Source organism: Pseudomonas protegens CHA0, assembly GCF_000397205.1.
GTDB lineage: Bacteria > Pseudomonadota > Gammaproteobacteria > Pseudomonadales > Pseudomonadaceae > Aquipseudomonas > Aquipseudomonas protegens.
Genome location: NC_021237.1, coordinates 4,814,658 through 4,871,407, shown reverse-complemented (window position 1 = coordinate 4,871,407; position 56,750 = coordinate 4,814,658). Strand labels below are relative to the sequence as shown.

General features: G+C 64.6%; 49 protein-coding genes (2 of these 49 cut by a window edge). 16 read left to right on the top strand and 33 right to left on the bottom strand.

The annotated features are described in order from the left end of the window. The 6 genes from PFLCHA0_RS21500 to PFLCHA0_RS21475 form a co-directional block, all read right to left on the bottom strand. Window positions 1-826, bottom strand: the start of a protein-coding gene (locus tag PFLCHA0_RS21500) for a ShlB/FhaC/HecB family hemolysin secretion/activation protein (RefSeq protein ID WP_011062511.1). The gene continues 899 nt to the left of window position 1, outside the view; the window shows 826 of its 1,725 coding nt (coding positions 1-826); it begins with the start codon at window positions 824-826; its stop codon lies off the left edge, out of view. Window positions 827-1,594: 768 nt separating this feature from the next. After that, window positions 1,595-2,926 (bottom strand): deoxyguanosinetriphosphate triphosphohydrolase, encoded by a 1,332-nt coding sequence (locus PFLCHA0_RS21495; protein ID WP_015636522.1) that lies wholly within the window; start codon window positions 2,924-2,926, stop codon window positions 1,595-1,597. A 225-nt stretch (window positions 2,927-3,151) separates the two neighbouring features. Beyond that, a complete protein-coding gene (locus tag PFLCHA0_RS21490; RefSeq protein WP_011062509.1) occupies window positions 3,152-4,315 on the bottom strand; it encodes an EAL domain-containing protein in 1,164 nt (387 codons plus the stop codon). A gap of 125 nt (window positions 4,316-4,440) precedes the next feature. Then, window positions 4,441-4,782 carry a hypothetical protein gene (locus PFLCHA0_RS21485; RefSeq protein ID WP_011062508.1) on the bottom strand — a complete coding sequence of 114 codons (342 nt, stop codon included), beginning with the start codon at window positions 4,780-4,782 and terminating at the stop codon, window positions 4,441-4,443. Further along, a complete protein-coding gene (locus tag PFLCHA0_RS21480; protein ID WP_011062507.1) occupies window positions 4,779-5,168 on the bottom strand; it encodes a phage holin family protein in 390 nt (129 codons plus the stop codon). The genes PFLCHA0_RS21485 and PFLCHA0_RS21480 overlap by 4 nt, the downstream gene beginning before the upstream one ends. Window position 5,169: 1 nt before the next feature. Next, window positions 5,170-5,484, bottom strand: a complete 315-nt coding sequence (locus PFLCHA0_RS21475; RefSeq protein ID WP_011062506.1) for an ElaB/YgaM/YqjD family protein — start codon at window positions 5,482-5,484, stop codon at window positions 5,170-5,172. A 335-nt stretch (window positions 5,485-5,819) separates the two neighbouring features. On the opposite strand from PFLCHA0_RS21475, the gene PFLCHA0_RS21470 reads away from it, so the two are divergent. Further along, window positions 5,820-7,028 carry an ammonium transporter gene (locus PFLCHA0_RS21470; RefSeq protein WP_011062505.1) on the top strand — a complete coding sequence of 403 codons (1,209 nt, stop codon included), beginning with the start codon at window positions 5,820-5,822 and terminating at the stop codon, window positions 7,026-7,028. 62 nt (window positions 7,029-7,090) lie between these two features. On the opposite strand, the gene PFLCHA0_RS21465 is transcribed toward PFLCHA0_RS21470, so the two are convergent. Continuing rightward, window positions 7,091-9,046 (bottom strand): monovalent cation:proton antiporter family protein, encoded by a 1,956-nt coding sequence (locus tag PFLCHA0_RS21465; RefSeq protein ID WP_015636520.1) that lies wholly within the window; start codon window positions 9,044-9,046, stop codon window positions 7,091-7,093. 220 nt (window positions 9,047-9,266) lie between these two features. On the opposite strand from PFLCHA0_RS21465, the gene PFLCHA0_RS21460 reads away from it, so the two are divergent. From PFLCHA0_RS21460 to PFLCHA0_RS21435, 6 genes are all read left to right on the top strand, one after another. Next, window positions 9,267-10,361, top strand: coding sequence for an acyltransferase family protein (locus PFLCHA0_RS21460; protein WP_015636519.1), 1,095 nt, complete (start codon window positions 9,267-9,269; stop codon window positions 10,359-10,361). Window positions 10,362-10,397: 36 nt separating this feature from the next. Beyond that, window positions 10,398-11,369 (top strand): acyltransferase family protein, encoded by a 972-nt coding sequence (locus PFLCHA0_RS21455; RefSeq protein ID WP_015636518.1) that lies wholly within the window; start codon window positions 10,398-10,400, stop codon window positions 11,367-11,369. Between the two features lie 69 nt (window positions 11,370-11,438). Continuing rightward, window positions 11,439-11,675 (top strand): glutaredoxin family protein, encoded by a 237-nt coding sequence (locus PFLCHA0_RS21450; protein ID WP_011062501.1) that lies wholly within the window; start codon window positions 11,439-11,441, stop codon window positions 11,673-11,675. 113 nt (window positions 11,676-11,788) lie between these two features. Beyond that, window positions 11,789-12,235 carry a S24 family peptidase gene (locus tag PFLCHA0_RS21445; protein ID WP_011062500.1) on the top strand — a complete coding sequence of 149 codons (447 nt, stop codon included), beginning with the start codon at window positions 11,789-11,791 and terminating at the stop codon, window positions 12,233-12,235. Window positions 12,236-12,275: 40 nt separating this feature from the next. Further along, window positions 12,276-12,596, top strand: coding sequence for a hypothetical protein (locus PFLCHA0_RS21440; RefSeq protein ID WP_011062499.1), 321 nt, complete (start codon window positions 12,276-12,278; stop codon window positions 12,594-12,596). A gap of 79 nt (window positions 12,597-12,675) precedes the next feature. Next, window positions 12,676-13,566, top strand: coding sequence for a pseudouridine synthase (locus tag PFLCHA0_RS21435; protein WP_015636516.1), 891 nt, complete (start codon window positions 12,676-12,678; stop codon window positions 13,564-13,566). 73 nt (window positions 13,567-13,639) lie between these two features. Here the strand turns inward: PFLCHA0_RS21435 and PFLCHA0_RS21430 are convergent, their stop codons facing one another. Further along, window positions 13,640-13,861, bottom strand: a complete 222-nt coding sequence (locus PFLCHA0_RS21430) for a YgdI/YgdR family lipoprotein (protein WP_015636515.1) — start codon at window positions 13,859-13,861, stop codon at window positions 13,640-13,642. Window positions 13,862-14,103: 242 nt separating this feature from the next. Between PFLCHA0_RS21430 and moaB the strand changes: the two genes are divergently transcribed. Then, entirely contained in the window at window positions 14,104-14,643 is a 540-nt protein-coding gene (moaB, locus tag PFLCHA0_RS21425; RefSeq protein WP_015636514.1) for a molybdenum cofactor biosynthesis protein B, read from the top strand. Window positions 14,644-14,665: 22 nt separating this feature from the next. After that, the gene (locus PFLCHA0_RS21420) at window positions 14,666-15,853 is read left to right on the top strand and encodes a molybdopterin molybdotransferase MoeA (RefSeq protein WP_015636513.1); all 1,188 of its coding nucleotides are present in this window, start codon (window positions 14,666-14,668) and stop codon (window positions 15,851-15,853) included. A 45-nt stretch (window positions 15,854-15,898) separates the two neighbouring features. On the opposite strand, the gene PFLCHA0_RS21415 is transcribed toward PFLCHA0_RS21420, so the two are convergent. The 13 genes from PFLCHA0_RS21415 to PFLCHA0_RS21355 form a co-directional block, all read right to left on the bottom strand. Beyond that, entirely contained in the window at window positions 15,899-16,153 is a 255-nt protein-coding gene (locus tag PFLCHA0_RS21415) for a hypothetical protein (protein WP_011062495.1), read from the bottom strand. 127 nt (window positions 16,154-16,280) lie between these two features. Further along, window positions 16,281-17,207, bottom strand: a complete 927-nt coding sequence (locus PFLCHA0_RS21410; RefSeq protein ID WP_015636512.1) for a glycosyltransferase family 2 protein — start codon at window positions 17,205-17,207, stop codon at window positions 16,281-16,283. Between the two features lie 16 nt (window positions 17,208-17,223). Then, window positions 17,224-18,639: a lipid II flippase MurJ gene (locus PFLCHA0_RS21405; RefSeq protein ID WP_015636511.1), complete on the bottom strand. Its 1,416-nt coding sequence runs from the start codon at window positions 18,637-18,639 to the stop codon at window positions 17,224-17,226. Window positions 18,640-18,648: 9 nt separating this feature from the next. Then, complete coding sequence (locus PFLCHA0_RS21400; protein ID WP_015636510.1) at window positions 18,649-19,470, bottom strand: acyltransferase; 822 nt, start codon at window positions 19,468-19,470, stop codon at window positions 18,649-18,651. Further along, window positions 19,467-20,885 (bottom strand): O-antigen ligase family protein, encoded by a 1,419-nt coding sequence (locus PFLCHA0_RS21395; RefSeq protein ID WP_015636509.1) that lies wholly within the window; start codon window positions 20,883-20,885, stop codon window positions 19,467-19,469. The genes PFLCHA0_RS21400 and PFLCHA0_RS21395 overlap by 4 nt, the downstream gene beginning before the upstream one ends. Continuing rightward, a complete protein-coding gene (locus PFLCHA0_RS21390) occupies window positions 20,885-21,985 on the bottom strand; it encodes a glycosyltransferase family 4 protein (protein WP_015636508.1) in 1,101 nt (366 codons plus the stop codon). Before PFLCHA0_RS21390 ends, PFLCHA0_RS21395 begins: the two co-directional genes overlap by 1 nt. Beyond that, entirely contained in the window at window positions 21,976-23,193 is a 1,218-nt protein-coding gene (locus tag PFLCHA0_RS21385; RefSeq protein WP_015636507.1) for a glycosyltransferase family 4 protein, read from the bottom strand. The genes PFLCHA0_RS21390 and PFLCHA0_RS21385 overlap by 10 nt, the downstream gene beginning before the upstream one ends. 2 nt (window positions 23,194-23,195) lie before the next feature. Further along, window positions 23,196-24,491: a cellulase family glycosylhydrolase gene (locus tag PFLCHA0_RS21380; RefSeq protein ID WP_015636506.1), complete on the bottom strand. Its 1,296-nt coding sequence runs from the start codon at window positions 24,489-24,491 to the stop codon at window positions 23,196-23,198. Continuing rightward, complete coding sequence (locus PFLCHA0_RS21375) at window positions 24,481-25,677, bottom strand: glycosyltransferase (protein ID WP_011062487.1); 1,197 nt, start codon at window positions 25,675-25,677, stop codon at window positions 24,481-24,483. Before PFLCHA0_RS21375 ends, PFLCHA0_RS21380 begins: the two co-directional genes overlap by 11 nt. Beyond that, window positions 25,677-27,671: an exopolysaccharide biosynthesis protein gene (locus PFLCHA0_RS21370; RefSeq protein WP_015636505.1), complete on the bottom strand. Its 1,995-nt coding sequence runs from the start codon at window positions 27,669-27,671 to the stop codon at window positions 25,677-25,679. Before PFLCHA0_RS21370 ends, PFLCHA0_RS21375 begins: the two co-directional genes overlap by 1 nt. 18 nt (window positions 27,672-27,689) lie before the next feature. Further along, a complete protein-coding gene (locus PFLCHA0_RS21365; protein WP_015636504.1) occupies window positions 27,690-28,466 on the bottom strand; it encodes a polysaccharide biosynthesis/export family protein in 777 nt (258 codons plus the stop codon). Window positions 28,467-28,534: 68 nt separating this feature from the next. Further along, entirely contained in the window at window positions 28,535-29,992 is a 1,458-nt protein-coding gene (locus PFLCHA0_RS21360) for a mannose-1-phosphate guanylyltransferase/mannose-6-phosphate isomerase (protein ID WP_015636503.1), read from the bottom strand. Continuing rightward, the gene (locus PFLCHA0_RS21355; protein WP_015636502.1) at window positions 29,993-31,426 is read right to left on the bottom strand and encodes an undecaprenyl-phosphate glucose phosphotransferase; all 1,434 of its coding nucleotides are present in this window, start codon (window positions 31,424-31,426) and stop codon (window positions 29,993-29,995) included. Between the two features lie 438 nt (window positions 31,427-31,864). Between PFLCHA0_RS21355 and yegS the strand changes: the two genes are divergently transcribed. Next, the gene (gene yegS / locus PFLCHA0_RS21350) at window positions 31,865-32,764 is read left to right on the top strand and encodes a lipid kinase YegS (RefSeq protein WP_015636501.1); all 900 of its coding nucleotides are present in this window, start codon (window positions 31,865-31,867) and stop codon (window positions 32,762-32,764) included. Between the two features lies 1 nt (window position 32,765). On the opposite strand, the gene PFLCHA0_RS21345 is transcribed toward yegS, so the two are convergent. The 3 genes from PFLCHA0_RS21345 to PFLCHA0_RS21335 form a co-directional block, all read right to left on the bottom strand. Continuing rightward, window positions 32,766-33,425, bottom strand: a complete 660-nt coding sequence (locus PFLCHA0_RS21345; protein WP_011062481.1) for a response regulator — start codon at window positions 33,423-33,425, stop codon at window positions 32,766-32,768. Further along, the gene (locus PFLCHA0_RS21340) at window positions 33,422-34,315 is read right to left on the bottom strand and encodes a sensor histidine kinase (protein ID WP_011062480.1); all 894 of its coding nucleotides are present in this window, start codon (window positions 34,313-34,315) and stop codon (window positions 33,422-33,424) included. The genes PFLCHA0_RS21345 and PFLCHA0_RS21340 overlap by 4 nt, the downstream gene beginning before the upstream one ends. A 537-nt stretch (window positions 34,316-34,852) precedes the next feature. Then, on the bottom strand, window positions 34,853-35,290 hold the full coding sequence (locus PFLCHA0_RS21335) for a hypothetical protein (protein WP_015636500.1): 438 nt from the start codon (window positions 35,288-35,290) through the stop codon (window positions 34,853-34,855). Window positions 35,291-35,851: 561 nt separating this feature from the next. Between PFLCHA0_RS21335 and PFLCHA0_RS21330 the strand changes: the two genes are divergently transcribed. Both PFLCHA0_RS21330 and PFLCHA0_RS21325 read left to right on the top strand, forming a co-directional pair. Beyond that, window positions 35,852-36,787, top strand: a complete 936-nt coding sequence (locus tag PFLCHA0_RS21330) for a chemotaxis protein CheV (protein ID WP_011062478.1) — start codon at window positions 35,852-35,854, stop codon at window positions 36,785-36,787. 82 nt (window positions 36,788-36,869) lie between these two features. Next, window positions 36,870-37,673, top strand: a complete 804-nt coding sequence (locus PFLCHA0_RS21325; RefSeq protein WP_011062477.1) for an MOSC domain-containing protein — start codon at window positions 36,870-36,872, stop codon at window positions 37,671-37,673. 76 nt (window positions 37,674-37,749) lie between these two features. Here the strand turns inward: PFLCHA0_RS21325 and ppnP are convergent, their stop codons facing one another. The 8 genes from ppnP to PFLCHA0_RS21285 form a co-directional block, all read right to left on the bottom strand. Then, entirely contained in the window at window positions 37,750-38,034 is a 285-nt protein-coding gene (ppnP, locus tag PFLCHA0_RS21320; RefSeq protein ID WP_011062476.1) for a pyrimidine/purine nucleoside phosphorylase, read from the bottom strand. A 74-nt stretch (window positions 38,035-38,108) separates the two neighbouring features. Next, window positions 38,109-38,648: a 3'-5' exonuclease gene (locus tag PFLCHA0_RS21315; protein ID WP_015636499.1), complete on the bottom strand. Its 540-nt coding sequence runs from the start codon at window positions 38,646-38,648 to the stop codon at window positions 38,109-38,111. 149 nt (window positions 38,649-38,797) lie between these two features. Further along, a complete protein-coding gene (locus tag PFLCHA0_RS21310) occupies window positions 38,798-40,753 on the bottom strand; it encodes an acetyl/propionyl/methylcrotonyl-CoA carboxylase subunit alpha (protein ID WP_015636498.1) in 1,956 nt (651 codons plus the stop codon). Window positions 40,754-40,810: 57 nt separating this feature from the next. Then, the gene (locus PFLCHA0_RS21305) at window positions 40,811-41,608 is read right to left on the bottom strand and encodes an enoyl-CoA hydratase/isomerase family protein (protein ID WP_015636497.1); all 798 of its coding nucleotides are present in this window, start codon (window positions 41,606-41,608) and stop codon (window positions 40,811-40,813) included. Next, the gene (gene atuD, locus PFLCHA0_RS21300) at window positions 41,605-42,762 is read right to left on the bottom strand and encodes a citronellyl-CoA dehydrogenase (protein WP_015636496.1); all 1,158 of its coding nucleotides are present in this window, start codon (window positions 42,760-42,762) and stop codon (window positions 41,605-41,607) included. The genes PFLCHA0_RS21305 and atuD overlap by 4 nt, the downstream gene beginning before the upstream one ends. Before the next feature lie 41 nt (window positions 42,763-42,803). Then, window positions 42,804-44,420 carry a geranyl-CoA carboxylase subunit beta gene (gene atuC / locus PFLCHA0_RS21295; protein ID WP_011062471.1) on the bottom strand — a complete coding sequence of 539 codons (1,617 nt, stop codon included), beginning with the start codon at window positions 44,418-44,420 and terminating at the stop codon, window positions 42,804-42,806. Window positions 44,421-44,423: 3 nt separating this feature from the next. After that, on the bottom strand, window positions 44,424-45,293 hold the full coding sequence (locus PFLCHA0_RS21290) for an SDR family oxidoreductase (protein ID WP_041752442.1): 870 nt from the start codon (window positions 45,291-45,293) through the stop codon (window positions 44,424-44,426). Window positions 45,294-45,303: 10 nt separating this feature from the next. Further along, a complete protein-coding gene (locus PFLCHA0_RS21285; protein WP_015636494.1) occupies window positions 45,304-47,094 on the bottom strand; it encodes an acyclic terpene utilization AtuA family protein in 1,791 nt (596 codons plus the stop codon). A 186-nt stretch (window positions 47,095-47,280) separates the two neighbouring features. Between PFLCHA0_RS21285 and PFLCHA0_RS21280 the strand changes: the two genes are divergently transcribed. The 3 genes from PFLCHA0_RS21280 to PFLCHA0_RS21270 all read left to right on the top strand — a co-directional run bounded on the left by PFLCHA0_RS21280 (window position 47,281) and on the right by PFLCHA0_RS21270 (window position 49,250). Continuing rightward, the gene (locus tag PFLCHA0_RS21280) at window positions 47,281-47,904 is read left to right on the top strand and encodes a TetR/AcrR family transcriptional regulator (RefSeq protein WP_015636493.1); all 624 of its coding nucleotides are present in this window, start codon (window positions 47,281-47,283) and stop codon (window positions 47,902-47,904) included. A gap of 96 nt (window positions 47,905-48,000) precedes the next feature. After that, window positions 48,001-48,795 carry a substrate-binding periplasmic protein gene (locus tag PFLCHA0_RS21275; RefSeq protein WP_011062467.1) on the top strand — a complete coding sequence of 265 codons (795 nt, stop codon included), beginning with the start codon at window positions 48,001-48,003 and terminating at the stop codon, window positions 48,793-48,795. A gap of 95 nt (window positions 48,796-48,890) precedes the next feature. Beyond that, window positions 48,891-49,250 (top strand): hypothetical protein, encoded by a 360-nt coding sequence (locus tag PFLCHA0_RS21270; RefSeq protein WP_041752441.1) that lies wholly within the window; start codon window positions 48,891-48,893, stop codon window positions 49,248-49,250. Between the two features lie 33 nt (window positions 49,251-49,283). On the opposite strand, the gene PFLCHA0_RS21265 is transcribed toward PFLCHA0_RS21270, so the two are convergent. After that, complete coding sequence (locus PFLCHA0_RS21265) at window positions 49,284-49,832, bottom strand: RNA polymerase factor sigma-70 (protein WP_011062465.1); 549 nt, start codon at window positions 49,830-49,832, stop codon at window positions 49,284-49,286. A gap of 373 nt (window positions 49,833-50,205) precedes the next feature. Between PFLCHA0_RS21265 and PFLCHA0_RS21260 the strand changes: the two genes are divergently transcribed. After that, a protein-coding gene (locus tag PFLCHA0_RS21260) for a non-ribosomal peptide synthetase (protein WP_041752440.1) crosses the window boundary here: on the top strand, window positions 50,206-56,750 show its 5' portion. 6,472 nt of this gene lie beyond the right edge of the window; the window shows 6,545 of its 13,017 coding nt (coding positions 1-6,545); the start codon lies at window positions 50,206-50,208; the stop codon falls past the right edge of the window.

Here is a 56,750-nt window from a genome sequence, read left to right as displayed (position 1 = left end):
TCAGCGCATCGTTGATCTGCAACGGGCTGTCGAGGTTGAGGTTGATCGACTGCCGGTCACGCCCGGTGCCGGCGCTGCCCAGGTTGTCCACCCCCAGGCCCAGGCCCCAGCGTGCGGCGCTGCTGCGCGAGCGCAGGATGATCCGCGAGGCCCCGGGCTGGCTGCCGGGGGCGATGTCGGCGGTCAGGTCCAGGGAGCGCAGGCGGTTCAGTTGATCCAGGCCCTGCTCCAGGTCCCGCAGGTACAGGGGCTTGCCGAGCATGCCCGGGAAAGCACCGCGCAGGGACACCGGCAGGCTCTGGTCGGCCAGTTCGATGGCTTCGACGTAGCCTTCCTCTACCAGGATATCCAGGCTGTGCCCGGCCGCCGGAGTGCTGGCCAGGTAAGGGCGGCTGGCGATGTAGCCGGCCTCTACATAGAGGCGAGTGATGGCCGCCAGCAGCTGGTTGATCTGGTTGGCCCCCATGCACGGCGCGACATACGGCTTGATGTAGTCATTGAGCCGGGCCTTGTCGAACAGGCTGACGCCGCCGATGCGGGTGCCGCTCAGGGGCCAGCAGCGCTCGTCGCTGGCAGTCTGCGCAGGTTGGCTGGGGGCCGCCGGGGTGCTGCTGAAACTGCCGCGCTGCATCTGCCGCTGGCGCTGTTCCAGTTGCAGTTGTTGCAGGTCCCGTTGCTGTTGTTGCTGCAGGCGCAGGGCTTCCTGGCCCGGTTGCAGGTTATCGGCCAGGGCCGGCGTCAGGTACGTCAGGCCCAGCAGCAGTCCCAGGCACCAAGTGCTGGTGTGGGGGAGAAGGGAGCGGTCAGTGCGTAATGAATAGGGCACTTGGCATCCTTACTGTAATAAGACGAAGTGACAGACACTCGGAAAGCCGGGTATGAGGCTCAACTAGTGGCGTCGCTTTTAGTTCTGCCCTGTGAACGCTAAATACCTTCGATATCTATATCTGAGGTTCAGTGCTCAAGTGCTCGGAAGTGACAGTTCCTGAGTAAGTGCCGGATGGGTTAGTGCAAATTCAGGTATGACAAAAGGGTTGAGTGAGTTGCAGTGGAAACGTTACAGCGCAGTGCAAAATTAATTTTTCCGGGGGCGGTCAGCGGGGGGAATAGCCTGTGAAATCGAGACTATCCGAAACCCAAAAGGCTATTTGTACGTAAATTGTAAATACATAGAAGGCTAACGAAATTTGCTTGTCAGCCCTGATTGGCAAGGGGTGTGGCGCTCGGGTGAATTATTCAAAGGTAGGATGTTTGGTTGAATGGCTAACTGGATGTTTAATTCTGTAATCGTCAGTTCGTATATCAACTTGCGAGCACCAAGTGTTTTCGGCTATTTGCTCTTTCTGTTTGAGTAGTTGCTCTATTGTTGTTCTTGTTTAATCGGGCTGTTGTTGCTAGGGGATCTCCTTAGATGTCTTGGTGGTAAGAATTCTGCACTGCACCCATAGTTTCTGGTGGTGTCGCCGGTGAAATTATCGACGTATAGAAAACTATATAGCGATACTCTGGCTAGGGGATTCCCTTAGTTGCAGATTGGATGTCGCAGGTCATATCAAGTGCCTGGCACAGTGGCCGGGCACTTGATGAATGACGGTTATTGCGGGCTGGAGCGCCCGGTCATTTCCCGGGCCATCTCACTGGCATAGCTGTCGGTCATGCCGGCGATGAAATCGATCATGCGCAGGAACGAGGTATGCAACGGCCAGTTCGGGTCCGGCGCGTTATTGCCCAGCAGATCGAGGATCCGCCGGTTCTTGAACGAGGGGGTCTTGCCGCCGTGCTGTTCCAGCGCCGCGCCGCAGAAGGAGTTCAGCAGGATCTCCAGGGTGGTGTAGGCGCCGATCTCGTGCAGGGTCTTGCGCTTGTCCTGGAAGATCTTGCGTCGCGCCACATCCTTGGCATTGAGTACGCAACGTTTGGCCGGACCATGCATGTGCTCCACCAGGTCGCCGTGCAGGGTGCCGGCCAGCAGGGCGTCCTGCTGTTCGACAAAGGCCCTGGCGGCGGCGTTGGTCAGGTGCTCGATGGCCTTGCCCCGCAGGATCGCCAGGCGTCGCCGGCGCGAATCGCTGGGGCCCAGCTGGCGATAGGTTTCCGGCAGGTCGTCGCCCACCAGGCCGAGTAGCAGCGCCTCGACTTCGGCGTACTCCAGCAGGTCCATCTCCAGGCCGTCCTCAAGGTCGATCAGGGCATAGCAGATGTCGTCCGCCGCTTCCATCAGGTACACCAGCGGGTGCCGGGCCCAGCGCTGGTCTTCCAGCTGGGGCAGGCCCAGCTTGTGGGCGATCTGTTCCAGCAGCGGCAGCTCGCTCTGGTAGCAGCCGAACTTGTGCTTCTTGTAGCCCAGGGAGTCGGCATGGCGCGCGGTCCAGGGGTACTTGAGGTAGGTGCCGAGGGTGGCGTAGGTGAGCCGGGTGCCGCCATCGAACTGGTGGTATTCGAGCTGGGTGAGCACCCGGAAGCCCTGGGCGTTGCCTTCGAAGTTGAGGAAGTCCTGGCGTTCGGCCTCGCTCATCGCATCCAGCCAGCCCCGCCCGGCGGCTTGCTGGAACCAGTGGCGGATGGCGTCTTCCCCGGAGTGGCCGAAGGGCGGGTTGCCGATGTCGTGGGCCAGGCAGGCCGATTGCACCACCATCCCCAGGTCGCTGGGTTCACACCAGTTGGGCAGGGCGCTGCGCAGGGTCTCGCCGACGCGCATGCCCAGGGAACGACCTACACAGCTGACTTCCAGGGAGTGGGTCAGGCGGGTGTGGATATGGTCGTTGCTGGACACCGGGTGCACCTGGGTCTTGCGCCCCAGGCGGCGGAAGGCACCGGAGAAGATGATGCGGTCGTGGTCTTTGTGAAAAGGGCTACGGCCGAGTTCTTCCGGGCTGTGCACTGGCTTTGCGAGGCGTTCGCGGTTGAGCAGGGTCTGCCAATCCAAGGCGGGTCTCTCCGAAAAAAACTGAAGGGCAGAGCTTCCGGTTTCTCGAGCGTGGCCGCAAGAGGCGCATGGTCTGCGCTTGTGTCGACGCCTTCGCTGGCAAGCCAGCTCCTGCACGGAAATGGCATGGCCTGCGGCCCACCTGTAGGAGCCGGCTTGCCGGCGAAAGGGCCCGCAGTTCGTGCATCCATCGTGGCGCTGCGTTCGCCGGTAAACGGGACGGGGTTACAGGCCGGCCGCGTCGATGTCGATCAGCAGCAGGCGCTGGCCGTTGTCGAAAAACTGCCCGGCGGTCAGGCAATACTGGTTGCTGGTGGCGTCGCGGTAGGTGTTGGACAGGGTCAGGCGTCGCTCCTCCCAGCCTTCGGCCAGCAGGTGATAGAAGTACGGGCGCCAGGACCAGTTGTGGCCAACGTAGCTGCTGTCGGCCTGCCAGCTGTTGTGGCGCCATTCCAGGTTCGGGGTCAGTTGGGTGCCATGGCGGTCGCACTGATAGAAACGCAGCAGCCAGGGAAAGGCCTCGACCCGGGGCAGTTGGCTGATGGGCGCCTGGGCCTGGGCCCAGGCCTGCAGCAGGTTCATCAGCTCGGCCAGTTGCAGGCGCATGCGCATCAGCCGGTTGCGTTCGGCCAGCTTGTGCCGCACGTAGCGCTCGCGCAGGCGGGCGAAGGGCTGGACGAAGGCATCGCTGGGGTAAAACTGTTGCTCGGCCTGGGCAAACAGGAAGCCCTGTACATAGCGCGAGCCGCACTCCAGGGCGAAATCCAGTTCGGCTTCGGTTTCCACACCTTCGGCGATGATCCAGCAGCCGGTCTTCTCCGCCATCTGCGCCAGGGCCTTGACCACGTCGCTGCTGGGGCCACCCCGGGCCGCGGCCTGGAACAGGCGCATGTCGAGCTTGAGGATGTCCGGTTGCAGGGCCAGCACCCGGTCCAGTTGCGAGTAGCCGGCGCCGAAGTCGTCGATGGCGATCCGTGCCCCGGCCTGGCGATAGCGCTCCACCACTTCGCTGAGGCGTTGGCTGTTGCCCCCCAGTTCAGTGATCTCGAACACGATGCGCCGCGGGTCTACGCGGTTCTGCTGCAATTGCTTGAGGCTGGGCAAGGGCTGCCCGGGGCGCAGGCGGCTGATCCATCGGGGGGAAATGTTCAGGCTCAGGAACCAGTCCGCGGGTGCCTCGTGCAGGCGCCGCAGGGCGTCGTCGCGGATCAGCCGGTCAAGGCGGCGCAGGGCGCTGGAGGGGGTTCGAGGATCGGCGAACAGCGGCCCCACGGACGCCAGTTGGCCATTGTCCTGGCGCAGGCGGCCCAGGGCTTCGACCCCGGCGATACGCCCGGTGGCGGTGTCGATGAAGGGCTGGAAGCAGGCGAGCGGTTGCCCGTCGATCACAGGGCCTCCTTACAAGAGTCTGGGTGGAGTAGGGCCGTGGCTGACGGGGAGGCGGCCACGAACCGGCCCCTGGGTAAAGGGGCCGATCCGGGTTGCTTAGCAAGAATGCAGCCAGATAGCGCCGCTCAGGATTTGCGCGAGGAGCCTTGCATCACCAGCTTGATCAGCGGCACCAGCGTGGTGCCCAGGCGAACCAGGCGTGTGAGGCCGCCGGCACCGCCGCTCTTGGCACCCTTGCCGGTGATGAAGCCCAGGAGCGTCACCACTGCCACGCCCCAGAGCGGGGCGTGCTTGATGCCCAAGCCTTCCTGCCAGCTCTGCCCCAGGCCGCGGACCCGTTGCAGGGGTTGCAGCAGTTGCTGGGACTCGTGGCGGATTTCCTGGCGGTGCATTTCCATGCGCAGGCGGATCAGTACCTTGCGCATTTCCCGGCGTGAAGTGTTCTGCGGGACTTCAGGCAGTTTCATGGCAGGAGGCGCTCCCGATCATTGGCCAACTCTTCGAGGGTGGCGTGGAAAGGTGAGGATTCATCGAAGATCGCTGCCTTGAGGCGCAATCCGCAGAAGATCGCCGCCAGGGTGTAGAACACGCACAGGCCGATGATTCCAGCCAGGCGATAGCTGTCCCACAACAGGATCAGCACCAGTGCCGACAGCCCCACCAGCAACAGCAGGGCGAACACCAGGGCCAGCCCGGCGAACAGCAGCAGGCTCACGGTGCGTGCTTTCTGCTCCTGCAACTCGATGCCGAACAGCTCGACATGGCTGTGCAGCAGCCCCAGGACTGCCGCCCCCAGGCGCCGCGAAGACGCGCTCGGGCCGCTGCCGGACGAAGTGGATTCGCCGATAGCCATATCAGCGCCGCGTCGCCAGGAGGCCGATCAGGAAGCCCACGCCGGCAGCGATGCCCACCGATTGCCAAGGGTTGCTCTGCACATAGTCCTCGGCGGCGGTGACCGCTGCCTGGCCCCGCTGGCGCAGGGAGTCTTCGGTCAGTTGCAGGGTCTCCCGGGCCTTGAGCAGGCTGTCGTGGATCTGCTCGCGCAACTCGTCGGCCTGGTCGCCGGCCAGGGTCGCGGTGTGTTCCAGCAGACGCTCCGTGTCACTGACCAGTGCCTGAAAATCCGCCATCAGTACTTCTTGAGCCGTCTTTGCCGTTTTGCTGGCCATGGTTCCATCTCCGTTAGTTGCTTGTGTGAGCTATGAGTGTGAGCCCTGGGCGAAGGTTCACTGCAATTGTCTGGTACAGCTTTTGCTTTGTCCTGGTGCGCCAGGCCCCGGGCCTGCGCCGAAAACGAGCGAGGGTCGCGCTGTAGCCCGCGTAAACCCTGGCCAAGAAAACCATAACCTCAGGTCAGTCCTCACCCCGTGGTTTGTCGTGCCGCCCCCGGCGCGCCAAAACGGTTCACCGAATGCGTGCAATGGCGCGCCCGGGAGCCAACTTGGTGCAAGGAGCGGGGCGCCCTGCCAGGGAACGGCTGGCCGATTTCGGATCTGCCTACTCCATGGAAAATCTGCAAAGCGCTGTGGACACCCTGGTCCACGGTTCCAACACCCTGTTCATCCTGATCGGGGCGGTCATGGTCCTGGCCATGCACGCCGGCTTTGCCTTCCTCGAAGTCGGCACCGTCCGGCAGAAGAACCAGGTCAATGCGCTGTCGAAGATCCTCAGTGACTTCGCCGTCTCGACCCTGGCCTATTTCTTTATAGGCTATTGGATCTCCTACGGCGTGAGCTTCCTGCAACCGGCGGCGGTGATCAGTGCCGATCACGGCTACGGCCTGGTGAAGTTCTTCTTCCTGCTGACCTTCGCCGCGGCGATCCCGGCGATTATCTCCGGTGGCATCGCCGAGCGCGCGCGTTTTGTGCCGCAATTGTGCGCCACGGTGCTGATCGTGGCCTTTGTCTACCCGTTTTTCGAAGGGCTGGTGTGGAACGGCAACTTCGGGGTGCAGGCCTGGTTGCAGCAGCGCTTTGGTGCCGGCTTCCATGACTTTGCCGGCTCGGTGGTGGTGCACGCCATGGGAGGCTGGCTGGCCCTGGCCGCGGTGCTGTTGCTGGGGCCGCGCAATGGCCGCTACCGCGACGGCAAGCTGGTGGCGTTCGCGCCGTCGAGCATTCCGTTCCTGGCCCTGGGGTCGTGGATCCTGATTGTCGGCTGGTTCGGCTTCAACGTCATGAGCGCCCAGACCTTGCAGGGCGTCAGCGGGCTGGTGGCGGTGAACTCGCTGATGGCCATGGTGGGCGGTACGGTGGCGGCGCTGATCGTCGGCCGCAACGACCCGGGCTTCCTGCATAACGGCCCGCTGGCCGGGCTGGTGGCGATCTGCGCCGGCTCGGACCTGATGCACCCGGTGGGCGCCTTGATCACCGGCGCCATTGCCGGAGCGCTGTTCGTCTGGTGCTTCATCGCCGCGCAGAGTCAATGGAAGATCGACGACGTGCTCGGGGTCTGGCCGTTGCATGGCCTGTGCGGTGTATGGGGCGGCATTGCCTGCGGGATCTTTGGCCAGAGTGCCCTGGGCGGCCTGGGTGGGGTCAGCCTGGTCAGCCAGTTGATCGGCACCGGCCTCGGGGTGGCGGTGGCGCTGCTGGGCGGCCTGGCCGTGTATGGGGTGATCAAGGCGGTCTGCGGGCTGCGCCTGACCCAGGAACAGGAGTACTACGGCGCCGACCTGTCGCTGCACAAGATCGGCGCGGTGAGCCAGGACTGAGACGACGCCCCTGCTATTGATGACCCTGGGCGCTCGCCGCCCGGGGTTTGGTCTGGGTGGCTTCAACCGGCTTGCAGGCGTGCTTCGCAAGCCTCGATGGCCGCCTGCGGGCCGGACACCAGCACCCGGTCGCCGGCTTGCAGGCGCGGGCTGGGGTTCAGCGGCAGGTCGTTGCCATTGCGTTGCACCCCGCGTATATCCACGCCCAGTGCCTCCAGGCCCAACTCCTGCAATGGCCGGTTGCAGGCGTAGGCATCGGCGTCGAGGCTGACGGCGTGCATCTGCACCGCCGGCGGTTCGCGGTTGTCCTGGGCGCTGTTCTGGGTGCCGTGATAGAAGCCGTGCAACAGTTGGTAGCGGCTGTGGCGCACTTCATCCACGGTGCGCTGCACTCGCTGCTCCGGCAGGCCGAGCATGATCAGGGCATGGGAGGCGAGCATCAGGCTCGACTCCAGCAGTTCGGGCACCACTTCGTTGGCGCCGGCGGCCTTGAGTTCCGCCAACTGGCTGTCATCGCGGGTGCGCACCAGGATCGGCACCGTGCGGTCCAGGCGGCGCGCCGCCTTGAGCACCGTCAGCGCGATATCGCTCTTGTCCACTGCGATCACCAGCAGCCGCGCCCGTTCCAGGCCGACTGCGGCCAGGAGGTCGCCGCGCCGGCAGTCGCCGTAGTGCACGCAGCTTTCTCCCGCAGACGCTTCCTGGACCCGCACCGGATCATCGTCCAGGGCGATGTAGCGCAGTTGCTCGTGGCGCAGGAAGCGGCCAATGGACTGGCCGACGCGGCCATACCCGCAAATCAGTACATGGCCTTGCAGCTCGGCGTTCTGCGCGCTGATTTCCTCCAGTTGCGCGGCCTGGTTGGGCTTGCGGTGCAGGCGGGCGGTGATGACCGGCGCCGCTCGCAGCAACAGCGGGGTTACCAGCATCGAGCAGAAGGTGGCGGCCAGCAGCAGGCTGCTGATGTCGGGCGGGATCATCTGGCTGAGCTGCATCTGCGCCATCAGGGCGAAGCAGAATTCACCGCCCTGGGCCAGGGCCAGGCCGCTGCGCCAGGCGGTTTCGCCATCGCTGCCGCGCAGCTTGAGCAGGGTCGCCACCACCGAACCCTTGATCAGCAGCAGGGCCAGGGTCAGGCCGGTGATCAGCAGGGCATGGTCGATGAACAGTTGCAGGTCGATGAGCATGCCGATGCTGACGAAGAACAGCCCCAGCAGAATGTCGCGGAACGGGCGGATGTCGGCCTCGATCTGATGCCGGTAATGGCTTTCCCCCAGCAGCATGCCGGCGAGGAAGGCCCCCAGGGCCGGTGACAGGCCCAGCAGGTGGGTGAGCCAGGCGGTGAGCAGGACGATCACCAGGGCCAGCAGCACAAAGAGTTCGGCGGAGTGCGAAGCGGCCACTTCATGGAACAGCCGCGGCAACAGCCAGCGGCTGGCCAGCAGCAGGCCGACGAACAGCACCACGGTCTTGCCCAGGGTCGCCGGCAGGGCCCAGTACCAGGCGTGCTCGCTGCTGCCGGCGAAGACCGGCACCAGGGTCAGCAACAGCACCGCCACCACGTCCTGGAACAGCAGCACGCCAATGGCGTTCTGCCCGTGGCTGCTGAAGATCTCGCCAAGGCTGGTCAGTTCCTTGCTGACGATGGCGGTGGAGGACAGGGCCAGCCCGGTACCGAGCATCAGCGCTGCGGTCAGGGGCATGCCGAACAGGGCCAGGAGGACCCCGAGGATCAAGCCGGTGCACAGCACTTGCAGGCTGCCCAGGCCAAACACCACGTGGCGCAGGGCAAGCATCTTCGACAAGGAGAACTCCAGGCCCAGGGAGAACAGCAGGAATACCACCCCCAGTTCCGCCAGGTCGGGCAGGTCCTCACTGTCGTTGACCCAGTCCAGTGCGGTGGGGCCGACCATCAGGCCCACCGACAGATAGCCCAGCACCGGGGGCAGGCTCAGGCGCCGGAACAACGCAATCACCACCAGCGAGGAGGCAAGAATGATCAGCAGATTGGCAAACAACGGGCATCTCCGGACAGGGGGCGGGCAAGGCAAAGCCTAGAGGCAAAAAAAGGCGCGAGGATTACCCGGGCCGCAGAGCGTGACGCTGATTCAGGTCATTGTTTGTCGAGAATGTCTCATATTCATGAGCCTTCGCTATGCTCAGAAATTGTCGATAAAGGCGGTGCCCGGGTGACGGGGTTATCCACAGGACCCTGCCAGTGAGGTGTCGGAGAGGTGTATGGAGCGTCTGTATTCACTGCAAGGGTTGCGGGGCGCCGCGGTGTTGGGCGTGGTGCTGTTCCACATGATGTCGGTGGAAATCAAGTATTCGGGCGGTGACATCCTGCTGCCGGTCATGCTGAATTTCTTCCAGCTCGGGGTCGACCTGTTCTTTGTCATCAGCGGCTTCGTGATGGTCATCGTCAGTCGTGGGCGCTTTCAGAAAACCGTCGAGACCCAGCGCTTCCTGTTCAACCGCCTGTCCCGGATTTACCCCACCTACTGGCTGTATTTCTTCATCACCCTGGGGGTGTATCTGTGGCAGCCGGCGCTGGTGAACAGCTCCCACGGCGGCTCCAACCTGTGGATGTCCTTCCTGCTGCTGCCCAATGACCGGGTGCTGCTAGTGATGGTGGCCTGGTCGCTGCTGTTCGAGCTGTGGTTCTACCTGATGTTCACCCTGTTCCTGTTCTTCAAGGAAAAGCGCCTGCCGCTGATCCTGCTGCTGTGGGCGGTGGCGCTGGTGCTGTTCAACCTGCTGCAGAACTGGCAGGACTATTCCCCGGCGCTGAAGATCATCCTCCATCCCTACGCCCTGGAGTTCATTGCCGGCAGTGCCCTGGCGCTGTTCTTCTACGGACCCCATAGCGCCAGGGTGCCGACGGCGCTGGTCTGGGTCGCGCTGGCGGCGGCTCTGCTGGTGGGGTTTCCGCTGATCTACGCCTACCAGCTGTTCTTCACCGAGGGCTTGCCGAGGATGCTCGCGGTGGGCCTGACCTTCGGTACCCTGACCCTGTCCCTGGCCTTGCTGGAGCGGCGGCAACTGATCCGTATGCCAGGGTTTCTTACAGCCACCGGTGATATGTCTTACACCATCTATCTATCCCACTTACTGGTGCTGGGGGTCGTCGGCCGGGCCTGGCAGGTGATTGGCGCCTGGCCCGAGAGCTATGTGGATAACCTGGCCTTCATCGTGCTGATGATGACGGCGGTGGTCTGCTATGGCTGGGTTGGCTATCACTTTTATGAAAAGCCGATCCTCGATCGTGCCACGGCCTACTGCAAGCGCCGGTTCAGTACCGCCCCCCGTCGCAAACACTACGATCCGGTGTAGTCGTCCGGTCCTTCCTGCTTACTCGGGTAGCCATCGATGCCGAAAGTGCTCAACGCAAACCTCGACGCGCTGAAAGTCCTGCTGGCGGTGATGGTGGTGGCGCTGCACTGCAAGCTGCTGGGGGGCAATTACACCTGGGTCGGCTACTTGCTGTGCAACGGCCTGTTCCGGGTGGCGGTGCCGACGTTCTTCATCATCAACGGCTACTACCTCTTCCAGACCCTGGAGAGCGGCCACTCCTTCGCCCAGTGGTTCAAGCGCGGCCTTCTGCTCTACCTGTTCTGGATGCTGGTCTACAGCCCGCAGTACATCGACCCGAGCACGATCGCCAGCCTGGGCGGGGTGCTGGGGGTCGTGAAGAAGCTGCTGATCGGCTATTTCCACCTCTGGTACCTGGTGGGCATGCTCGGCGGCGCAGCGATGCTGCTGGTGCTGCGTCGCTGGCGTTCAAGTGCGCTGATCGGCCTGGCCCTGACGGCGTTCCTCATCGGTCTGGGCCTGCAGTACGCGCGGGTCTACTACGAACTGCCCAACGGCTTTCTCCAGCACTTCAATCAGAACGACTACACCGCGCGCAATTTCCTGTTCATGGGCTTCCCGTTCATGGCCATCGGCTTTCTTTGTGCCCGGCATCGCTTGGCAGAGCGGCTCAGCCGGCGCGGGGTGTGCTGCTGGCTGGTGCTGGGGTTGGGGCTGATCCTGGCCGAGGCGGCGCTGAACTTCGCCCTGCGCGCCGATGTAGAGCAGAACTTCGACTTCCTCGCCTCGTTGCTGGTTATTGCCCCGGCCCTGTTCCTGTTGCCCCAGGTGTACTTCCGGGCCTCCCACAGCAACTTCGCGGCCAAGCTGTCTTCGGCGGTGTATTACGTGCATCCCTGGTTCATCTTCGGCGCCTTGTCCCTGGGCATGCCCTATGGCAACGGCATGGCCGGGCTGGTCCTGCTGCTGGCCTTTGGCGTTGCGCCGCTGTTGATCATGGTCAGTCGCCGGGTCCGTTTCATTCTCTGAGGGCGCTTGGTCGACGGCTTTTTCTCTCGGGCCTAGAATAGGCACCTGTTCTTTTTTGGTTGCCCAGTCATGCCCCCTGAATGCCAATTGTTCGGCACCCTTGGATGCCACCTGTGCGAACTGGCCGAGGCCGAGCTGATGCCCCTGGTGGAGCACGGCCTGATGGTCGAACTGGTGGATATCGCCGACAGCCAGCAACTGTTCGACAGCTACGGCCTGCGCATCCCGGTACTGCGCCGGGTGGATACCGGCGCCGAGCTGGGCTGGCCCTTCGACGCCGAGCAAGTGGTGGCCTTCCTGCGCTGATGCACCAGGGGGGGGCGGGCAGGGTTTCCGCCCGTCGCTCATCGTGCGAATTCATTGGCGAGAGCTCTCGATTGGTTTACTGTATGCATATACAGCTATCGAGGAGTCTCGCCATGTCTCTCACTTTCCTGACCGGTACCGAACGCTCGCAACCGATGCCAGCCCGCTTTGCGCCGCTGGGTGACAGCGAGCCTGCCGCGTTGGCCGATGGTCCCAGCGGCAGCGGTTTTTCCCTCGACCGGACCCTGGGCCTGGGCGCGCCGCAGATCCATGGCCTGCTGGTGGACGATGACAACCTGCTGGGGTTCGGCATCTACCCCGGTGACCGGTTGATCGTCGACCGCTCGGCCACTCCGGCGGTCGACCAGTACCTGGTGGTTCGGGCTCAGGGCGCCAGCGAATACTCGCTGCGCCTGCTGGCGCCCGATCCTCGTGGCGGCTTGCTGCTCAAGGCGGCGCGCCCTTCAATCCCCTCCATCGTTCTGGATGACCTGGGCTCGATCGAGATCTGGGGCGTGGTGTTGTGGGTGGTCAGTTATGTGGGGCGCAAGCAGCCCTGATGAGTGTGGTGGACGCTTCAAACCGTTAAAGGAATAGATGATGGTCAATGTCGAACAACTGAAAAACAGCGTGAACAGCATGCCCACCGATGTGGTGCGTGAAGCGGTGCTTGAGCTGCGCCTGGACGGGTTGGTCACCGAAGGCAAGACGCCTTTCAACAAGCTGCACTTCAACACCTGCTTTGCCGAGATCGAAGCCTTGTTCCAGCGTGCGGGCTACCACCGGCAACTGGACGTGGTGGGTTACCAGGGGCTGTTGTACGCCCTCTACGATCCGGGCCGCTGGGAGGCGGTGGATGTACTGCGCTGGCTCAAGGAGTTCACCGAGGCCGCGGCCCAGGCCAAGCAGTCCTGCGCCTGAAACCTCGGAAACTGTTCCTAGGTTCCTTGTGGCGGCTGTTGGATAATGCCGCCCTGCATTGATCCTTCGAGCTTTTTGTATGTCATCCGCACCTTTTTCCGCTGCACAGCATCAGGCCAGTACCCTGTACCTGCCCCCGGGCTCCTGGGCGACGGTGCTGGATTGCCTGTGTGATCACTTCAAGGCCATCAGCCGCGAGCAGTGGCTGGACCGTATCGCCCGTGGCCGGGTGCTGGACGGGCAGGGCCAGCCCATCAGTCTGGAGCTGGCCTATCGCGAAGGCTTGAGGATTCACTACTTTCGCGAGGTGCCGGATGAAAAGGTGATTCCGGTCGAGGAAACCATCCTCTACGCCGATGAGCATCTGGTGGTGGCGGACAAGCCGCACTTTTTGCCGGTGACCCCGGCAGGAGAGTACGTCGAGCAGACGTTGCTGCGGCGCTTGATCCGGCGCCTGGGCAACCCGCACCTAGTGCCCCTGCATCGTATCGACCGGCATACGGCTGGGCTGGTGCTGTTCTCCGCGAACCCAGACAGTCGCTCGGCCTATCAGGCGCTGTTTCCCACCCGCAAGATAGAAAAACGCTACGAGGCGATTGCCGCTGCCTTGCCGCAGTTGAACTTTCCGCTGCTGCACAAGAGCCGGCTGGTGGACGGTGAGCCCTTCTTCCGCATGCAAGAAGCGCAGGGGCCAAGCAATACCGAAACAGCCATCGAGGTCAGGGAGAAACACGGCGAGCTGTGGCGTTACGCCCTGTACCCGGTCACGGGCAAGAAGCACCAACTGCGGGTGCATATGAATGCCCTGGGAGCGGCGATCTGCAACGATCCCTTTTATCCCGAGGTGCTCAAGGACATCGAGGACGACTATGCCCGGCCGCTGAAGCTGCTGGCCCAGGGGCTGCGTTTCATCGACCCGTTGAGCGGGCAGGAACGCGAGTTCGCGAGCCGCATCAGCCTGCAGTGGTGAATACCCCAGGCGCAGAAACAATAAAACCCGCACCAGGCGGGTTTTATTGTTTTCAGGTCGACAACCGTCAGGCTTACAGCTCTTTGACGGTACGGACCTGATCCTTGTTGATGCGAGTCTGCTTGCCGTCCAGCTGTTCAAACTCGTAGAAACCGGAATCCTTGTCGTATTTAGGGGTATCGACGGCCTGGATTTCGCGACCGTCATTCAAGGTGATCACTGTCGGCGAGGCGCAACCGGCGAGAGTGGCCAGGCCCAGTGCGAGCATGAGAGTGGCGAGGGTCCGTTGAGTCATTGTGTGTCTCCGAAATGAGTACTTTTGAGTGCTGGTCTTCAGACGTATACAACGTCTGCAAGTTCCTTGGCCAGGGACATTCTGCCACGTTGCCGGGCAGATCGCAGGCGTTCGCCGCGGCAGATTAGCCGAGTTCGCAACAGCGTCTACCCACTGGGGGCTATTGCCGAGGCCACAGCGGCGGCAGGCCGGAGCGCTGTGATATAACAACGAGCTGTTTCTCCTACCTTTGGATCGAGCCTATGAAAGCCAAGGCTGATGTACCTTTTGCGCCGCTGAACATTGCGGTACTGACTGTCAGTGATACCCGCACCCTGGAAACCGACACCTCCGGGCAGGTCTTTGTCGAGCGCCTGGGCGCCGCCGGCCATCGTCTGGCGGCACGGGTGCTGCTCAAGGACGATCTGTACAAGATCCGCGCCCAGGTCGCGACCTGGATTGCCGACGACGTGGTGCAGGTGGTGCTGATCACCGGCGGTACCGGCTTCACTGGCCGTGACAGCACCCCGGAAGCCGTGGCCTGCCTGCTTGACAAGCAGGTCGACGGCTTTGGCGAACTGTTCCGGCAGATATCGGTCGCCGATATCGGCACCTCCACTGTGCAATCCCGGGCACTGGCAGGGCTGGCCAATGGCACCCTGGTGTGCTGCCTGCCGGGTTCCACCAATGCGGTGCGCACCGGCTGGGACGGCATCCTCGCCGAACAGCTGGATTCGCGGCACCGGCCGTGCAATTTCGTTCCTCACCTGAAACAGGCGGCACCCTGTGAATCCCGCGGGTAAGCCGGGCAAGCAGGGCGCCCTGATGCCGGTGGAAGAGGCATTGGAGCGCCTGTTGGCGATGGCCGGTTCGGCCCCCATCCTCGAGCGTGAGCGCTTGCCGTTGGCGGCGACTCAGGGCCGGGTGCTGGCGGAGGCGCTGATCTCCAGCCTGGACCTGCCGCCCTGGCCCAACAGCGCCATGGACGGTTACGCCCTGCGTCTGGAGGACTGGCGGGGGGAACCCCTGCCGGTCAGTCAGCGGATCTTTGCCGGTCAGGCGCCAGAGCCACTGCAGCCCGGGACCTGCGCGCGGATTTTCACCGGTGCGCCGGTGCCGGCCGGGGCGGACTGCGTCGAGATGCAGGAAAACGCCCAGGTCCAGGACGATCAGCGCGTGCTGTTTAGCGAACCTCTGCAACTGGGTCAGAACATTCGCCCCCAGGGCCAGGAAACTACGGTGGGCGAGCAGGTGCTCGCGGCTGGCACTCGCCTGGGGCCGATCGAGCAAGGCCTGGCTGCCTCCCTGGGCTGCGCCGAGCTTGAAGTGGTGCGCCGGGTCCGGGTGGCGGTGCTGTCCACCGGTGACGAACTGGTGGAACCTGGCCAGCCCCTGGGGCCGGGCCAGATCTACAACAGTAACCGGGTGGTGCTGTGCAGTTGGTTGCAGCGCCTGGGCTGTGAGGTGCTGGATGCGGGAATCCTCCCTGACGATCTGGCCGCGACCCGCCAGCGCCTGGCGGAACTGGGGGAGGTCGACCTGATCCTGTCCACCGGTGGTGTCTCGGTGGGAGAGGCGGACTTCCTGGGCATCGCCCTGCGCGAAGAGGGCGAGCTGGCCCTGTGGAAGCTGGCGATCAAGCCCGGCAAGCCGTTGACCTTCGGCCATTTTCGCGGCGTGCCGGTGATCGGCCTGCCCGGTAATCCGGCATCGACCCTGGTGACCTTCGCCCTGCTGGCGCGCCCCTACCTGTTGCGTCGCCAGGGCGTGCAGCAGGTGCAGCCCCTGAGCTTCCAGGTGCCGGCGGGTTTTGCCTGGCCCCAGCCCGGCAATCGCCGCGAATACCTGCGGGGGCGCCTGGAGAACGGGCAGGCGATTATCTACCGCAACCAGAGCTCGGGCGTGTTGCGCAGTGCGGCCTGGGCCGAAGGGCTGGTGGAGGTGCTTGAAGGGCGGACCCTGGTGCAGGGCGATCGGGTCAACTTCATTCCCCTGAGTGAAGTGCTGGATTGACCCCGGCAGCGCGGGCCCGGCTGCCACCGGCCCGCGCCGAGCGGTTTAGCGCAGCAGCAACAGCAGCAACAGGCCGAAGCGGCTGTGCAAACCCCAGGTCACCAGGCCCGCCAGCAGTGCAGCGGCCAGTACCGCCCTGGCCAGGCGCTTGAGCCACGACAGGTGCCGACAATGACGCGGCAGCGGCTGCGAGGAAAGAGGCAGGTCGAGCTCCCGGGGGGAGCGGGTGGCCCCCCAGGGCTGGCCCTGCAGATGCTTGAGCGGTGATCGCGCTTGCGGATAAAACTCCTTGTCTTTCATGACGGTGCACTTCCTTGTATGAGGCGTCAGTGCCTGACATGCACAGTCACTGATTGGCCCCGCAGGGTCAATTCAGGTGATTCTCTTTCTTCGGTCAGAAAATTCACTTTAGGCCTGGGGGCTCGGTTCAGGCATAGGGGCTGTCCCAATAGCGCTTGTACATGCCGAGCTTTCTTTTCAGGCCCAGGGGCAGGTAGCGCTCCTGCTGGCTGAGTTTGTAGGCGAAGAGCTTCACCGCGTTGCGCAGCAGCGACCCGGGCCACTGCCCCAGGCGCCCGGGGCCGAGGAAGCGCAGTTCGGACTGGACGTAGCGCAGGCCTTCGCCACCGGCGCCACCGAAGGCTTGGCGGATCCAGGGTTCCCGGGCATGGAATACGCCAATGTCGAAGTAGCGGCGGAACTCTTCCTTGAGGCTGTAGTTATGGGAGTGGCGGCAGCAGGCGCTGCCTTCATAGGCAACCTTCCAGCCGGCCAGCAGCATCTTCGCGCCCACATACATGTCTTCGGACAGGATCACGTGGTTGGGAAAGCCGCCGACCTGCATCAGCGCCTCGCGCCGGTAGGCGGAAAACGAGTTGGACATGAAGGCGGTCTTGATCCCCAGTGCCGGCACATCGGCCAGGCTTTTCACCTGGGAAGTCGGCGGGTAGTTGAACAACCGCGCATGGTTGGCCAGGGGGCTGGCATCGAGGTGCGGCAACTGGCGACCGCATACTGCTCCCACTTGCGGGTCGGCGAAGGGCGCGACGATGCGGGCGAGACCTTCGGCATCTTCCAGGTAGGCATCCTGGGTCATGAACACATAGAGGTCGTAATCGGCGTTGCGCTCCACCATCAGTTGCCGGGTGCCGCCGTGGTTGAAGTCGCGGCTGTCGATGCGCAGCACATTGGCGCAGCGTGCCAGCGCCAGCTCGTAGGTGCCGTCGCTGGAGCTGGAGTCGACGATCAGGGTATCGAAGGGCGCGCTCTGGATTTCCAGAGAATCCAGCAGCCGCGCCAGGTCCTGGCAACCGTTGTAGGTGGGAATCACACAGGCCACGCGCAGTGTCGACATTGTCCAAGCCTCCGGTTCAGGTCAGGTTCTGGCGCCAGGGCCGCAGCCAGGCCGCGAGGATCAGCAACAGCAGCAGGCCGCAGGCGCTGCTCAGGCCCAGTTGCCACCAGATCGAGGTCAGCGGATGCAGGAACAGCGCCGCCAGGGCCATGCCACCCAGGCCGATCAGCCAATGACTGCGCCAAGGCACCAGCCCCAGCAACTGCTGGCGGCGCATCAGCAGCAGGCCGGTGAGGATCACCCCGCAGATCGCCGCCAGGGCGATGCCGATCAAACCGAGGAAATACGGCAGCGCCGCCAGCAGCAGGGCATTGAGCAGGCTGCCGGCCAGTTCGCAATTGAGCGGCATGCGGGTGTCGCCGGCGGCATAGGCGTAGCGCGCCAGCAGGGCGTTCCAGGCGCCGAACATCAGCGGTACCGAGAACCAGGCCAAGAGCTCCGGCAAGGGGCTGTCCGCCGCTTGATTGGGCAGCAGCAGGTGCACCAGCGCGGCGGCGGCGCCAATCAGCCCGACCACCGCAGGAATGGTCAGCAGGGTGGCGCTGCTCAGGCCTTTGCGCAGCAGGTCCAGGCGCTGCTCGCCGGAGCTGCCGCTCATCAGCCCGAGCAGCACCTGGTTGAGGCTCATCAGGGCGATCAGCGGCAGGTTGATCAGCTTGCGTGCCAGGTTGATCCAGGTAACCGCCCCTTCACCCAGCAATGAGGCCGCCATGCGCTCCAGCAGGGCCAGGCCCTGGCTGGCGAGGTTGCTGCTCAGCAGCGGGCCGATGCGTTGCAGCAACTCGCGCCCGGCCCCGGGCGCGTCCTGCATGCGCCAGGGCCGCCAGCCATCGCGCAGCAGGCTCGGCAAAAGCACCGTTGGCATCAGCAGGCTGCCGAGCACACAGGCCGCGGCCAGACCGGTGGGGGTGGCGGCATGGTGCAGGCTCGCCAGGTAGATCACTGGCGGCAGGTTGAACAGCAGCGAGCCCAGGCCCGCCAGGACAAAGCGGGCGCGAGCCTGCAGAGGGACGCAGAACAGGCCGTGGAGAATGAACCCCGGCGCGCACCAGGCTAGCCAGTGCAGGCCGCCGCTGGCCAGGGCATAACCGTCGCTGCCCAGGCCGGGGCCGATCAGGCGTACCCATAGCGGCGCGCCGAGGCTCAGCAGCAGCGCCAGCAGCAGCCCACACAGCAATAGGCGGGGGGCCAGGGCACTGAGCCAGGCCTGTTGCTCCCCGGCCGAGCGCTGCTGGTACAGCGGCAGCGCGGCGGCGCTCAGCAGGCCCGCAGCCAGGGCCATGCGCAGGGCCTCGGGCAGGAACATCGCCACCAGGAAACCATCGCTCTGGCCACCGGCGCCCCAGGCCGCCACCAGCAGCCATTCCCGGGCAAAGCCGGCGGCCAGCCCGGTCAGGGTGGCCAGGGTCAACCACAGCGTCGCGCCGAACATGGGCCGGGCTTAGTGGAACAAAGTGAACAGGCCTTTGCCGCCCACTTTGTAGTTGAGGTTGCGGCAGCGCTCGCCCTTGATCGCCGCGTCCGGCCCGCTGACGATGGCGTAGGGCGGTACCGGCTTGGACACCACGGTCTGCCCGCCGACCACCGCGCCTTCGCCGATCTCGGCGCCAAACGACAGCAGGGCGCGGCTGGCGATCCAGGCGTAGTCATGGATGTAGATCGGCCCGCCTACCGCCCAGAATTCCGGCTCCTTGAGGTCGTGGCCACCGGCGATGATCAGCACATGGGAGGCGATGGTCACATGGTCGCCAATGATCAGCCCGCCCCGGGCGTCCAACTGGCAGTGCCAGGCCACGGTACTGTCCTGGCCGATGCGCAGGCTGTCGACACCCAGCACCTCGGTATTGCGCCACACCGTGGAGCCTTTGCCGATCTTCGCGCCGCCAAGGCGCAGCCAGAACAGGCGCAGGGTGTGGCTGGGGATCTTGCAGATGAGGATGTTGTAGATCTGCTCCCAGACCCGCAGCATGCGGTCGCGCAGGGTCGGCCAGTTGATTCCGTACATGGGAATCAGCGCCCCCTTGAGTTCGCGGCCCAGCAGTTTGTAGAAGCGCCGGGGCAGGGGCGGCTCGATCTTCGATTCGATGTTCAGGTAGCTGATGTAGGTCAGCACGTTGCCCTTGAGCGGTTGCTCGAACACGACATCGTTCTCCAGCATCCACTGATAGGCCGCCTCCAGTTCTGCAAGGCTCACCCCCATTTTCTGCGCATAGTCAGGCAAGGCCTGTTTCAGGTTCTGCGAGTGGAAGAGGCGATGTTTCATGGCTGGATTCCTGAGGGTGGGGAGTCTGGAGTAACCCTGGGCGCCGCAGCGCCGGCCTTGAGTCGCAGGCGTCTGGCTTCATGCAGGTTCAGGCCCAGCAGCAGCCAGAACAGGGCGATCAACACCTGGGTGAAGCTGAAGTAATGGTCGAACAGGCCGCTGATCAGTGCGGCGCTGAGGCCGGCCCCGCTGCCCAGCCAGAGGGCGTTGTCCCGATTCAACTGGATGGCCACCCCGGGAACCCGGGTTTCCCGCCACCAGCTCCAGATCACCGCGACGAACAGCAGCATGCCGGGCACGCCGATCTTGTAGATGTAGTTCAGCCACAGGTTGGAAATCCCCCACAGGCCGGTGCCGGGCACGGGTGGGTCGACCTTGAAGCCGATGCCGAAGGGGAACATCGCCATGGCGGCGGGGAAATGCGAGTACTCGTCGACCCGCACGCTGGTGCTGGCATCGTTGGAGGTGAACAGGGTCAGCAGGCGGTCCTGCAAGGGCGGATAGGACATCAGCAGCAAGGCCCCGAGAACGAAGCCACCCATCAGCATGCGCCCGGTGTAGGGCACCCGCTGGCGGGCCATCCAGATCAGCACGATCAGCAGGCTGAGCAGGGCTCCGCGAGAACCGGAGAGCAGCAGCCCGGCGGCCCCCAGCAAGGCCACCGCCAGGCCGAGGTTACGCTGCCAGCCGCTGCGGGTCAGGCCGAAACAGAAGGCCAGGGGCAGCAGCAGGGCCATGGCGCCGCCGGTGACGTTGGGGTGCATCCACGGCGAGCCCATGCGATTGGCCAGGGCGCTGAGGCTGTCGCCCAGTACCGCGATGCCGCCGTAGCCGAGCTTTTCGAGGATCGGGGTCATGGCCGTGGCGCTGCCGTTCTTCAGAAACACCGGGATCGACAGCAGCAGGAGCAGCAGGGTCCCCAGCAACAGGCCACAGACCAGTTGCTCCCGGGCCTTGGCTTGCTGCAACAGGCGCCGCACCAGAAACAGCGCCGAGAGGTTGAGCAACCAGCGGACCCAGTTCACCGGGCCATTGCCATCGGCGTTCACCGTCACCTGGCCGATGATGAAGGGCAGGGCACTGAAGGCCATCAGGGCCAGCAGCAGCTTCTCTGTACGCAGCAGCCTGGGCGGCCGGGGCAGGTTGGAGAACAGCCCCTGGGCCAGGATGCTGGCCCAGACCAACAGCAGCAGGGCTTCGGAGACGGTGGTGCGCAGGCCGATCTGCACCGTCGAATAGGGCAGGAAGGTCGCCAGTACCGCGAACAGCAGCAGCCCGCGCATGGGCTGGCGGACCACGGTCACCGCCGCTGCGATGCCGACCATCAGCACCAGCACCTTGAGCGCTGGCAGCAACCAGATCAGCACGCCGAAAACCAGGCCGAAGATCAGCGCCAGCGGCAGGGCGATGGGCATTACTTGAGCTCCTCGAGCAATTCATTGAAGCGCTGGCGATAGGCATCCTCGGCGTAGCCGGCCGCCCAGGCCTTGAGGGGGGCGGGGTCTTCCGGCGGGGCGCTGGCCAGTTGCACCATCAACTGGCTCAGCGCGGCGCTGTCGGTGGGCGAGAAGCGCGGGCTGCCCGCCGGGGTGATCTCGTCCAGGGCCGAGCCGCTGGCCACCGCCACCGGAGTGCCGACACTCAGGGCCTCGATCACCGGCAGGCCGAAGCCCTCGGCGTAGGAGGGCTGCCACAGGCGCTGGGCCTTGCGGTACACCCCATGCAACTGGCTGTCGCTGAGGTCGCTGAGAAAGTGCAGGCCATGCACGGCGCGCAGCTCGCTGGGCAGGTGTTCCGGTGCGCCGATCAGCACCAGTTCCGGTACATCCGGGGATTGCTGGCGTGCGGCCTGCCAGGCGGCGACGAACCAGGGAATGTTCTTGCGCGGCTCGCGGGTGCCCACCGCCAGCCAATAGCGCTCGGGCAGTTGCAGGTCGCGGATGTCGGCGGGTTCGCCCTGGAAACCGGTAACCAGGTTGGGCAGTACCCGGACCTTGTCCCGGGCCTGGGGAAAGAGCTTCACCAGTTCGTCGGCGGTGTACTGCGAAGGTGTCCAGATGCGGTCCGCTTGCTTCACCGAGTGGCCGATGGAGAGCTTGTCGGTGAGGCCATAGACCCGCTCCTTGAGCCGTGAGCCATGGCTGTTGGTCAGGGTCAGTTGGAACAGGTCATGCAGTTGCAATACATAGCGCAGGTTCTTAGGTTTCCTGCCCAGGGGCAGGCCCATGTTGAAGTTGCAGATGTACAGCTCCACCTCGGCCTCACGCAGGGCCTCGGGCAGAAAACCGCCCTCGAAGCGCAGCCGGTTCGGCAGGCGATGCACACCCTGCAGTGGTGCGCCCCACCTGGGGCAATGCACCCGGCGGCGCAGCGGATGGTCTTCCGGGGCAACGCCGAACAATTGCAGGCTGACCTGCGGATTGGCACGCAGGGCGTCTTCCAGTGCCAGGTTCTGCCGGCCGATACCACTGTTGCTGTAGCCTGCGGCGGGGCGGTAATCCAGACCTATGCGCATACGGACACTTCTTCTTTGTCAGAGGGGAGTTGGTGATAGACCGCTTCCAGCTGGGCCGCGGCGGCGCTCCAGTCATGGTGGGCCAGCACGTAGTCGCGCCCGGCGGCGCCGATGCGTTGCAGGCGCTCGGGGTCGGCCAGGGCCTGGGCGAGAATCTGCGCCAGGGCCCCGGGGTCTTCGCTGCCCAGGTAATGCTGGCCGTTCTCTACCTGCAGCCCGGAGCTGCCCTGGGCCGTGGTAACTACCGGCAGGCCGGCGGCCATGGCCTCCAGGACCTTGAGCTTGGAGCCGCCGCCCTGGCGCAGCGGGGCGAAGAACAGCGCGGAGCGCCGTTGCAGGTCCCGCAGGTCGGGGACAAAACCCTGCCACTCGATGCGCGGGTCGGTCCAGCGCTGGCGGAAACTGTCCGGCAGGGCGTAGCCGCAGATGGCGAAGTGCACCTCGGGGTTGATGGCCCACAGGCGCGGCAGTATCTCTTCCAGGGCCCATTGCACCGCATCCAGGTTGGGGCTGTATTCGTAGTTGCCGATAAACAGCAGGCGCTGGCTGCCAAGGTCCGGTTGCACCGCGGCGTAGTGCCCGCAGTCCACGCCGTTGACCACCACCGCGGCCGGTTTGCCACTCAGCCGGGCCAGGGTCAGGGCGTCCTGTTCGGTCACCGCGATGACCCGGGCCGCCTGCTGGAACACCCGGCGTTCCCAGCGCCGGTAGCGCCATTGGTCGTAACGGGTAAAGGGTTTCGACCAGGCCGGCAGGCGGTCGTAGCTGGCGGCACCGAGGGCCGACTCGACGTTGTGTTCGGTGAGGATGAACGGGCGCTGCAATTGCTTGAGCGGCTGTTCGAAGGGCTGGAAGCTGTAGCTGTGCTCGATCTGGATCACGTCCCAGGGTTCCTCCAACAGCTCGCGAAAACGCTGTTGCAGCGGCGCGGCCAAACCGTTGACGTCGGCCAGCATGGGGTAGGGCGCGAACAGCACCGAGAACAGGGTCTTGAGGCTGCGCAACGGCCGCCGCGGCAGCACGATCAGGCGTTCCAGCCAGGGCTCCAGGGCCGCGCGGGTGGCGTCGTCCAACGGGGTTTTCGATTGCACCAGCAAGGTGATGCGGTGCCCGCGGGCGGCCAGGGCCCGCAGCAGGTGGTATTGCCGGGTCTTGCCGCCGCTGGTGGCGGGCCAGGGCAGGTAGGGCAGGGTCCAGAGGATTTTCATGCTCACCACACCAACAGTTGCAGGCTGGTTTTCAACGGCACGCTCAGGCCCGCTTGCCCGCTCAGCTCGGTGCGGGTGCCGGTCAGCGGATCATGCAGCGTGGCCGCGTTGAGCCCGGGAACCTGCAGGCTGGCGCCGCTGGCGCTCCAGAACATCCAGACGTGGGAGCCGTCGGGCCGGGTCCAGGCGATGCTGTACAAGTCGCTCGGGGCGTTGCTCAGGCCGGGGGGATCAGCCGGGGCCAGGCTCGGCCCGGTGGTGTCGAGAAAATACTTGAGGGCGTTGTAGACCAGCTTGGGTTCGCCGGCCAGGTCCACCAGCCCGTAGGACTGGTCGCGGTTGCTGGCGCGGGCATCCAGGTCGCTGAGGTTGAACAGGAAGATCCGCTGGTAGTCCATGGCCGCCATCAGGGCCAGGCGGCGCAGGGTGTAGTCGGCCTGGCCGTTGACGCCGATCATCGCCTGCATTTCCCGGGCTCCGCTGGTGTAGCTCGACCAGCCCCACTCGGTGGCCCAGACCTGTTGCACGCCCTGGCTGTGCAGCGCGTTGTTGAGGAAGTTGCCGCGTACGAGGAAATCCTGGGCCGCGGCATCGTCGCCTTCCGGGAGCTCGGAATAGGGGTGGTAGGCGGCAATCAGGTTTTCCGTGCCCAGGCCCTGTTGCAGCAGGTCTTCGAGCATCAGCCCCGGGGTGCTGCGCATCTGGCTATAGTAGGCCATGCCCGCGGTCGCTACAGGCTTGTCGGGAATCGCCGCGCGAATGGCGCTGGTGGTGGTCGTGAGCAACTGGTCGTAGGCGTCGGGGTCTTCCTTGGGCAGCCAGACGATGTTGGGTTCGTTCCACACCTGCCAGGTGTTCACCTGGGGATAACGCTGGGCGAGCATTTTCATGCGCTGGGCGAAGACGTTGAAGTCCTTGGGCGGGTACTGGTCGGAAGGGGGCGAGCCGCTGGGCACGTTGGCGGCGAAGGGCGCCGAACCCACCATGTAGGCCAGGACCCGGTACTGGCGACCCTGCATGGCGTTCATCGCGGCGTCCAGGGTGTCCAGCTGCAGGTCATTCTCGCTGGGTTCGATCATGGCCCAGTGAATGGCCAGGCGGACCCAGCTCAGGCCCAGGGCATCGAGCCGGTCCATTTGCTTCTGGTAGACGCCGGGGGTGAAGTACTGGAACTGCGCGTTGACCCCGAGAAAATCCTTCCACACCACCGCTCGCGGCGCGCGCAGGGTGGTATCCGCCAGGGCGTTCCAGGACAGGCAGGCGAGCACCAGCAGGGCAATCGCCGAGCTACGTCGCATAGGCATGGGCCGGGCCTCCACAGGCATCGCTGAACACCCGGGCAAAGCGCTCGGCGGTATGGCTCCAGACCCGCCGGGAGCCGATCACCGCGGCGTGCTCGGCCCAGCGCTCCACCCGTTCCGGGCTGGCGCACAAGTGGCTGAGTTCGGCGGCCAGGGCGGCGACGTTGCCCTGGGGAAAGATCACGCCGTTGTCCTGGGCCACCTCTTCGGCGAAGGAGCGGGCGTCGGAGGTGATGGCGCCGCGACCGCAGGCCACCGCCCAGGACAGGGCGCCGCTGGTCCCCCGCAGCGTGCCCAGGAGCTTGAGCTTGCTCGACTCGCGGTAGGGCAGGACCATCACGTGGTGGGCCTGGATCACCTTGGGAATGTCCGTGGCCGGCAGGTCCAGTTGCCAGTCGATGCTGTCCTGCAGGTTCAGGCGCTGGATGTGCTGGCGCAACTGGTCGAGGTAGCTGCCGGCGCTACCGAAGGCCATTTCCGGTTCACTGCCCCCGGCCAGGGTCAGGCGCATGCGCTCGCGCATTGCCGGTTGCTGGGCGAAGGCCATGGCCAGTGCATCCAGCAGATCCTCGATGCCCTTGCCGCGGTAGATGAAGCCGAAATACAGCAGCCTCAACGGGCTCAGCGGCGGCAGCGGCCGGGCGGGGATGGCCAGGTTGCCGTGGGGGATCACCACCATCTGCTCCGCACGCAACCCCATGCGCTGGCGCAGGCAGGCGCCGCCGGCGTGGGTCAGGGTGATCAGCCGGGTGAGGCTGCGGGCCAGCTGCTTTTCTTCGTGCAGGCACAAGGGGTCGGTCAGTACCGTGGCGATCTGTGGCAGCGGTGAGGGCAGCCGCGTGGCCAGGGACAGCGGCCAGGGCAGGCTGGCCCGGCGCCAGACCAGGCGTTCGGGGTCGTGCACCGTGGCGCTCAGCGGCAGGCTGGGGAAACGCTCGCGCAACGCCTTGAGGGCATGAAACTCCGCCAGCCGGCCACCGCCCAGCTCGGCGTGCACCAGGTCGATCCCCTGCCAGTCACTGTGCGCCACCCGCTCGATGGCGCGTTGCGGGTCGTTGCCCAGCCCGGCCAGGGGCGTGCTGACTTTCAGCCCCAGGCCTTCCAGCGCGGCGCGCAGGTGCGCGGCGTAGTCGGCAATGCCGTTCTGCTCGGGAGGCATGGGTGCCAGCAGGGCAATGTGCATCAGTGGGGGCTCCTGATCCGCGCCAGGAAGTTCAGCACGTTCTCCGGGATGCCGAAGCGCCGGCGGTTGATGATGATGCCGTCGACCCGCTTGAAGGCGGTGGTGAGAATCGACAGGGCGTTTTGCAGCACGGGCACCGTGGTGGTTTCGGCTTCGACGATCAGGGCGATCAGGTCGGCCTCGCGCAGGCTGACGAAGGCTTCCTGGTTGGAGAAGAAGCCCGAGGCTTCCAGCAGGACGATTTCGCCGGGCACCGCGTTGGGTGCGCCATTGACCCGCACCACGTGCCCGCGCTCCTGGAGCAGGTCGCGCAGGTGCGCGGTGACGAAGCTCACGCCTTCGCCGCGGCGTGCCGAGGTCAGGCCGATCACCAGCCCCTGCAGCGCCACCTGCTTGAGGGGCAGGATGCCGTACAGGCGGTAGAGGCTGGCGGTGAAGGCGCTGTTGCGTTGCGGCAGGTGGCTGTCGAGGTCCTGCAGGCTGGTCCAGACCTTGACCCCGAAGCGCTCCTCGATCTGGTCGCCGTCATGGATGCGCTGGTCCAGCAGATAGAAGAAGTACAGCGCCAGCAGGCCCACCGCCAGGCTCAGGGGGATGGCGGCGAGCAGCATGCTCAGGCTCTTGGGAAAGACCCGGCTGGGTTTGAAGGTGGCTTCTTCGATCACCGCGATGTTGCTGATCTGGCTCTGGTCCAGCTCGCGGTCGATGCGGGCTTTCTCGGTGCTGTCGCTGTACAGCGCGAAGCTTTTCTCCGCCGCGCTCAGTTCCCGTTGCAGGCGTGCCAGTTCAGGTTCCACGGCCAGCGCCTGGCGCCGTTCCTGTTCGAGCTTGAGCAACTGGGTTTCCTGCTGGGCGGCCTGGGTCTGCAGGCGGCTGAGGCTGGCCTGCTGGTCGGCGAAGCTGTTCTGCAGGCGGGTATAGACCGGGTTCGGGGCCAGGTTTTCGCTGCGTTGCACAGTGCCGCTTTCCGATTTCAGCAAGGCTTGCAGGTTGGCGATTGCCGCATCCATGGCGCGAACCGGAGGGGCGCCTTCCCTGAAGGTGCGGAGCATTTCCTGACGCTCGATCTGCTTGGCGTTGATCCGCTGCTGCAGGTCCTGGCGGTCCGGGTTGAGGCTCATCTGGCGGCCGATGCTGATTTCTTTCTTCATGCTGTTGAGCTGCTTCTGGATGGTCTCCAGGCCGCTGCGAGTGGACGCCACTGCTCGGGTGGTATTGAGGTGTTCGCCCTTGAGGTTGTTGAGGTTGCGCGAGATATCGTTCAGGCGCTCCTCGATGCTCACCGCCCCCAGTTGGTTCAGGTAGTCGGCGATCTGCTTCTTGTAGCCGAGGATGCGCTGGTTGGTGGCGCCACTTTCGGTTTCATAGAAGGCGTACAGGCTTTTGCGCCCGAGGGTTTGCGCGCGTTCCTGCTGGTACTGCTCGATCCAGCTCTTGACCACTGTCTGGGCCACTTTGGGGTCGTTCCAGGTAAAGCTCACTTCCATCACCGAGGAGCCTGCGGCGTGGGTCACGCTGAAGCTTTTCAACATGCGTTCGGTCAGGCGTTCCACCGGGGTCTGCTTCTCCACCAGGCCCACCAGTTGCAGGGCCCCGCGCAGCAGGTCGACGATGCCTTCCACCGCGCCCTTCACGGCGTTCTTGAGGGTGGCCAGGGCACCACTTGGCTGGGGCTGGCGGGACAGGTCGTCGAGGTACTTTTCCGCCACTTTGCGGGCGATGGGCTCGCCGCCGAGGATGCGCTCCTCATCGATGATCGGATCACGCTGGGCGCTGGGAATCACCACAGCCTGGCGATCGGCGATCTCGATCGGCAGGGTGCTGGTGTCGCGCCCCGGCTTGACCAGCAGCAGGGCGGTGGACTCGAAGCGATTGGGCAGCAGGAAGGCGCCCAGCAGGATGATGACGAAGGTCACCAGGACGGTGATCTTGACCTCGCGCTTGAAGATGAAGAACAACCGCAGCAGATCGCGAAAGGAACGGATATTGATCATGAGTGCTGTCCTTGGCGATCAGTTGGCCGACTGGCGATTGATTTCGTAACTCGCCCCGATGCCGATCGACTTGGTGAACGGAATCAACTGGTTGAGGTACACATCCACCCACTCGATGCCGTTGCCGACGCTGGACTTGGGCACGAACACCACGTCGCCGCGTTGCAGCAGCACCGGGGCGGCGCCGGCGTTGCCGGCGATCATGAATTTGCGGTAGTCGAAGAAATAGGTCTTGTAGCGGCCGTCCTCGCCCTCGCGCAGCAGGGCGATATTGCGGCTGTCGCCCACGTTCAAGAGGCCCCCGGCGCCGACTATGGCCTGCTCCAGGGTGGTGGTCACGGTCACCGGCAGGGACGCCGGGTTGCGTACCGAGCCGCCGACGAACACGGTGTTGCCCGGTGCCTGGTTGATGTTCACGGTCAGTGCCGAGTCCTGGTAGATGTTCTTCAGCTTGTTTTCCAGGACCTGGGTCAGTTGCTGCGGAGTCAGCCCCGCGGCCTTGACCTGCCCGGCATAGGGGTAGGCGAAGGTGCCATCGTTGAGCACGGTGAACAGCGTCAGTTCGTAGATCGAGTTGGCGGTGAATGCCGAGATCGATGGCGCCTCACCAGTGTTGCGGACGATGCGCAGGGTGTCCCCCGGGCGAATCCGCTGGGGCGGCAACGGTTGGCCGGCCAGGGCATCACCGGCTCGATGGGCGGCCTCCAGGTCCTGGCTGGGCGGCAGTTCCACCTTTGCCGGAATGGAGCAGGCGCAGAGCATGAGAACACTGGAAATCAGCAGGAGTCTTTTCATCGAGCGGTCTTCCTGGCGTGCATAGTCACAACTCCCTGTCGGGCCAGATTGCTGCTTGGAGCGTCAGTTCAGGTCTTGGCGGCTTCGGCGGGAGCCCGCCCGTAAATGTCGTTGAAGCGCACAATGTCGTCTTCGCCGAGGTACTCCCCGCTCTGTACTTCGATCATCACCAGGTCGATCACCCCGGGATTGACCAGGCGGTGAGTGCGGCCGGGCTTGATGAAGGTGGACTCGTTGGTATTGAGCAGGAATTCGTCCTCGCCATTGGTGACCCGGGCCATGCCGCTGACCACGATCCAGTGTTCGCTGCGGTGGTGGTGCATCTGCAGCGACAGCGAGGCATTGGGCTTGACCATGATGCGTTTGATCTTGAAGCGCGGCCCTTCCTCGAGCACGGTATAGGTGCCCCAGGGACGGGTCACGGTGCGGTGCAGCTTGTAGGCGTCGTGGCCCAGGCGCTTGAGTTCCTGGGCGATCAGCCTGACGTCCTGGCTGCGGTTGCCGTCGGCCACCAGCAGGGCGTCCGGAGTGTCGATGATGATCAGGTTGTTCAGCCCGACCCCGCCCACCAGGCGCTTGCGCGAGTCGATATAGCAGTTGCTGACATCGTGCAGCACGGTCTCGCCGTTGCACTGGTTGCCATGTTCGTCCGCCGGGGTCAGCTCGCGCACTGCCTGCCAGGAGCCGATGTCGCTCCAGCCCAGCTGGCAGGGCACCACGGCGACTTTCTTCGAGCGCTCCATCACCGCGTAGTCGATGGAGATGTCCGGGGCCTGGGCAAAGCTGTCGCCGTCCAGCTCCACTTGCAGTTCGTGCTTGCCCTCCTTGCGGTGGCTCTGCTCCAGGCAGTGTTCGACGGCGCTGACCACCTCGGGCACGAACTCGCGCAGTTCCTGCAGGATCACGTCGGCACGCATGCAGAACATCCCGCCGTTCCACAGGTGCAGGCCGCCATCGACATAACGCTGGGCGGTGGCGGCGTCGGGTTTTTCGACGAAGCGGCTGACCTGGAAGCTGTCCTTGTTCAGGCCCTGGCCTTTCTCGATATAGCCAAAGCCGGTCTCGGCGTGGGTGGGCACCAGGCCGAAGGTCACCAGCCAGCCTTGCTCGGCCAATTGCCGGGCGCTGTCCACGGCGTTGGCGAAAGCCTGCACATCCTTGATCAGGTGGTCGGCGGGCAGCACCAGCAGCTGTGCATCATCGCCATACAGGCGGCTCACGTGCAGGGCGGCGGCAGCGATGGCCGGTGCGGTGTTGCGCCCGAACGGCTCAAGGATGAAGTCCAGCTCCACCCTGGCCTTGTTCAGCAGGCGATAGTCGTCGAGGGTGCGAAAGAACACTTCGCGGTTGGTCACCGTCAACAGGCGGCCGACGTCCTTGAGCGCGGTGGCGCGCACGAAGGTTTTCTGCAGCAGGCTTTCGCCGTCTGGCAGGCGCATGAAGGGCTTGGGCATCGCCTCGCGGGATACCGGCCACAGGCGGGTGCCGGCGCCGCCAGCAATGATGCAGGGAATGAGTGTGCTCATTCAGAAGGCCTCGCGGGTCATGATCACGGACGGAACAGTGCGGAAGAGGATGTACAGGTCGAACCAGACCGACCAGTTTTCAATGTATTCCAGGTCGAACTCGACACGTTTCTCGATTTTTTCCAGGGTATCGGTTTCGCCCCGATAGCCGTTGATCTGCGCCAGGCCGGTGATCCCCGGCTTGACCCGGTGGCGCGAGGTGTACTCCTTGACCGCCTCTTCGAAGAGAATGCCGGCGGCCTTGGTCGCGGTGGCATGGGGGCGCGGCCCGACCATGGACATGCTGCCGCCGAACACATTGAACAGCTGGGGTAGTTCATCGAGGCTGGTCTTGCGAATGAAGCGCCCGACCCGGGTGATGCGCGGGTCGCCCCGGGTGGTCTGCTTTTCGGCATGGGCGTCGGCCATGTGCTGGTGCATCGAGCGGAACTTGTAGACCTCGATCAGCCGGTTGTTGTAGCCGTAGCGCTTCTGCTTGAACAGCACCGGGCCGCTGGAGTCCAGCTTGATCGCCAGTGCCACCAGCAGCATCACCGGCGACAGCAGCACCAGGGCGATGCTCGACAGCACCATGTCTTCCAGGCGCTTGAAGAACGGCGACCAGCCCCGCAACGGCACTTCGGAGGCGTTGAACATCGGCAGGTTGGCGACTTCGGTGATGCGGTTGTGGGCGTGCCGGAAGGCCACCATGTCGGGCACCAGCAGCACGTTCACCGGCAGCCTTCGCAGCTCGCGGATGACATAGGCCATGCGGTTTTCCGCCGACCAGGGCAGCGCCACCAGGACCTGGGTAACCTTTTCCTCGCGGATCAGCCGTTCCAGGTCGCTGGAGTTGCCCAGCAGCGGCAGGTTGCACAGGGTCTTGGGCAGGCGGCCGATGCGGTCGTCGATGAAACCGGTCACTCCGGAGCGGATGTCCTGATGCTGGGCCAGGTATTCGGCCAGGCGCTGGCCGTTTTCCGTGGCGCCGAGAATCACCGCGTTCTGCAGGAACACGCCGCGCTGCATCAACTGCTGGAACAGGGTCAGCAGCACCAGGCGCTCGATGCCGAACAGCACGAAGCTGCCGGCAAACCAGCCGAACAGCTCGGGGTTGTCGATGGTGTTGAACATCTGCATCGAGTGATGCATGAACAGCAGCACGCAAAAGGACGAGGCCCAGGCGAAGAGGGTCAGCTGAAAGCGCAGCTGGTTGCTGAAGATGGATTCGGCGTACACCCCCAGGGCCTGGAAGATCAGCACGCTGATGAGGGCGAAGAACACCAGCAGGGTCAGGTCGCTTTTCAAGGCTTCCTGGCTGTTGTTGGACAGCAGGATCAGCAGCAGCCCGGGAAGGATTGCAGTCAGCCCATGAACCACACGGATGCCGAACAGGAAGTACTCGACCATGCTGGGGCGAGTCAGTAACAGGCTGTCTACAGGTTGCAACCGCATAAGATCAATTCCCTCGACCTAAGGCACACCGGTTGACTGGAGAGATCGCGAGGAAGTTCGCAATGTTTGCGACTTCCCATCGTCTGGTCCCGGCACCGAAAAAAGCCACGTCCCTTCATCCCCAGGCGTGGTCGGCATTCAAGTGGGAAAACCGTGCCCTCTGCGTATTCAGGTGGGGCCCCCGGCGCCGGTCAAGGTGATGACCTGCACTTCCTCATCTAAACGACAGGGGTCAGTAAAGCTCATGAAACAACGACCCGCTAATTGAAAGCCGGACCGTGCCGGACGAATCCCTGCCTCCCTGCGGCTAAGCTGCCGGATTGCCGGGGGGCCATGGCCAGACTGCTTCCGGCAAAAAAATAAATTCCGACGACAGACTTTTTCTGCGGGCGGCAGGGTCAACATCCTTCATGGAATCCATAACCGGAGTCAGGGCTGATGAGTGAGCGCAAGGCATTGTTGATACTGCACGGCAAACAGGCCCTCAACGAGGAGGTGCGCGCGGCCGTCGAGGCCCGGCGCGCCGCCGGCTGGGACTTGCAGGTGCGCCTGACCTGGGAGGCGGGGGATGCCCAGCGCCTGGTGCAGGAGGCGTTGGCTGCCGGCCATACCCGGCTGATTGCCGGCGGTGGCGACGGTACCCTGCGGGACATCGCCGAAGCCCTGGCCAATGCCGACGCCCCGGCCAGCCTGGTGCTGTTGCCGCTGGGCACGGCCAACGACTTTGCCCGGGCTGCCGGCGTGCCGCTGACCCCGGCCGCGGCCCTGGACCTGCTGGATGTGCCGGCGCGGGCGATCGACCTGGGGGAGGTCGGCGGGCAGATGTTCCTCAACATGGCCACGGGCGGCTTTGGCAGCCAGGTCACCGCCAACACCTCGGAGGATTTGAAGAAGGTCCTGGGGGGCGCGGCCTACCTGTTCACCGGTCTGTCACGTTTTGCCGAGCTGAGCGCGGCCTATGGCGAGTTGCAGGGGCCGGGTTTCCACTGGCATGGCGAACTTCTGGCCCTGGGCATCGGCAACGGCCGTCAAGCGGGCGGCGGGCACGAGTTGTGCCCGGGGGCCCTGGCCGATGACGGCTTGCTGGATATCAGCATCCTGCCGGCGCCCCAGGAACTGGTCGGCACGCTGAAGAACCTGCTGGCGGGCGGGTTGGGGATCGACAATCTGTTTGTCCGGGCACGCCTGCCCTGGGTCGAGATCAAGGCGTCCCGAGGCCTGGACATCAACCTCGACGGCGAGCCGCTGCAGGGCGATACCTTGCGTTTCACCGCCCGTGCTGGCGCGTTGCGGGTGCATCTGCCCGAGGATTCGCCGCTGCTGGGAGGCGCCCGCTGAGTCAGTCGTCGAGGCTGATGATGCGTTCGCGCACGGCGAACAGCACCAGCCCGGCAACGTCGAAGATCTGCAGGCGCTTCATGATCTGCGAGCGGTGGGTTTCCACGGTCTTGATGCTCAGGCCCAGGCCCAGGGCGATCTCCCGGGTGGATTTGCCGCGCACGATCAGCCGCAGGATTTCCAGCTGGCGGGCCGTCAGGTTGTGGTTCTGCTCCGGTGGCGGAGGTTGCTTCTGAGCCCGGGTCAGGGCCTGGTTGATCACCGTGTGGGCGATGGCCGGGCTCAGGTAGCGTTCATTGTTGCGCAGGGCCTGGAGGGCGTGCTCGAGTTCTGTGGCGGTGGTGTCCTTGAGCAGGTAGCCGTGGGCGCCGCATTCCAGGGCCTGCATGATCAGGGCCGGGTCGGTGTGCATCGACAGGATCAGCACCTTGCTCTGCGGGTGGAGCGCCTTGAGCCGGCGCAGGGCGTCGAGGCCGCCGGTGTGTTTCATCGACAGGTCCAGCAGGATGATGTCCGGATGCAGCCTTTCGACCATTTCCAGCAGGAACGAGCCGTCATCCGCTTCACCGATCACCGCGTATCCGGGAATGTCCATGACCAGGGCACGCACGCCAGCCCTGATGAGCGAGTGGTCATCCACCAAGAGTAAATTACAGGTCAATGTAAAACCTTATTCGTGCTGGCCCGCTCCAGAGTGCGAGGGGCCCAGGGAAAGAGTGCTTCGATCTGTGTGCCTTGGTCGGCCTCGCTGGTGACCTTCAACAGGCCGCCCAACTGACTGATTCGTTCCTGCATTCCGGCCATGCCCCGCTGGCCCTGCGCGCCCGGGTCGCTGGCCGGGGCGAAACCCTGGCCATCATCGCTGATGAACAGCGACAGGCCTTCGGGCAGTCGTTGCAGGCGTACCAGCAGGTTTTTCGCCTGGGCGTGGCGCAGGATGTTGGTCACTGCTTCCTGGGTGATGCGAAACGCTGCGACGGCCATTTCCTCGGGAATGCCCGCCAGGCGCTGGTGGCACTCCAGACTCCAGTGCACCGAGGTGTTTTCCAGGGTCTTGAGCAGGTGGGCGCGCAGGCTGGCTTCCAGCCCGAGGCTGGCCAGTTGCCGCGGGTTGAGGATGGCGGAGACGTCCCGCACCTTGGCCAGGGTCTCTTCCAGGGTGGTGCCCAGCACCGCGCAATGTTCTTGCAGCTCGTCCGGCAGGCGGCGCTTGAGCCAGTCGGTCTGCAGCTTGGCGGCGGTCAGCAGTTGGCCGATGTCGTCATGCAGTTCTCGGCTCAGACGGTGCCGTTCGTTTTCCTTGACCTCCAGCAGGCGCTCGGCGAGTTCCTGGGGCTGGAAGCGGATGGATTTGCGCGAATAACCGTATTGCATCCAGATGCAGGCCAGCGCCGCCACGTTGATGACCAGCAACCCCAGAGGCAGAGGCCGGCCCAGCCAGTAGACCAGCACACTGGCCAGGGTCGAGCAGGAGCACAGCAACAGGCTGAGCCAGCGCAGGTGATCACGGGAGGGGGGCCAAGAGAAGAATGACTTGAGGCTGGCGTACATAGCGGATGGAGCCAATGGATGTTCGCTGCGAAGAGCCCGGTCAAGTATGGATGACGAGGCTTGTTTGGGAAACGGTGCTCTTTGAATACCCGGTTTCAATCAACGCTGTCTGTTCGTGTTGTACAGGCTGAGTAGTAACTGCCGCCATTGGAATCAATGTGCCATTAACTGTGTCCGTTTATGCGCCGCATAATACCACCGAAGATACCGTCGGTCGCGTTTATACGCTCAGTCATATAGGACTTCAGAGTCAGGAACTGGAGGGTAGCGGTACGTCGGTACCATTGGCGCCACGTGCGCCCGAACATCGCGCAAAGTGTGCTGGGGAGCGGGTTTGCCCGCATGCACAGCGCGTTGAACAGCAAGTCCCGGTGACCTTGCTAGTTGGCTTTATGGAGTGATTGATGTCGCTCTTGGGTATGAATTAATCAATAACGACCGGGTGCTTGGCAGTTGGCCCGATATTTTGTCGATGTTGTGCAGTAGGGCGGTGATTGGCGAGAGTTTTATCCGCTGCCCCGCCGGATAAATACAACTTCAGTGGCTGCAAGATGGATATGTGCAGTTACAGTTTTGTCCCACTTGCTCTGTCAGTTCTTCGATCAGCATGACTTGTTCGCTGTCGTCCAGATTGAGCTGGCCGTTGCGTGGGTCGATCAGTTCCAGTTGCCAGGCCATCAGCGTCAGGCAGCTCTTCAAGGCGTCGAGGATCGGATCGTTGAGGTCCAGGGGATGGGGGGTGCGCTTGAGCACGCCATGAATATGCAGGGAGAATTCGGCCAGCGGGCTGACTGCGTGGCGGGCCGCGGCCTGGGCCAGGCTCAGCAGGCTGGCGAGCAGGCAGTTGATGGCTTCTTCATCGTTTCTGATCAGGTGCAGGTGGCTCAGGCAGTCTTCCGATCTGGCCAGCAGGGCCTGGGCTTCAAGCAGGAACTCGGGCAGCGGTGTGGCGCACTCGTGGCCGTCCTTTAGCATGCTTATCTCCATGACTGCGTGTCCGATGGCTTGATAGGGCGTTGGCTGAACGGTTTGCAAGTTGGACGCGATAGGTGCAGCTGGATTGACGTTATAGCTGAATGCTTGCCTGCGGTCGCAGCCTGCCGAGCGAGTCGAGTGGCCTCGAACCCGGTCCGTGCGCGCATGCCGGCCACAGCAAGGCGGCGCAAGCGCGCTGGGGCAGGATGAGCGAGGGTAGTGGGGCTTGAAAGGGGGCCAAGCCACCTTTCTGCGATCAAAAACAAAAGCCTGACTCCGTTCATGCAATGAGAATGGCGTCACATTAATGGCTATTGGATATCGCGAATATCAGGCTGGTCCTGATTGTTGATAGGGGATTCCCCTAGGCACGGGAACCTTGCACCGAAATAGAGGTCTGGCCGGCGCAGAGGGTGGTGCTGAATTGACCGCGCCAGTAAAGCATGATGTTAATGTGACATCAACGGCTTTGTGTGGCAATTTGCATGCGGGTCAAGATACGGCAGACCCGGCCGATATCTGTCTTTAGTGAATTCATCAGAACAAGCCCAGGAGTCATTAATGGCCGGCATTCTCGACACGGTAGATCAACGCACGCAACTGGTGGGTGAGAATCGCCTGGAAATCCTCATGTTCCGCCTGGCCGGCCGGCAACTGTTCGCGATCAACGTGTTCAAGGTCCAGGAAGTGCTGCAACTGCCGAAGCTGACGCTGATGCCTCAGCGCCATCCCTTTGTCTGTGGGGTGGTCAATCTGCGCGGGCAGACCCTGCCGGTCATCGATCTGTCCCAGGCCATTGGCATGCGCCCGCTGGTCCCGGGCCCCAACAGCACCATCATCGTTACCGAGTACAACCGCTCGGTGCAGGCGTTCCTGGTCGGTGGCGTGGACCGCATCGTCAACATGAACTGGGAAGCCATCATGCCGCCGCCCACCAGCGCCGGGCGCCAGCATTACCTGACCGCCATCAGCAAGGTCGATGACCAGTTGGTGGAAATCATCGACGTGGAAAAGGTCCTGGCGGAAATCGTGCCCTACAACGCCAAGGTTTCCCGGGACAAGCTGGAAGATCCGGTGTTGGAGCGTGCCCGTGGCCGCGAAGTGCTGCTGGTGGACGACTCCAACGTGGCCCTCTCGCAATTGCGCGACACCCTCGGCCAGCTCGGGGTCAAGATGCACATCGCCAGTGATGGCCTCAAGGCCCTGAACATGCTCAAGGCCTGGGCCGACACCGACGTGGTGATGACCGACAAGCTGCTGATGGTGTTCACCGATGCGGAAATGCCGGAGATGGACGGCTACCGCCTGACCACCGAGATCCGCAACGATCCGCGTTTGCGCGGGCTCTATGTGGTGCTGCACACGTCCTTGTCCGGCAGCTTCAACGAATCGATGGTGAAGAAGGTCGGTTGCGACAACTTCCTGTCCAAGTTCCAGCCGGACAAGCTGGTGGACGTGGTCCGCCAACGGCTGATGCTGGACGAAGCCGACGCCTGACACGGGCCCTGCGCCGGCGCTCCTTTGTTTCGGCTAAATGCTGGTATAGGGTGAGCGCTTTTGCCCATACAGGGAGCTGGACATGCGTCTTAGCGCGCTTTACCGATACCCGTTGAAATCCGCCAGGGGCGAAACCCTGCAACAGATCGGCCTGGACAAGCTCGGGCTGCAAGGGGATCGCCGCTGGATGCTGGTGGATGAGGCCAGCGGGCGTTTCCTGACCCAGCGCGCCGTAGCGCGGATGAGTCAGCTGTCGGCCTTGTGGAATGACCAGGGTGGCCTGACCCTGAGCGCCCCAGGCCACTCCACCCTTGAAGTAGCGCTGCCGGGTGCGGATGCACCGTTGCGCGGCGTGACCATCTGGCAGGACACCTTGCGGGTTCCCGATGCGGGGGACGAAGCCGCGGCCTGGGTCAGCGAATTCATCGGCAAGCCCAGCCGCCTGGTGCAGGTTCCTGCGCAGCGGGCACGGAGCACCGCCGCCGGTTATGGCAGGGACGATGACCAGGTGGCCTTCGCCGATGGTTTTCCCCTGCTGCTGATTGGCCAGGCCTCCCTGGATGACCTGGTCGCTCGCGTGGGCCGGCCCCTGGAGATGCTGCGGTTTCGACCGAACCTGGTGGTCGAGGGCAGTGCGGCCTTTGCCGAGGACGACTGGAAACGCGTGCGTATCGGCGATGTCGAGTTCCGTGTGGTCAAGCCATGCTCGCGCTGCATTCTCACCACCATCGATCCGCAGACCGGCGAGCGCAGTGCCGACCGCGAACCTCTGGCCACCTTGCAGAAGTACCGGGCCCAGGCCGATGGGGCGATGTTCGGCCAGAACCTGGTCAATGATGGCAACGGTCGCTTGCAGGTAGGGATGGCGGTGACGGTCATCGAATAACCGGTGCCACCTCGAAAAATGCCCGTCTCCTGGGAGACGGGCATTTTTTATTCCGGGGTAACGCCGCGATGCTCGATCAGCCGCGGTATTCGCACAGGTAGGCGGTGTCCACTGCGACTTTGAGCTGGAACTTGCTGTTGGCCGGAACGTTGAACTGGCTACCGGCCGGGAAGGTTTCCCAGTCTGCGCTGTCTGGCAGGCGCACGGTCAGGGCGCCGGAGACCACGTGCATGATTTCCCGTTGTGCGGTGCCGAACTCGTATTCGCCCGGGGCCATGACGCCAATGGTGGCTGGGCCTTCGGCCGTGCCGAAGGCAATCGACTTGACGGTGCCGTCGAAGTACTCGTTGACTTTAAACATGGGCGATTCCTCAAGAAAGGGTCAAAAAGGGCGGCCAGTATGCACAAGGCCTTCAGGGCCGTCACCTGCCGCCGTCAAGGAAGAATCAGCGGTAATAAGCGTGCTGTATTGCGCGCATCTTCCAGGGCTCGATGCTGCTGGCCGGTAAACTGCATGCCGGCCAGTTGCAGGGCTGCATTGAGCCCCAGGGGCCGCTCCAGGCGCCGGGCCTTGGCGAAGCGCTGCTTGAGGTTCATGTGCGGCACCTCATTGAGCAGGCTGTGCAGCTGTTGGTTGTGCCATTCCAGCTGCAACTGCTTGCGGTCGTAGTCGCCCCAGCTGGCCCAGCCATCCAGGCGCGGCTGATGCTGGCCGAGCCAGCGCTCGAACAGGCCCCAGACCTCGCTCAGGGGCGCGGCGCTGTCGATATTGGCCTGGGTGATGTGGGTCAGTTCGCGGCAGAACGGCGTCAGCATGGGGCGCCGCAAGGGGCGGACGAAACGCTGGAAGTGGTCCTGTTCCCGGCCCTGACGGTTGACCAGGGTGGCGCCGATCTCAATGATTTCCATCTCGCTCACCGGCCAGCCCCCTTCATCCGTCGTGGCTTCCAGATCTATTACCAGCCAGTGGGGCATCACGAATTCCAGCCTTGAAACATCCTGAAGAGGCTTGAGCGTAGCCAAAGCCGAGGCATCCGCCTAGGGGGACGGCTGCTTGAGCGCATCGAGGGGGCATCGTCCCGACCGATGCCCCGTCTGCCTGGATCTGCTGGAAGGTGCCCGGGCTACTCCACCTCCACCAGTACCTGGCGGTTTTTCACCTGGTCCCCGAGGTTGACCTGGACCCGGGTGATCACCCCGTCGATCCCGGCCTTGAGCGGGTGCTCCATCTTCATCGCCTCCAGCACCAGCAGCAATTGGCCCTTGCTTACGTGCATGCCCTCACTGACCAGTACATCGACGATCGCCCCGTCCATGGGCGCCTTGAGCGTACCGCTGGAGGCGGTGTTCTGGCCCTGGGCCGGGGCATGGGTACGATCCACCAGGTGCAGGCTGCCCTTGGCGTTGCTCAGCCACAGCTCCCCGCCCTCCAGCCGATAGGCGCACGGGCGGCGAATGCCGTTGATCTCCAGGCTGGCCCGCCGGCCATCGGCGCTGCGCACCTTGAGCTCCAGCAGCCCATCGCCCTGGCGCACCTGCACAGCGCCCGAGGGCAGTGCGTTCAGGTGCAGCGACCATTGTCGGTCCTGCACCCCGAGCCGGTAGTCCAGGGGCACCCCGGCGTTGTTGCTCCAGGCATTGAGCGCCGGGCCATGGGCGCTGGCGCTGTGGTGGTGGAACAGCGCAGCGGCGATGGCCAGTTCCTCGGTAGTGGGCTCCTGGGGTTGCAGGCTCGGGTCCTGGGCAAAATGCTCGGCAATGAAGGCGGTGCTGAAGTGGCCGCTGGCGAACACCGGGTGGCGCAGCAGGTTGGCCAGCAGCCGGCGGTTGCTTTCCAGCCCCAGCAGCACGCAATCCTCGACGCCACGCAGCAGTTTGCGCCGCGCCTCTTCGCGGGTAGCACCGTGGGCGATCAGCTTGCCCAGCATCGGGTCGTAGAACGGGCTGATCCATTGGCCCTCCTGCAAGCCATGGTCGGTGCGGATCCCTGGTGCCGGCTCCCAGCGCAGGATCTGGCCGGTCTGCGGCAGGAAGTTCTGTGCCGGGTCCTCGGCATACAGCCGCACTTCAATGGCGTGGCCGTCGAGGCGCACCTGCTCCTGGCCCAGGGGCAGCGGTTCGCCGGCCGCCACTTGCAGTTGCAGGGCCACCAGGTCCAGGCCCGTTACCAGTTCGGTGACTGGGTGCTCCACCTGCAGCCGGGTATTCATTTCCAGGAAATAGAACTGCCCGCTCGCATCCAGGAGGAATTCCACGGTACCGGCGCCCACATAGTTCACCGCCCGCCCGGCCTTGAGCGCTGCCTCGCCCATGGCCTGGCGCAGCTCCGGGGTCATGACCGGGCAGGGCGCCTCTTCGATGACCTTCTGATGGCGGCGCTGGATCGAGCAATCCCGCTCACCCAGGTAGATCAACTGGCCATGCTGGTCGCCGAACAGCTGCACTTCCACGTGCCGGGGCTCGATCAGCGCCTGCTCCAGGATCAGTTCGTCGCTGCCGAAGGCGTGCAGGGCTTCGGAGCGGGCCGTGCGGATCTGTTCCAGCAACTGGCCGGCCTGGTGTACCAGGCGCATGCCACGCCCGCCACCGCCGGCGCTGGCCTTGATCATCAGCGGATAGCCGATGCGCTGGGCTTCGCGCTGCAAGGTGGCGTCGTCCTGTTCCGCCCCCTGATAGCCCTGGATGCACGGCACGCCGGCTTCGAGCATGGCGATCTTCGAGCGACGCTTGCTGCCCATCAGCTCGATGGCGGCAGCGCTGGGGCCGATGAACACCAGGCCGGCGCTTTCACAGGCGGCGGCGAACTCGGCATTTTCCGAAAGAAAGCCGTAGCCCGGGTGAATGGCGTCGGCACCGGTGCGCCGTGCCGCTTCCAGCAGCGCGGCGCCGTCGAGGTAGGACTGCTGTATCGCGGACGGGCCGATATGCACCGCTTCGTCAGCCAGTTGCACATGCAGGGCCTCGGCATCGGCATCGCTGAACACGGCCACGGTGCGATAGCCCAGGGCCTGGGCGGTACGCTGGATGCGGCAGGCGATTTCGCCACGGTTGGCGATCAGGATCTTGTTGAAATTGGGCATACAGGCTCCCGGGAATCGGTGGGGGGCGTTCGCCGGCAAGCCGGCTCCTACAAGGGCTCAGTTGGCCCAGGCCGGTTTGCGTTTCTGCACGAAGGCCAGGGTGCCCTCGACCCCTTCCTCACCCAGGACTGCATTGGCGAAGTCGTTGGCGGCCTGGTCCAGCAATGGCCCCTGCGGTTGGTCGACGCTCGCCAGGAGCAAGGCCTTGGTCGCCGCGTTGGCCCCCGGGGCGCAGCGCAGCACCAGGGAAAGCTGCTGCTCCAGGCGTTCCTGCAGGGCCTTGGCATCGTTCTCGACAAAGTGCACCAGGCCCAGGTGCTGGGCTTGGGCGCCATCGAAACGGGCGGCGGTCAGGGCCAGGCACCGGGCCTGGGCCAGGCCGATGCGCTGCACCACGAACGGGGCAATTTGCGCGGGCAGCAGGCCCAGGCTGGTTTCCGGCATGCCGAACTGGGCCGAGTGCTCGGCGATGGCGATGTCGCTGACACAGGCCAGGCCGAAACCGCCCCCCAGCACCGCGCCCTGCAGCACACACACCAGCACCTGGGGCAGGTGCTGCGCTTCTTCCAACAGGGCGCCGAAGGCCCGGTTCAGTTCACGGTAGGCGGCGCTGCCATGGGCACGGGCGCCGGCCATGTCCTTGAGGTCGCCACCGGCACAGAAGTGCTCGCCGGTGCCGCGCAGCACCAGGGCACGGATGCTGCGCCGGTCACGGACCGCGGCCATCACCGTGCGCAGTTCGGCGACCATCTGCAGGCTCATGGCATTGCGGTTTTGCGGGCGATTGAGGCTGATGAACAGCACGCCGTTGCGCGGCTCCAGCAGCAGGGTCTGGCAGGCAGGGAGCGGGTTCATTTCTTTTTCCCCGGCAGGATGCCCATGAGCTTGCAGATGATCCCCAGCATGATCTCGTCAGCACCGCCGCCGATGGACACCAGGCGCACATCGCGATAGGCCCGGGCCACCGGGTTGTCCCACATGAAGCCCATGCCGCCCCAGTATTGCAGGCAACTGTCGCTGACCTCGCGGCCCAGGCGCCCGGCCTTGAGCTTGGCCATGGAAGCCAGCCGGGTCACGTCCTGGCCGCGTACATACTGTTCGGTGGCCTGGTAGACCAGGGCCCGCAGGCATTCGATCTCGGTGGACAGCTCGGCCAGGCGGAAGTGGATCACCTGGTTGTCGATCAGCGGGCTGCCGAAGGTCTTGCGCTCCTTGCAGTACTCGATGGTGCTGTCCACGCAGTACTCCAGGCCCTTGATCATGTTCGCCGCGCCGAACAGCCGTTCCTCCTGGAACTGCAGCATCTGCATCATGAAACCGGCGCCTTCGTGGCCGATGCGGTTGCGTTGAGGCACCCGCACATTGTCGAAGAACACCTGGGCGGTTTCCGAGCTGCGCATGCCGAGCTTGTCCAGATGCGAGCTGAGGCTGATGCCCGGGGTGTTCATCGGCACCATGATCAGCGACTTGTTGACGTGGGGCTTGTCGTCCGAGGTGTTGGCCAGCAGGCAGATGAAGTCGGCGCTGGGGGAGTTGGTGATCCACATCTTGCTGCCGTTGATCACGTAGTCGTCGCCGTCCTTGCGGGCGTGGGTCTTGAGCCCGGCCACATCGGAACCGGCGCCGACTTCGGAGACGCCGATGCAGCCGACCTGCTCGCCCGTGATGGCCGGCCGCAGAAACTCGTCGCGCAGTTTATCGGAGCCGAAGCGCGCCAGGGCGGGGGTGCACATGTCGGTCTGCACGCCGATGGACATGGGAATGCCACCGCAATGGATGGTGCCGAACTCCTCGGCGGCGACGATGGAGTAGCTGTAGTCCAGGCCCATGCCGCCGAATTTTTCCGGCTTGGAGATGCCCAGCAGCCCCAGTTCACCGGCCTTGCGGAAAATCTCGTGGATGGGAAAGCGCCCGGCCTTTTCCCATTCCTCGACGTGGGGGTTGATCTCGCGGTCTACAAATTGGCGCACTGTGCGCCGCAGTTCTTCGTGTTCCTGGGTGAAGATCATTGTTGTTCTCCTCAAGTGGGGTCAGACCGCGAAATGTCCTATCAAAACCGCGCCACGCCAAAGCTGTTGGGCGCCAGCTCGCGCACCTGCGCCTCATGGCAGATGTCCAGCAGGTAGCCCAGCAGAGTGCGGGTATCGCGCGGGTCGATCAGCCCGTCGTCCCACAGGTTGGCGCTGCCGTAGAGCGCCGTGGACTGGCTGTCGAGCTTCTGCGCGGTGACCTGTTCCAGCATGTCGAGCATCTTCGGGTCGGCTTCCTGGCCGTTCTTCGCATGCTTGGCCTCGGTGACGATGCGCAGCACCTTGCCGGCCTGGGCGCCGCCCATCACCGCGGTGCGGCTGTTGGGCCAGGCGAAGATGAAGCGCGGGTCCAGGCCACGGCCGCACATCGCATAGTTGCCGGCGCCGTAGGAGCCACCGACCACGATGGTCAGCTTCGGCACTCGGGCATTGGCCACCGCCTGGATCATCTTCGCCCCGTGCTTGATCACCCCCTGCTGCTCGGATTCGGTGCCCACCATGAAGCCGGTGGTGTTGTGGAAGAACAGCAGCGGGGTCTGGCTCTGGTCACAGAGCTGGATGAATTGCGCGGCCTTGCTCGCGCCCTGGGGCGTGATCGGGCCGTTGTTGCCGATAAAGCCGCAGGGCCGGCCCTGGATCTGCAAGTGGCCGCAGAGGGTCTGGGCATCGAACTCGCCCTTGAACTCCAGGAACTGCGAGCCGTCTGCCAGGCGGGCGATGATTTCCCGGGCGTCGTAGGGCTTCTTCGGATCGTCGGGAATCAGCCCGAGCAACTCGTCGATGGGGTACAGCGGCTCGTTCCAGGTCCTGGCGGGTTGCACTGGCAGTCGGGTGTTCCACGGCAACAGGCTGACGATCTCGCGGACGATGCGGATGCCGTCGGCGTCGTTTTCCGCCAGGTATTCGGCGGTGCCGGCCACCTGGGCGTGCATCTCGGCGCCCCCCAGTTCTTCATCGGTGGCCACTTCACCGGTGGCGGCCTTGAGCAGCGGCGGGCCGGCGAGAAACAGCTTGGCCTCGCCACGCACCACCACCACGTAGTCCGAGAGCCCGGGCTGGTAGGCGCCGCCGGCGGTGGCCGAGCCGTGGACCACAGTGATCTGTGGCAGGCCCATGGCCGACATCCGCGCCTGATTGGCGAAGCTGCGTGCACCTTCGACGAAGATTTCCGCGGCGTAGTTGAGGTTGGCGCCACCGCTTTGCGCCAGGGTCACCACTGGCAGTTTGTTCTCCATGGCGATCTGTTGCAGGCGCAGGGATTTCTTCAGACCGCTGGGGGAGATGGTCCCGCCCTTGATCGCGCAGTTGTTGGCCACCACCAGCATGCGCACGCCGCACACATAGCCGATGCCGGCAATCAGGCCGCCGCCGGCCTGGGTACCGTCCTTGTCGTCGTGCAGCTTGTAGCCGGCCAGGCTGGCCAGCTCGAGAAACGGCGCGCCCGGGTCCAGCAGCAGGTTGAGGCGTTCGCGGGGCAGCAGTTGGCCGCGCCGGTCGAACTTGGCCTTGGCTTCGGCGGCCTTGGCCAGCAGGTTCTGTTGCAGTTCCTGCAACTGTTGCAGGCCCGCCAGCATGGCTGCGCGGTTTTGTGCGAACTGCGGGCCGTGGGGGTCGAGTTGGGACTGGATCACCGGCATGGCTTATTCCTCGCCCTTGAGTACGTCGGGCAGGTAGGCGCGATGGAAGCCGTTGTAGGACTTGCTGTTGCGTGCCTTGCCCAGGGGCCAGGCACGACTGCCCAGGCTGGCGGCGCCGTCGATGCGCAGGGTGCTGCCGCTGATGAAGGCCGCGCCGGGGCTGAGCAAGAAAACGATGGCGGCGCTGACTTCCGATTCGCTGCCGATGCGCTTGAGCGGCACGTGTTCACGCAGGGTGGGGATCACTGCCTTGAACGCGCCTTCATAGGTGTCCATGCCGCTGGAGGCGATCCAGCCCGGCGCCACCGCGTTGACCCGCACCCCGGCGTGCCCCCATTCGTAGGCGGCGGTCTTGGTGAAGTTGTCCATCCCCGAGCGCGCCGCACCGGAGTGGCCCATGCCGGGCATGCCGCCCCACATGTCGGCGAGCATGTTGACGATGCTGCCGCCGTGGCGGCTCATGGACTGGTTGAACACTTCCCGGGCCATGAGGAAGCCGCCCACCAGATTGGTGCGCAGCACGGTTTCGAAACCCTTCTGGTTGATCGAGGCCAGGGGCGCCGGGTACTGGCCGCCGGCATTGTTCACCAGGCCATGGATCGGACCAAAGCGCTCCATCAGCCGGGCCACCAGGGCCTTGACCGCTTCCTCGTCGCGGATGTCGCAGGTCTGCCAGTCGGCCTTGCCGCCGTCCTCGGCAATTTCGCCGGCGACCTTCTGCAGTTTTTCCGCCTTGCGCCCCACCAGCAGCACCTGGGCCCCCAGGGCCGCCAGTTCGTGGGCAGTGCAGCGGCCGATACCGCTGCCGCTACCGGTGACGATGATGGTCTGGCCGGCGAACAATTGCGCTTTGAAAATCGAGTCGTACACCACGGCAGCTCCTTTAATTGACGGCGTCGGCGATGCTCTGCGGCACCGGGATCTGGATTTCCAGCAACTGCTGGGCAAAGGCCTTGCCTTGCGGGTCGATGCGCAGGCTGGCGACGCCGCCGCCGCCCAGGGCGTTCTCCAGCAGGAAGTTGAGGCTATGGGTGCCCGGCAGGTACCAGCGCTGGACCCGGCCATGCACCGGGTCCAGCACATGGCCCATCCAGTCCACCAGCACCTCGGGGGTCAGGGCTTCGGCGATCCACGGCAGGTAGTCGGGGTGGCGCGCCATGACCCCGATATTGCTGTGGTTGCCCTTGTCGCCGGAGCGTGCCACCGCCAGCTTCACCAGCGCCACGCTGGCATCGGCGCGGCCGCGGGGGGCGGGCAGGGAATGGGGGGCGGGCAGGGCTGCCGGGTCCAGGCGGTCGGTGTGCGGCAGCGCGCAAGGGTGACGCTGGCCGGCAAGGTCGATCTCCAGCCGGCAGGCGTCCTTGTCCAGCAGGAAGGAGAACAGGCGGATCACCGGGTACACCGTCGGCCGGCCACCGACGATGCCGGTGAGCCCCGGGGCCATGCCGGTGGCGGCCTGGGCGATTTCCCGGGAGAACAGCACCAGCGCCGCCTTGTTCGGGTGGCGCACTGCCAGCTTGATCACCACCTCGCGGCTGTCCTGGCGCTGGCCGTGGGGGCCGTAGGTGGCCTCGCTGCCCAGCAATTCGATGTTCACTTCGCTGTAGGGCCCCCAGCCGCGCTGGGCGAACATCTCGCTGGTCTTGTCGATGATCGCCTGGCTGACCCGGTGCGCCTTGGCGACCGCGTCGATCCCGGCCATCAGGCAACTGGCGGTGCAGCGGAAGCCGTCCGGGTAGGTGGCGCTGACCTTGTACTGGTGGCTGGGGGGCAGGCCCCTGGCACCCTGTACATGAACCCTTTCCGGGCCCTGTTGCCGCAGTTCCACCTGAGAGAAATCGCACACCACATCCGGAAGCAGATAAGCCCTGGGGTTGCCAATTTCGTACAGCAGTTGTTCGCCCACCGTCAGCGGGCTCACCAGCCCTCCGGTACCGGGTGCCTTGCCGACCACAAACTGGCCGTCAGCGCCGACCTCGACGATGGGGAAGCCGATATGTTCGTAGTCCGGCACCTGGCGCCAGTCGGTGAAATTGCCGCCGGTGCACTGCGCGCCACATTCGATGATGTGCCCGGCCAGGGCGGCCTGGGCCAGGCGGTCGTAATCCTGCCAGGACCAGTTGAACTCGTGGACCAGGGCGGCGCTGACCACCGCGCTGTCGACGCCGCGGCCGGTGATCACGATATCCGCCCCCAGGCGCAGCGCTTCGACGATGCCGGGGGCACCGAGGTAGGCATTGGTGGAGACGCACATTGGCGGCAGGGGCGCGCCACTGAACATCTCCACAATGGCGGCGTCGCTCAACTGCTTGAACTGCGGTTGCAGGTCGTCCCCCAGCAGCACGGCGATCTTCAGCGCCACCCCGGCCTGTTCGCAGGCGGCCTGCAAGGCACTGGCACAGGCCTGCGGGTTGACCCCGCCGGCGTTGCTGATGACCCGGATGCCCTGTTCGCGGATCGAGCCCAGCAAGGGTTTGAGCACCTCGACGAAATCCGTGGCGTAGCCCGCCGTCGGGTCCTTCATGCGCGCCCCGGCCATGATCGACAGGGTGATCTCTGCCAGATAGTCGAACACCAGGTAGTCCAGGCGGCCGCCTTGCACCAACTGCGCTGCGGCGCTGCTGGTGTCGCCCCAGAAGGCACTGGCGCAGCCGATTCTTACGGTCTTGGTCATGACAGGGCTCTCGAATGAAGAACTGCGAGGAGGCTACCAAGCAAGCGCTTGGTTTGTAAATACGTTGGCCTATTCTTCTGGCCAAGCGCTTGCTTGGTAACCGGCAGAGGCTTAAATTGCGCGCGCCGCGCCCGGATTTGCCGGGTTACGCTGAGCTATTGATGACGTGAAGGTAGGAGAACACCGGTGGACGAGCAAAAAGCCCTGCAGGTAGTACGCGAGCTGATCGCCAGTGGCCAGGTGACCGACCCCGAGAGCGCCCGGGGCAAGCTGCTGCAAACCGCAGCGCACCTGTTTCGCAACAAGGGTTACGAGCGCACCACCGTGCGTGACCTGGCCAGTGCGGTGGGCATCCAGTCGGGCAGCATCTTTCATCACTTCAAGAGCAAGGACGACATCCTGCGGGCGGTGATGCAGGAAACCATCCACTACAACACCGCCTTGATGCGCGCTGAACTGGCCGAGGCCGGCAGCGTGCGCGAACGGGTGCTGGCGCTGATCCGCTGTGAACTGCAATCGATCATGGGCGGCAGCGGCGAAGCCATGGCGGTGCTGGTGTACGAGTGGCGCTCACTGTCCCCGGAAGGCCAGGCGGCCGTGCTGGCGCTGCGCGACATCTACGAACAGATCTGGCTGCAGGTGCTGGGGGAGGCCAAGGAGGCGGGGTTCATCAAGGGCGATGTGTTCATTACCCGGCGCTTTCTCACCGGCGCGCTGTCCTGGACCACCACCTGGTTCCGGGCCGAGGGCAGCATGACTCTGGAACAGCTGGCCCAGGAGGCCCTGCTGCTGGTGCTCAAGGATCATTGAGCGGCTGGCTAATTGTGCGTGGCAACATTGTCGAAGTGGCTGAAAACGCCTAGCTTTAGCTCATTCATTTTCATTTCCTTGAGGTGTGTTGCCTTGATGTCCTTGCCGCTGCGGTCAGCCTTGCGAATGCTCTTGCTGGCGCTGGCAACACTTTGGGTCTGTCCGGCCTCCTCGGCGCAGCTGGTGCGGGTCGCGGCGGCGCATTTCCCGCCTTATACCGTCCGTCCAGAAACCGGTGCCGACACCGGTTTGCTGCCGCAACTGGTGGAAGCCCTCAACCAGTCCCAGAGCGACTATCAGTTCGTCCTGGTGCCCACCTCGATTCCCCGGCGTTTCCGCGATTTCGAGCAGGGCCGGGTGGACCTGGCGATCTTCGAGAACCCGGCCTGGGGCTGGCAGAACATTACCCACACCAGTGTCGACATGGGCCTGGAAGACGCGGAAATTTTCGTTGCCCAGCGTCAGGGCGGGCGCCAGCAGGACTATTTCGCCAACCTGAAGGGCAAGCGTCTGGCCCTGTTCAGCGGCTATCACTACGCCTTCGCCCAGTTCAACGCCGACCCCAAGTTCCTGGCCGACACCTACAACGCCACCCTGACCTATTCCCATGACAGCAACCTGCTGATGGTCCTGCGGGGCAGGGCGGACATCGCCCTGGTGACCCGCTCCTACCTCAGCGACTTCCTGGCGCGCAATGCCGAAAGCACGGAGCAGTTGCTGGTTTCCGAACGCATCGATCAGGTCTACCACCATTACGCCCTAATCCGGCCCAAGGCGCCGATCACGGCTGAAGACTTTTCCGGGCTCCTGCAAAAACTGCGGGACAACGGCCAGATGCACAAGATCTTCGATCCCTATCGCATTGTGGTGATGAGCGTGCCCCACGCCTGACATCACGCAGCGACCGGCCCGGCCCGCGACGGGCTAAATTTCCGGCGGCGGCCCACGTCACTTGGTTGAATGCCCAACCGACGGTGAGCGCTGCCATGTCCCCTGTTGATCCGCTGAATGTTGCAGCCCTGCCCACTAGCCAGCTCACGGGAATCGATGAAGTCATCACCCGCCAAAGGCTGTTCGAGTCTCTGCGGGGCCGGGGGCAGGCGCCCGTGCCGGTGGATGCCCAGGCAGCCGAGGCGGCGCGCCAGGATCGGCTGGCTTTCTGGCTGTCGGCCCAGGTACATGCCCTGTATCTGGACCCGCCAGGTGCGCAGCGGCCGGCGCCAGGCGCCCACGCGCCGCCCTGTGCTGCGCATGACCGTTGTCGGTTCTGCCAGCAGGAGTTCGATCTGTTGCATAAACGTGCAGCGTTACTGGTGCTTGGCCGCAGTGGCCTGCTTGAGGTGTAGGCACCCTTCAAGCCGGGTCATGCAGGGAACCAGTCAGCGACGGGCGAAGGTATCGGGGCGGTTGCCCGAGACTTTGCGGCAATGCACCAGGGCATCGCGAATCATGAAGTTGACCAGGGTCGGCGATACCCCCAGCTCCTTGGCGATGTCCTTTTGCGGGACGCCATGCAGGCGGTACATCTCGAAGGCGTAGCGCGTGCGGCTGGGCAGCTCGGTCAGGGCTTCGGCGATGTTTTCCAGGGTGGAAAAGTTCATGTGGGAGGTTTCAGGTGAAGCGCCATGAATAACCACATTCAAGCCTTCCTCTTCAGTACCCGAGTACTTCTGCTCCAGCGCCTGCTTGCGGTAGTGGTCGATGGCCAGGTTGCGCACGATCTGGAACAGGTAACTGAGCTGGGCCTTGAACGAGGAGGTGATCTGCGGCGCCGACTGCAGGCGGAAAAACGCATCTTGAACCACGTCTTCAGCCCGGGATCGGCAGCCGGTAATGCGGGCTGCAATCTTCACCAGGATCAGACGGTTGTCGACAAAAGCCTGGAGTAACGGTGAATCGCACCTGCTTGTGGATACTTGTTCCGTCATGGAAATCACCTTGTTGCAAAGAGGTTAGTGGGACGTCAGAAAAATCTGACCCGTCCTACACATCGAGCGACAAATTAGGCTGAATGATAATGATTGTCAATTGAGAAAAAGAACTAATGCTCTCTGTCAGTGCAGATTGCGAACGGCTGCTCGTCAGTGGGCTGGATCAGGCCTTGAAGGGCAGGATGCGGACTAATTATTTCAAGACGTCATCCGTTCTCATTGGAGAAAGATTCCGGGTAGCAGACCCGGCCACGGCGCCCTCCGGATGCCCACGACTTTCTTATAACTATTTGATTTATAGATAGTTATTAAAGTTATGGGAGAGCAGGGCCCGCTCTCCATTGCAAGCACAATCCTGGCAGGAAACCCCATGACGGACGCGTTCGAACTCCCCAGCACCCTGGCCCAAGCCCTTCAACGCCGGGCAGTCCTGGCACCTGATCAAGTGGCGTTGCGCTTTCTCGCCGAAGAGCAGGATCAGAGCGTGGTCCTCAGTTACCGGGACCTGGACCTTCGTGCGCGCACCATTGCTGCGGCTCTGCAAGCCAACGCCGAATTCGGCGATCGCGCGGTATTGCTGTTTCCCAGCGGCCCGGACTACGTCGCGGCGTTCTTCGGTTGCCTGTACGCCGGGGTGATCGCGGTGCCGGCCTATCCGCCGGAGTCCACCCGTCGTCATCACCAGGAGCGCCTGATTTCCATCATGGCCGACGCCGAGCCACGGTTGCTGCTGACCAGCGCCGGGCTGCGGGATTCACTGTTGCAGATGGACGAACTCAAGGCCGCGGGCGCGCCGCAACTGCTGTGTGTGGACACCCTGCAAGCCGGGCTGGCCGAAGACTGGCAGGCCGTGGCGCTGCAGGACGACGACATCGCCTTCCTGCAATACACCTCGGGCTCCACCGCGCTGCCCAAGGGCGTGCAGGTGAGCCATGGCAACCTGGTGGCCAACGAACTGCTGATCCGTCGCGGCTTTGGTATCGACCTCAACCCGGACGACGTGATCGTCAGCTGGCTGCCGCTGTACCACGACATGGGCTTAATTGGCGGCCTGCTGCAACCGATTTTCAGCGGCGTGCCCTGTGTGCTGATGTCACCGGCCTACTTCCTGGCGCGGCCCGTACGCTGGCTGGAAGCGATCAGCGAATACGGCGGCACCATCAGCGGCGGCCCGGATTTCGCCTACCGCCTGTGCAGCGAACGGGTCAGCGAGTCGGCCCTGGAGCGCCTCGACCTCAGCGGCTGGCGCGTGGCCTATTCGGGGTCCGAGCCGATCCGCCTGGACACCCTGGAGCGTTTCGCCGAGAAGTTCAGTGCCTGCGGTTTCAGCCATGAAAACTTCCTCGCCTCCTACGGCCTGGCCGAAGCCACCCTGTTCGTGGCCGGTGGCGTGCGCGGCCAGGGCATCCCGGCCCTGCACCTGGACGACCAGGCCCTGGCGCAGAACCGCGCCGAGCCGGGGCAGGGCAGCGCGATGATGAGCTGCGGCTTCAGCCAGCCGGAACACGCCGTGCTGGTGATGGATCCGCAGCAACTGGGCGAATTGCCTGACAACCGTATTGGCGAAGTCTGGGCCGTCGGGCCGAGCATTGCCCATGGCTACTGGCGCAATCCTGAAGCCACCGCCAAGACCTTCGTCCAGCATGCCGGTCGTACCTGGTTGCGCACCGGTGACCTGGGCTTTATCCGCGATGGCGAGCTGTTCATCACCGGGCGCCTGAAGGACCTGCTGATCGTGCGCGGGCACAACCTGTATCCCCAGGACATCGAAAAGACCATCGAGCGCGAAGTGGAAGTGGTGCGCAAGGGCCGGGTGGCAGCGTTCGCGGTCAGCGACCAGGGGCAGGAAGGTATCGGCATCGCTGCGGAAATCAGCCGCAGCGTGCAGAAGATCCTGCCCCCCGAAGCGCTGATCAAGGCCATCCGCCAGGCGGTGGCCGAAGCCTGCCAGGAAGCGCCGAGCGTGGTGGTGTTGCTCAACCCCGGGGCCCTGCCGAAAACCTCCAGCGGCAAGTTGCAGCGCTCCGCCTGCCGCACCCGGCTGGCCGATGGCAGCCTGGATTACTACGCGCTGTTCCCGCAGGCCGGCAGCGCAACGGCTGACGCCGCAGACAGCGCCGGTGACGCGCTGCAAACCCTGATCGGGCGCATCTGGCAGGAGCAATTGCAATGCGCTTCAGTGGCCGCCGACGATCACTTCTTCCTCCTGGGGGGCAACTCGATTGCCGCTACCCAGGTGATCGCCCGCCTGCGTGAAGAGCTGGGGCTGGAACTGGGCTTGCGCCTGCTGTTCGAGGCTCCGACCCTGGGTGCCTTCAGCGCTGCCGTGGCGCGCCAGCAGCAGGACGGCGGCGTGGCTCAGGGCAGTATCAATGCCCTGTCGCGCCAGCAGCCACTGCCGCAATCCCTGGCCCAGAACCGCCTGTGGATCACCTGGCAACTGGACCCGCAGAGCAGCGCCTACAACATTCCCGGCGGCCTGCGCTTGCGTGGCGAGCTGGATGAAGAGGCCCTGCGCGCCAGCTTCCAGCAACTGATCCAGCGCCACGAAGCGCTGCGCACGCGCTTCTTCGAGCGTGACGGCCAGGCCCTGCAACAGGTGGATGCCGCCGGCGAATTCAACCTGCAGGTGATTGATATCAGCGACCTGCCACCGGCCGAGCGTGAAGCCCGGGCGCGGCAGATCCGCGAAGACGAGGCCCGGACCCAGTTCGATCTGGAGAAGGGGCCGCTGTACTGGGCGACCCTGGTGCGCCTGGATGACGAAGAACACCAACTGCTGCTGACCCTGCACCACATCATCGCCGACGGCTGGTCGCTGAATGTGCTGATCGACGAGTTCTCGCGGCTCTATGCCGCCGCGGCCCAGGGCCAGAGCCTGGAGCTGGCGCCCCTGGCCCTGCAATACGCCGACTACGGCAGTTGGCAGCGCCAGTGGCTGGCCCAGGGCGAAGGCCAGCGCCAGCTGGACTACTGGAAACAGCAGTTGGCGGACGAAGCCCCGGTGTTGAACCTCGCCACCGACCACCCGCGTTCGGCCCAGGTCCGCCACAGCGCCGCGCGCCATGACCTGCGCCTGAGCGCGAGCCTCAGTGAAGCCGTGCGCCAGACCGCCCAGGCTCGGCAGGCCACGCCGTTCATGCTGTTGCTGGCGGCGTTCCAGACCCTGCTGCACCGCTACAGCGGGCAGAGCGATATCCGCATCGGTGTGCCCAACGCCAACCGCCCGCGCCTGGAGACCCAGAGCCTTCTGGGCTTTTTCATCAACACCCAGGTATTGCGCGGGCAGTTGGATTCGCGCCAGTCCTTCGCCGACCTGCTGCAGCAGACCCGCCGCACCGCCCTGGAGGCCCAGGCCCACCAGGACCTGCCTTTCGAACAATTGCTCGAAGCCTTTCCCGAAGCCCGTGAGCAGGGCCTGTTCCAGGTCATGTTCAACCACCAGCAGCGCGACCTCAGTGCCTTGCGCCGCCTGCCGGGGCTGCTGGCCGAAGAGCTGCCGTGGCACAGCCGCGAGGCCAAGTTCGACCTGCAACTGCACAGCGAAGAGGACCGCAACGGCCGCCTGAGCCTGGCCTTCGACTACGCCGACGAGCTGTTCGACGCGGCCAGCATCCAGCGTCTGGCCGGGCATTTCATCAGCCTGCTGGAGCATGCCTGCCTGCAACCGGACTGCGCCCTGGGCGACTTGCCGTTGCTCGGCAACGCCGAAGCGGCGCAACTGCAGCAATGGAGCGTGGCCCCCTGTGCGCCCGCCGAGCGTTGGTTGCCGGAGCGCCTGCAGGAACAACTGCAGCAGACCCCGGAGCGCACCGCGCTGGTCTGGGACGGCGGCCAACTGAGCTTTGCCGAACTCCACGCCCAGGCCAACCGCCTGGCCCACTACCTGCGGGACAAGGGCGTCGGGCCGGACGTGTGCGTGGCCATCGCCGCCGAACGTTCGCCGCAACTGCTGATCGGCCTGCTGGCGATCATCAAGGCCGGTGGCGCCTACGTGCCCCTGGACCCGGACTACCCTGCCGAACGCCTGGCCTACATGCTCGAAGACAGCGGCGTGGGCCTGCTGCTGACCCAGACCCATCTGCTGGGCCGGATGCCCGAAGCCCCGGGTATCAGCGCCATCGCCATGGACAGCCTCAAGCTCGACAGCTGGCCGAGCCACGCGCCGGGCCTGCACCTGCACAGCGAACACCTGGCCTACGTGATCTACACCTCCGGTTCCACCGGCCAGCCCAAGGGCGTCGGCAACACCCATCGCGCGCTGATGGAGCGCCTGCAATGGATGCAGGACAGCTACCAGTTGCAGGCTGACGATGTGCTAATGCAAAAAGCCCCCATCAGCTTCGATGTGTCGGTGTGGGAGTGCTTCTGGCCGTTGATCACCGGCTGCCGGCTGCTGATCGCCGCCCCCGGCGAGCACCGCGATCCCCATCGCATCGCCCAGCTGGTGCAGGAGTATGGTGTCACCACGCTGCACTTCGTGCCGCCGCTGTTGCAGTTGTTCGTCGATGAGCCGCTGAGCGCCGAATGCCACAGCCTGCGCCGGGTGTTCTCCGGTGGCGAAGCCCTGCCGGCCGAGCTGCGCAATCGCCTGTTGCAGCAGTTGCCGAACGCGCAACTGCACAACCGCTACGGCCCCACCGAAACCGCGATCAACGTCACCCATTGGCAGTGTTCGGTCGATGACGGCGAGCGCTCGCCCATCGGCCGCCCGCTGGGCAATGTGCTGTGCCGGGTGCTGGATGCCGAGCTCAACCTGATGCCTGCCGGGGTGCCCGGCGAGCTGTGCATCAGTGGTCAGGGCCTGGCCCGGGGTTACCTGGGACGCCCGGCGCTGACCGCCGAACGCTTTGTGGTCGACCCCCTGAGTGAAGAGGGCGCGCGCCTGTACCGCACCGGTGACCGCGTACGCTGGTGCGCCGACGGCGTGTTGGAATACCTCGGCCGCCTCGACCAGCAGGTCAAGCTGCGAGGCTTTCGCGTCGAGCCGCAGGAAATCGAAGCACGGCTGCTGGCCCAGGACGGCGTGGCCCAGGCCGCGGTGCTGGTGCGGGACACCGTCGCCGGCCCGCAACTGATCGGCTACTACACCGCCAATGCCAGCGATGAAGATGAAACCGAACACAGCGCCCGGCTGAAAAACGCCCTGGCCGCCGAGCTGCCGGAGTACATGGTGCCGGCGCAACTGCTGCGCCTGGACGCCATGCCCCTGAGTCCCAGCGGCAAGCTGGATCGTCGGGCCTTGCCGGAACCGCAATGGCAAGTGCGCGAGCACGTTGAACCGCGCACCGACCTGGAACGACAGATCGCCCAGATCTGGCGCGAAGTGCTGGGCCAGCCACGCATCGGCCTCAAGGACGATTTCTTCGCCCTGGGCGGGCATTCGCTGCTGGCCACCCAGATCATTTCCCGCACCCGCCAGGCCTGCGACGTCGAGCTGCCACTGCGGGCGCTGTTCGAAGCCAGCGAACTGGGGGCCTTTGCCGAGCAGGTGCTGCTGATCCAGGAGTCCGGTGCGCGCAACCAGCAGCCGCCGATTGCCCGGGTCGACCGCAGCCAGCCGGTGCCGCTGTCCTATTCCCAGCAGCGCATGTGGTTCCTCTGGCAGATGGAGCCCGACAGCCCGGCCTACAACGTCGGTGGCATGGCGCGGCTGTCTGGCGTGCTCGACGTGGGCCGCTTCGAGGCCGCGCTGCAAGCGCTGATCCTGCGTCACGAAACCCTGCGCACCACCTTCCCCAGCGTCAATGGCGTGGCCCATCAGCAGGTGCATGCCGACACCGGCCTGCGCATGGCCTGGAAGGACTTCTCGGCCCTGGCCCCGGATGCCCGGCAACAACGCCTGCAACAATTGGCGGACAGCGAAGCGCACCAGCCCTTCGACCTGGAGACCGGCCCCTTGCTGCGCGCCTGCCTGGTCAAGGCCGGCGAGCATGAGCACTACTTCGTCCTGACCCTGCACCACATCGTCACCGAAGGCTGGGCCATGGATATCTTCGCCCGCGAGCTGGGCGCGCTATACGAAGCCTTCCTCGACGACCGCGAATCGCCCCTGGAACCCTTGCCGGTGCAGTACCTGGACTACAGCGTGTGGCAGCGCCAGTGGCTGGAATCCGGCGAGCGCCAGCGCCAGCTGGACTACTGGACCGGGCAACTGGGCCGCGAACACCCGCTGCTGGAGCTGCCCAGCGACCGGCCACGGCCCGCGGTGCAAAGCCACCAGGGCGAGCTGTACCGCTTCGATTTGAGCGACGAGCTGGCGGCCCGGGTGCGCGCCTTCAATGCCGAGCACGGCCTGACCCTGTTCATGACCATGACCGCCGCGTTGTCGCTGCTGCTGTACCGCTACAGCGGCCAGAGCGACTTGCGCATCGGTGCGCCGGTGGCCAACCGTATCCGCCCGGAAAGCGAAGGGCTGATCGGCGCCTTCCTCAACACCCAGGTGCTGCGTTGCCAGCTCGACGGGCAGATGAGCGTCGGCCAGTTGCTGGAGCAGGTGCGCCACACCGTGATCGAGGGTCAGTCGCACCAGGACCTGCCGTTCGATCATCTGGTGGAAGCCTTGCAACCACCGCGCAGCACCGCCTACAACCCGCTGTTCCAGGTGATGTGCAACGTCCAGCGCTGGGAATTCCAGCAAAGCCGGCAGTTGGCGGGCATGACCGTGGAATACCTGGTCAACGATGCCCGGGCCACCAAGTTCGACCTCAACCTGGAAGTCACCGACCTGGACCAGCGCCTGGGCTGCTGCCTGACCTACAGCACCGACCTGTTCGACGAGCCGCGCATTGCGCGCATGGCCGGCCACTGGCGCAATCTGCTGCAGGCCCTGATCGACGACCCGCAACGGCGCCTGTGCGAATTGCCACTGCTGCAGGCCGATGAACAGCAGCACCTACTGGACAGTTTGAGCGT

Bases quoted from the DNA above. Each gene is read 5' to 3' on its own strand.
- atuC (WP_011062471.1), bottom strand. From the start codon at position 44,420: ATGCCGGTGATCCAGTCCCAACTCGACCCCCACGGCCCGCAGTTCGCA.
- PFLCHA0_RS21405 (WP_015636511.1), bottom strand. From the start codon at position 18,639: ATGTTCGGCGCGACGCTGTGGTTGACCCTGGCCACCCTGACCGGGCTG.
- PFLCHA0_RS21410 (WP_015636512.1), bottom strand. From the start codon at position 17,207: ATGTCGACACTGCGCGTGGCCTGTGTGATTCCCACCTACAACGGTTGC.
- PFLCHA0_RS21420 (WP_015636513.1), top strand. From the start codon at position 14,666: ATGCCGGTGGAAGAGGCATTGGAGCGCCTGTTGGCGATGGCCGGTTCG.
- PFLCHA0_RS21325 (WP_011062477.1), top strand. From the start codon at position 36,870: ATGCGTCTTAGCGCGCTTTACCGATACCCGTTGAAATCCGCCAGGGGC.
- PFLCHA0_RS21340 (WP_011062480.1), bottom strand. From the start codon at position 34,315: ATGTACGCCAGCCTCAAGTCATTCTTCTCTTGGCCCCCCTCCCGTGAT.
- PFLCHA0_RS21460 (WP_015636519.1), top strand. From the start codon at position 9,267: ATGGAGCGTCTGTATTCACTGCAAGGGTTGCGGGGCGCCGCGGTGTTG.
- PFLCHA0_RS21455 (WP_015636518.1), top strand. From the start codon at position 10,398: ATGCCGAAAGTGCTCAACGCAAACCTCGACGCGCTGAAAGTCCTGCTG.
- PFLCHA0_RS21265 (WP_011062465.1), bottom strand. From the start codon at position 49,832: ATGACGGAACAAGTATCCACAAGCAGGTGCGATTCACCGTTACTCCAG.
- ppnP (WP_011062476.1), bottom strand. From the start codon at position 38,034: ATGTTTAAAGTCAACGAGTACTTCGACGGCACCGTCAAGTCGATTGCC.
- yegS (WP_015636501.1), top strand. From the start codon at position 31,865: ATGAGTGAGCGCAAGGCATTGTTGATACTGCACGGCAAACAGGCCCTC.
- PFLCHA0_RS21400 (WP_015636510.1), bottom strand. From the start codon at position 19,470: ATGAAACATCGCCTCTTCCACTCGCAGAACCTGAAACAGGCCTTGCCT.
- PFLCHA0_RS21480 (WP_011062507.1), bottom strand. From the start codon at position 5,168: ATGGCTATCGGCGAATCCACTTCGTCCGGCAGCGGCCCGAGCGCGTCT.
- PFLCHA0_RS21310 (WP_015636498.1), bottom strand. From the start codon at position 40,753: ATGCCCAATTTCAACAAGATCCTGATCGCCAACCGTGGCGAAATCGCC.
- PFLCHA0_RS21385 (WP_015636507.1), bottom strand. From the start codon at position 23,193: ATGAAAATCCTCTGGACCCTGCCCTACCTGCCCTGGCCCGCCACCAGC.
- PFLCHA0_RS21315 (WP_015636499.1), bottom strand. From the start codon at position 38,648: ATGCCCCACTGGCTGGTAATAGATCTGGAAGCCACGACGGATGAAGGG.
- PFLCHA0_RS21435 (WP_015636516.1), top strand. From the start codon at position 12,676: ATGTCATCCGCACCTTTTTCCGCTGCACAGCATCAGGCCAGTACCCTG.
- PFLCHA0_RS21335 (WP_015636500.1), bottom strand. From the start codon at position 35,290: ATGCTAAAGGACGGCCACGAGTGCGCCACACCGCTGCCCGAGTTCCTG.
- PFLCHA0_RS21380 (WP_015636506.1), bottom strand. From the start codon at position 24,491: ATGCGACGTAGCTCGGCGATTGCCCTGCTGGTGCTCGCCTGCCTGTCC.
- PFLCHA0_RS21360 (WP_015636503.1), bottom strand. From the start codon at position 29,992: ATGAGCACACTCATTCCCTGCATCATTGCTGGCGGCGCCGGCACCCGC.
- PFLCHA0_RS21450 (WP_011062501.1), top strand. From the start codon at position 11,439: ATGCCCCCTGAATGCCAATTGTTCGGCACCCTTGGATGCCACCTGTGC.
- PFLCHA0_RS21330 (WP_011062478.1), top strand. From the start codon at position 35,852: ATGGCCGGCATTCTCGACACGGTAGATCAACGCACGCAACTGGTGGGT.
- atuD (WP_015636496.1), bottom strand. From the start codon at position 42,762: ATGATCTTCACCCAGGAACACGAAGAACTGCGGCGCACAGTGCGCCAA.
- PFLCHA0_RS21470 (WP_011062505.1), top strand. From the start codon at position 5,820: ATGGAAAATCTGCAAAGCGCTGTGGACACCCTGGTCCACGGTTCCAAC.
- PFLCHA0_RS21305 (WP_015636497.1), bottom strand. From the start codon at position 41,608: ATGAACCCGCTCCCTGCCTGCCAGACCCTGCTGCTGGAGCCGCGCAAC.
- PFLCHA0_RS21475 (WP_011062506.1), bottom strand. From the start codon at position 5,484: ATGGCCAGCAAAACGGCAAAGACGGCTCAAGAAGTACTGATGGCGGAT.
- PFLCHA0_RS21440 (WP_011062499.1), top strand. From the start codon at position 12,276: ATGGTCAATGTCGAACAACTGAAAAACAGCGTGAACAGCATGCCCACC.
- PFLCHA0_RS21285 (WP_015636494.1), bottom strand. From the start codon at position 47,094: ATGACCAAGACCGTAAGAATCGGCTGCGCCAGTGCCTTCTGGGGCGAC.
- PFLCHA0_RS21370 (WP_015636505.1), bottom strand. From the start codon at position 27,671: ATGATCAATATCCGTTCCTTTCGCGATCTGCTGCGGTTGTTCTTCATC.
- PFLCHA0_RS21485 (WP_011062508.1), bottom strand. From the start codon at position 4,782: ATGAAACTGCCTGAAGTCCCGCAGAACACTTCACGCCGGGAAATGCGC.
- PFLCHA0_RS21395 (WP_015636509.1), bottom strand. From the start codon at position 20,885: ATGCCCATCGCCCTGCCGCTGGCGCTGATCTTCGGCCTGGTTTTCGGC.
- PFLCHA0_RS21270 (WP_041752441.1), top strand. From the start codon at position 48,891: ATGTCCCCTGTTGATCCGCTGAATGTTGCAGCCCTGCCCACTAGCCAG.
- PFLCHA0_RS21390 (WP_015636508.1), bottom strand. From the start codon at position 21,985: ATGCGCATAGGTCTGGATTACCGCCCCGCCGCAGGCTACAGCAACAGT.
- PFLCHA0_RS21365 (WP_015636504.1), bottom strand. From the start codon at position 28,466: ATGAAAAGACTCCTGCTGATTTCCAGTGTTCTCATGCTCTGCGCCTGC.
- PFLCHA0_RS21430 (WP_015636515.1), bottom strand. From the start codon at position 13,861: ATGACTCAACGGACCCTCGCCACTCTCATGCTCGCACTGGGCCTGGCC.
- PFLCHA0_RS21415 (WP_011062495.1), bottom strand. From the start codon at position 16,153: ATGAAAGACAAGGAGTTTTATCCGCAAGCGCGATCACCGCTCAAGCAT.
- PFLCHA0_RS21445 (WP_011062500.1), top strand. From the start codon at position 11,789: ATGTCTCTCACTTTCCTGACCGGTACCGAACGCTCGCAACCGATGCCA.
- moaB (WP_015636514.1), top strand. From the start codon at position 14,104: ATGAAAGCCAAGGCTGATGTACCTTTTGCGCCGCTGAACATTGCGGTA.
- PFLCHA0_RS21375 (WP_011062487.1), bottom strand. From the start codon at position 25,677: ATGCACATTGCCCTGCTGGCACCCATGCCTCCCGAGCAGAACGGCATT.
- PFLCHA0_RS21275 (WP_011062467.1), top strand. From the start codon at position 48,001: ATGTCCTTGCCGCTGCGGTCAGCCTTGCGAATGCTCTTGCTGGCGCTG.
- PFLCHA0_RS21355 (WP_015636502.1), bottom strand. From the start codon at position 31,426: ATGCGGTTGCAACCTGTAGACAGCCTGTTACTGACTCGCCCCAGCATG.